The following is a 56,827-nucleotide window of genomic DNA, read 5'->3' on the forward strand; positions in this document are numbered from 1 at the left end:
TTTGAAGGCTTTTTCTATTTGTTAGCAGAAACTTTCTTTTATACTCAATGAAAATCAAAAAGCAAACTAGGAAGCTAGCCGCAGGTTGCTCAAAACACTGTTTTGAGGTTGCAGATAGAGCTGACGTGGTTTGAAGAGATTTTCGAAGAGTATTAGAATCTTCTACAGAAGTTACCCTATGGAAAATCTATCCCGACAGAGGAGCCTTCTTTTGATAAAATCGTAAAAATCTAGTATAATAGATAGAACTGAAAGTATGAGGTTACTAGCAATGAAAATGAAACAAATTAGTGATACAACTTTGAAAATCACGATGTCTTTAGAGGATTTGATGGATCGTGGCATGGAGATTGCTGACTTTCTTGTTCCTCAAGAAAAAACAGAAGAGTTCTTTTATGCTATCTTGGATGAGTTAGAGATGCCTGATAGCTTTCTGGATACAGGCATGTTGAGCTTCCGTGTGACTCCAAAACCTGATAAGGTAGATGTCTTTGTAACCAAATCAAAGATTGATCAAAATCTAGATTTTGAAGACTTATCGGATTTGCCAGATATGGAAGAATTGGCTCAAATGTCGCCAGATGAATTTATCAAAACCTTGGAAAAAAGCATCGCGGATAAAACTAAGGATGATATCGAAGCGATTCAATCTCTAGAGCAGGTTGAAGCCAAGGAAGAAGAGCAGGAACAGGCTGAACAAGAAGCTGAGAGCAAGAAAGAGCCCTATATCTACTACATCCTTTCTTTTGCTAAGTTGGCTGACTTGGTAGCTTTTGCCCAGACAGTGACTTTTGAGATGGAAACTTCTGAACTCTACAAGATGAATGAGCGCTATTATTTGACCATTTTAGTGGACATTGAAAATCATCCAAGTCCATATCCAGCATGGCTTTTGGCCCGTATGCGCGAGTTTGCGGATGATAGTGACATCAGTCGTTCAGTCTTGCAAGAGTATGGCCAAGTCTTGATGAATCACGATGCAGTACTTAATCTGCAAAAGATTGGATAATCATTTCTGGAAAGCTATTTTCAGATTTTAAGGAGAGCGAATCGTCTGATTCGTTTTTTCTTTTTATACTGAAATAGTGATTTACTATAATAGGAATTTTCACAAAATTCTGTTATAATGGCTATATTAGAAAATTTCGAGGAGACAAACATGACAGTTAAAATTGCTTTACTAGGATTTGGTACCGTTGCAAGTGGTGTGCCTTTCCTCCTAAAAGAAAATGGAGAAAAAATCAATCAATCAGCACATTCAGAGATTGAAGTTGCCAAGGTATTGGTCAAGGATGAAGATGAAAAGAATCGCTTGCTTGCAGCAGGGAATGACTTTAACTTTGTAACCAATGTGGATGATATTTTATCAGACCAAGACATTACCATCGTAGTGGAATTGATGGGGCGTATCGAACCTGCTAAGACCTTTATCACTCGTGCTTTGGAAGCTGGAAAACACGTTGTTACTGCAAACAAGGACCTTTTGGCTGTCCATGGTGCAGAATTGTTAGAAATCGCTAAAGCTAACAAGGTAGCACTTTACTACGAAGCAGCGGTAGCTGGTGGGATTCCAATTCTTCGTACCTTGGCAAATTCCTTGGCTTCTGATAAAATCACGCGCGTGCTTGGAGTAGTCAACGGAACTTCCAACTTCATGATGACCAAGATGGTGGAAGAAGGCTGGTCTTACGACGATGCTCTTGCGGAAGCGCAAAGACTTGGTTTTGCAGAAAGCGACCCGACAAATGACGTGGATGGGATTGATGCAGCCTACAAGATGGTGATTTTGAGCCAATTTGCCTTTGGCATGAAGGTTGCATTTGACGATGTAGCCCACAAGGGAATTCGCAACATCACACCAGAAGACGTAGCTGTGGCTCAAGATCTTGGCTATGTAGTGAAATTGGTTGGTTCTATCGAGGAAACTCCTTCAGGTATTGCTGCAGAAGTAACTCCAACCTTCCTACCTAAAGCACACCCACTTGCCAGTGTGAATGGCGTAATGAACGCTGTCTTTGTAGAATCTATCGGTATTGGTGAGTCTATGTACTATGGACCAGGTGCTGGTCAAAAACCAACTGCTACGAGTGTTGTGGCGGATATTGTCCGTATCGTTCGTCGTCTGAATGATGGAACCATCGGTAAAGACTTCAACGAATATAGCCGTGACTTGGTCTTGGCAAATCCTGAGGATGTTAAAGCAAACTACTACTTCTCAATCTTGGCTCCAGACTCAAAAGGTCAGGTCTTGAAATTGGCTGAAATCTTCAATGCTCAAGATATTTCCTTCAAGCAAATCCTTCAAGATGGCAAAGAAGGTGACAAGGCGCGTGTTGTGATCATCACACACAAGATTAATAAAGCCCAGCTTGAAAATGTCTCAGCTGAATTGAAGAAGGTTTCAGAATTCGACCTCTTGAATACCTTTAAGGTGCTAGGAGAATAAGATGAAGATTATTGTACCTGCAACCAGTGCCAATATCGGGCCAGGTTTTGACTCGGTCGGTGTAGCTGTAACCAAGTATCTTCAAATCGAGGTTTGCGAAGAACGAGATGAGTGGTTGATTGAACACCAGATTGGCAAATGGATTCCACACGATGAGCGTAATCTCTTGCTCAAAATCGCTTTGCAAATTGTAGCAGATCTACAACCAAGACGTTTGAAAATGACTAGTGATGTTCCCTTGGCGCGTGGTTTGGGTTCTTCCAGCTCGGTGATTGTTGCTGGGATTGAACTGGCCAACCAACTGGGGAATCTCAACTTATCTGACCATGAAAAATTGCAGTTAGCGACCAAGATTGAAGGGCATCCTGACAATGTGGCTCCAGCTATTTATGGTAATCTCGTTATTGCCAGCTCTGTTGATGGACAAGTTTCAGCTATCGTGGCTGACTTCCCAGAGTGTGATTTTCTAGCTTACATTCCAAACTATGAATTACGTACTCGCGACAGCCGTAGTGTCTTGCCTAAAAAATTGTCTTATAAGGAAGCTGTTGCAGCTAGTTCTATCGCCAATGTGGCTGTTGCTGCCTTGTTGGCAGGAGATATGGTGACAGCTGGTCAAGCAATCGAGGGAGACCTCTTCCATGAGCGCTATCGTCAGGACTTGGTGAGAGAATTTGCGACGATTAAGCAAGTAGCCAAAGAAAATGGTGCCTATGCAACATACCTCTCTGGTGCTGGGCCGACAGTTATGGTTCTGGCTTCTCATGACAAGATGCCAACAATTAAGGCAGAATTGGAAAAGCAACCTTTCAAAGGAAAACTGCATGATTTGAGAGTTGATACCCAAGGTGTCCGTGTAGAAGCAAAATAAAGAATAGAAGATAGGATGGGGAAACTCTCGACCAGAGGGCTTCCTATCCTTTTTTTGAAAAGAAGTCTAGTAGAAAGAAAAACTATATTCCATACTCAATGAAAATCAAAGAGCAAACTAGGAAGCTAGCCGCAGGTTGCTCAAAGCAGTGCTTTGAGGTTGTAGATAGAAAACCATACCTACGGTAAGGCGACGCTGACGTGGTTTGAAGAGATTTTCGAAGAGTATTAGTTAAAAACGTGATAAAGGAGAAACGAAGATGGCAGAAATTTATCTAGCAGGCGGTTGTTTTTGGGGCTTAGAGGAGTATTTTTCACGTATTCCTGGAGTGCTAGCAACCAGTGTTGGCTACGCTAATGGGCAAGTCGAAACGACCAATTACCAGCTGCTCAAGGAAACAGACCATGCAGAAACGGTTCAAGTGATTTATGATGAGAAGACAGTGTCACTCAGAGAGATTTTACTTTATTATTTCCGTGTTATTGATCCATTATCAGTCAATCAACAAGGGAATGACCGTGGACGTCAATATCGAACTGGGATCTATTATCAGGATGAAGCAGATTTGCCAGCTATCTATACAGTGGTGCAGGAGCAGGAGCGCATGCTTGGTCGAAAGATTGCAGTAGAGGTGGAGAAACTTCGCCATTATATTTTAGCTGAAGATTACCACCAAGACTATCTTAAGAAGAATCCTTCAGGTTACTGTCATATCGATGTGACCGATGCTGAGAAGCCATTGATTGATGCCTCTAACTATGAAAAGCCTAGTCAAGAGGTGCTAAGGAAAAGTTTGTCAGAAGAATCCTATCGTGTTACCCAAGAAGCTGCTACAGAGGCTCCATTTACTAATGCCTATGACCAAACCTTTGAAGAGGGGATTTATGTAGACATCACGACAGGTGAGCCACTCTTTTTTGCCAAGGATAAGTTTGCCTCAGGTTGTGGTTGGCCAAGTTTTAGCCGTCCGATTTCCAAGGAATTGATTCATTATTACAAGGATCTCAGCCATGGGATGGAGCGAATCGAGGTTCGTTCTCGGTCAGGCAATGCTCACTTGGGTCATGTTTTCACAGATGGACCTCGGGAGTTAGGTGGTCTCCGTTACTGTATCAATTCTGCATCCTTGCGTTTTGTATCCAAGGATGAGATGGAAGAGGCAGGGTATGGCTATTTATTACCGTACTTAAACAAATAAAACAGAGAGGGTGGGCACTTCCCACTTTCTTCATTTTTAGAATACGAATAGAAGGGATTTATGAAACACCTATTATCTTACTTCAAGCCCTACATCAAGGAATCAATTTTAGCACCCTTGTTCAAGTTACTAGAAGCTGTGTTTGAGCTTCTTGTTCCCATGGTGATTGCAGGGATTGTTGACCAATCCTTGCCCCAGAGAGATCAAGGACACCTCTGGATGCAGATTGGCCTGCTCCTTATCTTTGCAGTGATTGGCGTTGTGGTGGCCTTGGTAGCTCAGTTTTACTCAGCCAAGGCAGCGGTAGGATTTGCCAAAGAATTGACGGACGATCTTTATCGTCATATTCTGTCTTTACCTAAGGACAGTAGAGACCGTTTGACCACTTCTAGCTTGGTGACTCGCTTGACTTCGGATACCTATCAGATTCAGACTGGTATTAATCAATTCCTGCGTCTTTTTTTACGAGCGCCTATTATCGTTTTTGGGGCTATCTTTATGGCCTATCGCATCTCAGCTGAGCTGACTTTCTGGTTCTTGGTCATGGTTGTCATTTTGACCATTGTTATTGTAGGGCTCTCTCGACTGGTCAATCCTCTCTACAGTGTTCTCAGAAAGAAAACGGACCAACTGGTTCAGGAAACGCGTCAGCAATTACAAGGGATGCGGGTTATTCGTGCTTTTGGTCAAGAAAAACGAGAGTTACATATTTTTCAAACTCTTAACCAAGTCTATGCTAGATTACAAGAAAAGACAGGTTTCTGGTCTAGTTTATTAACCCCTCTGACTTATCTGATTGTCAATGGAACTCTTCTCGTTATTATCTGGCAGGGATATGTTTCTATTCAAGGAGGCTTGCTCAGTCAAGGTGCTCTCATTGCCCTCATCAACTATCTCCTACAGATTTTGGTGGAATTGGTCAAGTTAGCCATGCTGATCAATTCCCTCAACCAGTCCTATATCTCAGCTAAGCGAATCGAGGAAGTCTTTGCTGAGGCTCCAGAAGATATTCACTTAGAGCTAGAACAAAAGCAAGCTACCAGTGATCAGGTTTTACAAGTTCAAGAACTGACCTTTACCTATCCTGATGCGGGCCAGCCTTCTCTGAGAGACATTTCCTTTGATATGAAGCAAGGGCAAATCCTTGGTATCATTGGGGGAACGGGTTCTGGTAAATCAAGTTTGGTGCAAGTCATTCTTGGACTTTATCCAGCAGACAAGGGGAGCATTGACCTTTATCGAAATGGACGTAGTCCTCTTAATTTGGAGCAGTGGCGGTCTTGGATTGCCTATGTACCTCAAAAAGTCGAACTCTTTAAAGGAACTATTCGTTCCAACTTGACTCTAGGTTTCAATCAAGAACTATCTGATCAGCAACTCTGGCAGGCCTTGGAAATTGCGCAAGCTAAGGATTTTGTCAGTGAAAAGGAAGGGCTTTTGGATGCCCTAGTTGAGGCAGGAGGACGAAATTTCTCAGGTGGTCAAAAACAAAGGCTGTCTATTGCACGTGCAGTCTTGCGTCAGGCTCCATTTCTCATCCTAGATGATGCAACCTCGGCCCTCGACACCATTACCGAGTCCAAGCTGTTGAAGGCTATTCGAGAGAACTTACCAAACACGAGCTTAATCTTGATTTCTCAACGAACCTCGACTTTACAGATGGCTGACCAGATTCTCCTCTTGGAAAAAGGGGAGCTTCTAGCTATCGGCAAGCACGATGACTTGATGAAATCCAGCCAAGTCTATCGCGAAATCAATGCATCCCAACATGGAAAGGAGGACTAGCATGAGACGACAAACTGCAAATCAAACACTCACACGTTTGGCCAAAGATTTAGCAAGTCATCCTTTCCTCCTTTTTCTAGCCTTTCTAGGAACTATTGCCCAAGTTGGCTTATCGATTTACCTACCTATCTTGATTGGGCAGGTCATCGACCAAGTCCTAGTGGCTGGTTCTTCACTAGTCTTTTGGCAGATTTTTCTCCAGATGATCTTGGTGGTCATAGGAAATACTCTGGTACAATGGGCTAATCCTCTTCTCTATAATCGCCTAATCTTTTCTTATACCAGAGACTTGCGAGAGCGAATCATCCATAAGCTCCATAGTTTACCGATTGCCTTTGTGGATCGGCAAGGCAGTGGGGAGATGGTTAGTCGTGTAACCACGGACATAGAACAGTTGGCAGCTGGCTTGACTATGATTTTTAACCAATTTTTCATTGGCATCTTGATGATTTTGGTTAGTATTCTAGCCATGCTCCAAATTCATCTCCTCATGACTCTCTTAGTCTTGCTGTTGACGCCACTATCCATGGTGATTTCACGCTTTATTGCCAAACGCTCCTATCATCTCTTTCAGAAGCAAACAGAGACCAGAGGAATTCAGACTCAGTTGATTGAAGAATCGCTTAGCCAGCAGAATATTATCCAGTCATTTAATGCTCAAACAGAGTTTATCCAAAGGCTACGTGAGGCTAATGACAACTATGCAGGTTATTCGCAGTCAGCTATCTTTTATTCATCAACGGTCAATCCTTCGACTCGCTTTGTCAATGCACTCATTTATGCTCTTCTTGCTGGAGTGGGAGCTTATCGTATCATGATGGGGTCCACCTTGACCATTGGGCGTTTAGTGACCTTTTTGAACTATGTTCAACAGTATACCAAGCCCTTTAACGATATTTCTTCAGTGCTAGCTGAGTTGCAAAGTGCTCTTGCTTGCGCAGAGCGTGTCTATGCTGTCTTAGAAAGCTCTGAGGTGGCTGAAACAGGTAAGGAAGTCTTGACTAGTGACCAAGTTAAGGGAGCTATTTCCTTTAAACAGGTTTCTTTTGGCTACCATCCTGAAAAGATTTTGATTAAGGATTTGTCTATCGATATTCCAGCTGGTAGCAAGGTAGCCATCGTTGGTCCGACAGGTGCTGGGAAATCAACTCTTATCAATCTCCTTATGCGATTTTACCCCATTAACTCGGGAGACATCTTGCTGGATGGGAAATCCATTTATGATTATAGTCGTGCCTCTTTACGCCAGCAGTTTGGAATGGTGCTCCAAGAAACCTGGCTCAAGCAAGGAACCATTCATGACAATATTGCCTTTGGCAATCCTGAAGCTAGTCGGGAGCAAGTGATTGCTGCTGCCAAAGCAGCCAATGCAGACTTTTTCATCCAACAGTTGCCGCAGGGTTACGATACCAAGTTGGAAAATGCAGGAGAATCTCTCTCTGTCGGTCAAGCCCAGCTCTTGACCATTGCCCGAGTCTTTCTGGCTATTCCAAAGATTCTTATCTTAGACGAGGCAACCTCTTCCATTGATACGCGGACAGAAGTGCTGGCACAGGATGCCTTTGCAAAACTCATGAAGGGGCGTACAAGCTTTATCATTGCCCACCGCTTGTCAACCATTCAGGATGCGGTTTTGATTCTTGTCTTGGTGGATGGCGACATTGTTGAGTATGGGAACCATCAGGATCTCATAGCTAGAAAGGGCAAGTATTACCAAATGCAGCAAGCTGCAGCTTTTAGTTCTGAATAATCATTTCTACTTTGAAATTTTAGAGCCGAAAAAAGTTGCCTTCGGGTGACTTTTTTGTTACAATAGCTAGAAAAATTGTTCACTGTAATACTCAATGAAAATCAAAGATTAAACTAGGAAGCTAGCCGCAGGTTACTAAAAGCACTGCTTTGAGATTGTGGATAGAACTGACGAAGTCAGCTCAAAACACTGTTTTGAGGTTGTAGATAAGACTGACGAAGTCAGTAACCATACATACGGCAAGGTGAAGCTGACGTGGTTTGAAGAGAGTATAAATTGTCTTTTAGAAAAGGAGCCTATAATGAAAGTCTTTCAGCATGTAAACATCGTGACTTGTGACCAAGATTTCCATGTTCATTTGGATGGAATCTTAGCAGTTAAGGATTCTCAAATCGTCTATGTCGGTCAAGAGAAGCCAGAGATTTTAGAGCAAGCTGAGCAGATTATAGACTATCAGGGAGCCTGGATCATGCCTGGTTTGGTCAATTGCCACACTCATTCTGCTATGACAGGATTGCGAGGGATTCGAGATGATAGCAATCTCCATGAATGGCTCAATGACTATATCTGGCCTGCAGAAGCAGGATTTACTCCCGACATGACTACAAGAGCGGTTAAAGAAGCTATGATAGAGATGCTCCAGTCAGGAACAACAACCTTTAATGATATGTATAATCCCAATGGTGTGGAGATTGAGCGGATTTATCAGGCAGTGAAAGATTCCAAGATGCGTTGTTATTTCTCACCGACCCTCTTTTCTTCAGATACAGAAACAACTGATGAGACCATAAGCAGAACACGAGCTATTATCGAGACAATCATAGGATATGAAAATCCAAATTTCAAGGTTATGGTAGCCCCACATTCTCCCTACAGCTGTAGTAGAGACTTGCTGCAAGCGAGTTTAGATATGGCAAAAGAGTTTGCTATTCCAATCCATATCCATGTTGCGGAGACCAAGGAGGAGTCAGGCATTCTCCTGAAACGCTACGGCAAACGCCCCCTCGCTTTTCTAGAAGAACTGGGTTACTTAGAGCATCCGTCTGTCTTTGCTCACGGGGTCGAATTAAATGAGCGAGAAATTGAACGCTTAGCAACTTCTTACGTGGCTATCGCCCACAATCCTATCAGTAACCTCAAACTGGCATCAGGAGTTGCTCCAATTATCCAACTGCAAAAAGCAGGAGTAGCAGTCGGAATTGCGACAGATTCAGTTGCTTCCAACAACAACCTTGATATGTTTGAGGAAGGACGGACTGCAGCCCTTCTTCAGAAGATGAAAAGTGGAGATGCCAGCCAATTTCCTATCGAAACAGCTCTCAAGTCACTGACAATCGAAGGTGCTAAGGTCCTTGGAATGGACGAACAGATAGGAAGTCTGGAAGTTGGCAAGCAAGCAGATTTTCTCGTTATTCAACCACAAGGGAAAATCCATCTTCAACCCCAAGAAAATATGCTCTCTCACCTGGTTTATGCTGTTAAATCCAGTGATGTTGATGATGTCTATATCGGCGGAGAACAGGTTGTTAAGCAAGGTCAAGTCCTGACAGTAGAACTTTAGAAGAAAAATCACGAAAAAATTTTAAAAAAAGTTTGCAAAAATCTTGCATTCTTTTTTTAACTATGCTATACTTATATACGGTTTGAAAAAACTGCCTAAGACAGTAGGGGAGCAGGACTCATAAATATCCTACCGAGGACAAAACGTATCATGTAAAAAGAAGCGTATTGTACTTTCGTGTCTAGGTTTGGGCGCGTTTTTCTTTTGAAAAATTTCCCCAAGCAAAATAATAACGGAGGTGAACACACTAATGAGTGAAGCAATTATTGCTAAAAAAGCGGAACTAGTTGACGTAGTAGCTGAGAAAATGAAAGCTGCTGCATCTATCGTCGTTGTAGACGCTCGTGGTTTGACAGTTGAGCAAGATACAGTTCTTCGTCGTGAGCTTCGTGGAAGCGAAGTTGAGTATAAAGTGATTAAAAACTCAATCTTGCGTCGTGCAGCTGAAAAAGCTGGTCTTGAAGATCTTGCATCTGTATTTGTTGGACCATCTGCAGTAGCATTTTCTAACGAAGATGTTATCGCACCAGCGAAAATCTTGAACGACTTTTCTAAAAACGCTGAAGCACTTGAAATCAAAGGTGGTGCAATCGAAGGCGCTGTCGCATCTAAAGAAGAGATTCTTGCACTTGCAACTCTTCCAAACCGCGAAGGACTTCTTTCTATGCTCCTTTCTGTACTTCAAGCGCCAGTGCGCAACGTTGCTCTTGCAGTCAAAGCGGTTGCAGACAACAAAGAAGACGCAGCTTAATCTTAAGCTACGCAGCGTAGCCTAGCTACGAAAATCTATTATAAATTTAAAACATATTTGGAGGAAATAACAATGGCATTGAACATTGAAAACATTATTGCTGAAATTAAAGAAGCTTCAATCCTTGAATTGAACGACCTTGTAAAAGCTATCGAAGAAGAATTTGGTGTAACTGCAGCTGCTCCTGTAGCTGTTGCTGCGGCTGGTGCTGCTGACGCTGGTGCTGCTAAAGATTCATTCGACGTTGAATTGACATCTGCGGGCGACAAAAAAGTTGGCGTTATCAAAGTTGTACGTGAAATCACTGGTCTTGGTCTTAAAGAAGCTAAAGAACTTGTTGACGGTGCACCAGCACTTGTTAAAGAAGGCGTTGCAACTGCAGAAGCTGAAGAAATCAAAGCTAAATTGGAAGAAGCTGGAGCTTCAGTTACTCTTAAATAATAGAGCGACTACATTAGTAGCTTAAAAACATGATTAAACCGTTATTCTTAGGAGTAGCGGTTTTTCTTTTTGTATAAAAAAGTTGGCGAGTAAGTAATACTCAATAAAAATCAAAGAGCAAACTAGGAAGCTAGCCGCAGGCTGCTCAAAACACTGTTTTGAGGTTGTGGATGAAACTGACGAAGTCAGCTCAAAACACTGTTTTGAGGTTGCAGATAGAGCTGACGAAGTCAGTATCATATACATACGGTAAGGCGACGCTGACGTGGTTTGAAGAGATTTTCGAAGAGTATAAAATAGATTGAATTTAGAATAGTCCACCGAGTTTTATAAAACATTGTTAGAAATTGGTTTGAATTCCGAAATCAATTTGTTTGGTTTTTATTTCATTTCATTTAATTAAATGAAATGAAATTAGAATTTTCCAACTGTTTAACTCAACTAAAAATCCCCAATCGAAGCGATTGAGGATTAAGCAAATGAATCTTAAACAATACCTTGGGCAATCATAGCGTTTGCTACATTTTCAAAGGCAGCAATGTTAGCTCCTGCAAGGTAGTCTTTATCAAGACCGTATGTTTCTGAAGTTGTTTTAGCTGTGTTGAAGATATTTGTCATGATGTCTTTGAGACGTCCATCAACTTCTTCACGAGTCCATGAGAGGCGAAGACTGTTTTGGCTCATTTCAAGGGCTGAAACGGCTACACCACCAGCATTGGCAGCTTTGGCAGGTCCGTAGAAGATACCATTTTCTTTGTAAACTTTGATGGCATCAAGGTCGCTTGGCATGTTGGCACCTTCAGATACACAGATAACGCCTTGAGCTACTATACGTTTAGCTGCTTCACCGTTGATTTCGTTTTGAGTAGCACATGGAAGAGCGATGTCATAGTTTCCAGCGTAAGTCCATACAGAACCTTCATGATATGTTGCAGTTGCTTTCTCAGCTGCATACTCAGTCAAACGAGCACGACGTTTCTCTTTAACATCAACCAAAAGATCGAAGTCGATACCATTTTCATCGATGACATAACCGTTTGAGTCAGATACAGAGATGACAGTAGCGCCAAGTTCAGTCGCTTTTTGAAGAGCGTATTGAGCAACGTTCCCAGAACCTGAAATAACCACTTTCTTACCAGCAAAGCTATTACCGTTAGCTTTCAGCATTTCTTCAGTATAGTAAACCAAACCGTAACCAGTTGCTTCTGGACGAATCAAGCTACCACCAAATTCAAGAGGCTTACCAGTCAAGACACCAGCATCAAATTGGTTAAGACGCTTGTATTGACCATAAAGGTAACCAATTTCACGTCCACCTACGCCGATATCACCAGCAGGTACGTCAAGTGATGGTCCGATGTGTTTTTGCAACTCAGTCATGAAGCTTTGGCAGAAGCGCATCACTTCAGCATCTGTTTTACCTTTAGGATCGAAGTCTGATCCACCTTTACCTCCACCGATTGGAAGTCCAGTCAAGACGTTTTTGAAGATTTGTTCAAATCCGAGGAATTTCAAAATCCCTTGGTTTACAGTTGGGTGGAAACGAAGTCCTCCTTTGTATGGTCCAACAGCTGAGTTGAATTGAACACGGTAACCACGGTTTACTTGAATTTTTCCATCACGGTCAACCCAAGGAACACGGAAAGAAATTACGCGCTCAGGCTCAGTAATACGTGCCAAGATATTTTCTTCGATATACTCAGGGTGTTTTTCAAATACAGGTTCCAAAGTGTTGAAAAATTCTTCAACAGCTTGGAGGAATTCAGCCTCGTGCCCATTACGAGCTTTTACAGTTTCAAACACGCTTTGGATATATTCTTTAGCAGATGTCATATCGTTCTCCTTTTGTTGTCATATTTTATTACATGAGCTATTATAGCAGAATTTTTTTAAACTGTAAAGAGAAAAGCAAAAATTTTCTAAAAATTCTTTCAATTTAGTTTTAAGACTTTTTGAAAATAGACAAAAAACGAACCTTTTTCTTGTAAATATCTTTCTCAAAGAGAAAATCTGAAAATATGCTATAAGAAAAGAAAATGTTTAGCAATTCAGAAATCACTTGTTAATTTATCCATGATATGTTAGATTTGCCAGCAAAACTATGACCATTTTGGAGGAAAGAAATATTTACATCTCCTTATTCAGGGCAGGATTTTCTATACAAGTATAGATGTCTTGCTGGAGTTGGATCATGGAACCCAAGCGGTTATTGAGATTTAGAACTATCATCGGAATTTTTTCATTAGACTTGTTCGGTAACCATAAAGTACTATACTATCCATGAACAAGACCCAGAAAAAGTAGCTTTATTTCTTAAAAAATTTAATAATTTAAAGCACCTAGCACCTGTTTATATTGATGAAACAGGATTCGATACTTATTTTTATCCAGAATATGGTCTCTCATTAAAAGGTCAGTTAATAAGAGGTAAAGTATCTGGAAGAAGATATCAGAGGATTTTCTTTGGTTGCAGGGTTAACAAATGAATGGTGAGTTAATCGCTCCAATGACCTACGAAGAGACGATGACGAACGACTTTTTTGAAGCTTGGTTTCAGAAGTTTCTCTTACCAACATTAAATACACCATCAGTTATTATTATTATGGATAATGCAAGATTCCATACAATGGGGAAGCTAGAACTTTTATGTGAAGAGTTTGGGCATAAATTTTTACCTCTTCCTCTCTACTCACCTGAGTACAATCCTATTGAAAAACATGGGCTCATATCAAAAAGCACCTCAAAAAGGTATGAGCAACTTGCAGTACTTTTTACGAGGTGCTTTTGTCTTGTTCTTGTTTCAGTTTGTTATAAACGTCTAAGATAAGAGCTATACTAGGTAAATAAAAATCTCTATACTATCTGAAAGTGAAGATTACTCACTGTGAGATAGTATAGAGTCTTTTTGGTGTGTTAAATTATCCTACCCATTCCCCATTGTAATTAACACGGTAACCGTCAGGTGTAGTCGTATTGATTGCGAGTGCACCTGAATTATAGGCATAGTACCATTTGCCAGATACTTTCATCCAGCCTGTTTTCATAGCACCTGAATCTTGAAGGTAGTACCAGCTACCATTATCTTTGAGCCAACCAGTCTTCATAGCGCCTGAACCGTCGAGATAGTACCAGCTACCGTCTTTCACCCAGCCTGTTTGCATCCAGCCAGAGTTGTCAAAGCGATACCAAGTTCTATTTATTTTTTCCCATCCATTACTCGTGTATGAGCCGTCATTGTGTTTAAACCACCAACGTCCGTTTGATTGAATCCAACTTCCGAAGTATTGGGAATGATTGAACCAACTTCTTAGTCGATTAAGAAATTCGGCAGGATCATTGGTCTCATCGTCTAGTTTCTGACTTGAATTTGTATTTTCATTTTTGGTTTTATGAGTTCCGATAGCCTTTAAGTCTTTGTTAAAAAGATTCGCCTTAGTTGCAAATGTTTGAGTCTGAGAAGAATTTGCTTCTGTATATTGAATGGCCTTTCCATAACCACCAGCTAATTCTTCAGAGCCACCAGATGCTGTTCCGAAACTTTGTGCAACGGTAATCCATCCATTTTGAGTGACAGGGTTTTCAAAGGCTGCAAGCCCCATATAGGTCAGCTTTGGATCAATTAAGGATTTATAGTGTCCAGTTTGACCTGTAACACTGACACCACTACGAGATTTAACATAATCGGCTTTTTCATCATACCATTGCTGGATGGCCTTCATAAATCCATTGTAGTTCCAAGCCAAATTTTCTGAAAGGGAGAAATTTCCTGAAGGCCAAGCGCTCCAAATGTCCTTACTAGACAAGCGTGTGTGATCAATGGTGATCGAAGCTTCTGCTGCACGAACGAAGGCTGTTTTTTCTAGTGCAGTTGACCATTTGATAGGAACATAGCTAGTAACTAGACCTTCATCTGCTGCCTCTTTTCGAATGGCATTGATACGGTCTAAGATAGCCTGTTTATCTGGCGTTAAGAAAGTCCCTTCAATCCCAACTAGAGTAGTACCAGAAGAAGTACTAGTGACTTCAGAGTTTAAGATATTGTAGGATTGACCATTGATTGCTTGAGTGGAAACCATCCTATCATTAGCGGATACGGATTGTGATGTAAGAGTTCCAGCTCCTAACAAGGAAAGTACTAAAACTGTAGCAAGTGTGACCTTTTTAGTTTTATTGTTCATTTTGTGTCCTCCTATTTTTATTATAACATCTCTACTGGGCAGAGTAAACTAAAATTCGGTATAGCTAGGGACTAGATTTATTTTAAATTTAGATGTTTGCAAAAATTTTTCTTAAATTTGGTGTATAATATAAATAGATGATTTTAATGAAATCTACTCGACTTGTTCGATAACTATCTGAAGCGAGATTAGGTGCTCAGAAATTGAATTTTTAAGGTTCCCACTTAGCCATACTTTTTAGGTTTCACATCTTTAAATAAGCTAAACACTCCATGACAACATATAAATTATAGTTTAGAGGATGTAGAACAAATCTTCCTTCATCAAGGAAGTAAAATAACTCAATAACACAGGGATTCCATTCCCCTAGAAAGGTTAAATAAATGAAATCATATAAGAAATTTACGATTCTTGCTCTAGCTCTTCTTGGATTTACTAGCCAAACAGTTCTAGCTAATGATGCTAGTCATCCTACGAATAACTCTATCGCTAGTTCAACTACTAGCTCTGCAAGTGATTCTCAAGCAGCTACAGAAAACCAGCCAACTCTTCCTACTGAGTCTAAGCTACAAACTGGTTGGGTAAAAGAAGACGGGAAGTGGACTTATTATAGTCAAACAGGTATCAAATTTACAGATACTCTTTATGAGGGCTACCTATTTGATAAGAATGGTTACTTACTTGAAAATAGCTGGTATCAGATGGCTAACAAGTGGTATTACGCCAATGGTTCAGGAAAATATCTGTCTAACCAATGGCGTCAAATCAATGGTAAATGGTATGCATTTGATCAAAATGGTGTCATGATGGCTAATACCTGGAAGGGAAATTATTATCTGAAGTCCAGTGGGGCTATGGCAGATAAAGAATGGGTGTACGATCCGAACTACTCTAGCTGGTTTTATCTCAAGTCAGGTGGGCACTATGCTGAACAGCAATGGGTTAGCTCTTACTATCTAAAATCTGGTGGCTACATGGCTCACAAAGAGTGGCTTTATGATCAAGATTACAAAGCTTGGTATTATCTTAAAGAAGATGGCGTTTATGTCACTGGAACTTATACTATTGATGGAAGTAGTCATTTTTTCAAAGATAATGGTAAATGGGTGCAAGAACTTCCAAAAGGATTTGAAAAGGGGCGCTATAGTAAAACTATTTTCCTAGATCCTGGGCATGGTGGACGTGATTCGGGCGCTTACTATTATGGAATAGCTGAAAAAGATTTGAATCTACAGGTCTCTCGTAAATTACGGAAACGTTTAGAGGAACTGGGCTATACAGTTCTAACATCTCGTGACAGTGATGTGGATGTTGACTTTGTGACAGAGCGTTCTCGTATGGTAAATAAGACGAATGCAGACTTCTTTATTAGTATTCATTTTAACGCTACTGGGAATGATACAACACTGAATCTGGGAATACAGACTTATTCTTATAAGGAAGATGCAGGATACCCTAGCAAGATTAATCAGTACTGGCATAATAATCCAGACCGTATAAGTGAAAGTAATCGTTTGGCCGCTGACCTTCATTCATCTCTCTTGACTGAGACAGGAGCTAGGGATGCTGGGCTTTTGCAAGCCACCTTCGCTGTTCTTCGTGAGACTGCGAAACCTGCTGTGTTATTAGAGTTGGGTTATATGGATAACTCAGAAGAAAACCAACGAATCCGTAGTGAACAATACCAAGATAAGTTGGTTGAAGGTATTATTAAAGGAATTCAAAAATATTACGCTGGAAATTAAGAAACTAGATCAAACTAAGCTTTGGAGATTGTCCTAGGCTTAGTTTTTTGCATTTGTAATGCTATTCATAACATTAAATTGTCTGAAAATTTATTGAAAAATGAGTGAAAACATGGTATAATGAAACGTAAAATTAATTCAGGTATCCTGAACCAATAGGAGTAAACAATGAAAAAACTAAGTTTTGTCCTTTTATCTTCAGCCTTTCTATTGACAGCTTGTGCTGTTAGGTTTGAAAAATCAGCAGATACAACCGATTCGTCTAAGGTGACAGCCTTGTCTGCAGACAAGCAAAAAATGCTTGATAAGGCTACAGCTGACTATAAGACTTTTGTGCAAGAGCAAATCGATAAACTGTTGACAGATACAGAAGGCTTTGTCAAACTTTTGAAAGAAGGAAAACTAGAAGAAGCTAAAAAGGTTTATCCACTGATTCGTATGTCTTATGAGCGTTCAGAGCCAATCGCCGAAAGTTTTGGTGAGTCAGATGTCAAGATTGACTTCCGTTTGGCAGACTACATGGACGAAAACAAGACAGAGGAAGGTTGGTCTGGTTTCCACCGTATCGAGCGTATCCTTTGGGAAGACAATACCACTAAAGGAACTGAAAGCTATGGAGATCAGTTGGTCAATGATATCAAGGAATTGAAAGCTAAGATCGCAACTGTGGATGTGGACTACAAGGTTATGCTGACTGGAGCAGTTGACTTGCTTAATGAAGTAGCGACAAGCAAGATTACAGGAGAAGAGGAAATTTATTCTCATACAGACTTGTATGATTTCCGTGCCAATATCGAAGGAGCTGAGAAGATTTTCCAACTCTTTAAACCTTTACTTGAAAAATCAGATGCTAACCTAGTTAAAGAATTGGAAGTAGATTTCAAATCTGTTAATAGCTTGTTGGACAAACACATGACAGACAAGGAACACTACAAACTCTATACTGATTTGACAAAAGAAGACACCAAAGAATTGTCAGAAGCTGTGACAAAACTTGGTGAGCCTTTATCACAAATGGGTAAATTTCTTAGTGGAGAATAAGAGTCATGACTGAAAAAGACGAAAAATTTTTTGAAAAGAAAATGGACCGTCGAGAATTTCTAAAAAAAGCAGGGATTGGAGGGGCTGGTTTAGCACTAGGACTCTCTGGTGCTTCTGCTTTTTTCGCACCTAAGCTAGGAAGTCAGGAAAAAATCTCGTACGGAAATGAAAAAATTGCTTTTTATGGCAAGCATCAAGCTGGGATTAGTACGCCCATGCAAAAGAATATTTATTTTGTTGTCTTGGATTTGCATACGACGGATAGAGATAAAATTATCCAGCTATTCAAGGATTGGACGGATTATAGTGCCAAGTTGGTCGAGGGAGAATTGGTCAAAAAAGATGGTCAGAATGCTCTTTTGCCTCCTAGTGATACTGGTGAAACAGTCGGGCTTAACCCTCATCGTTTAACGCTGACTTTTGGTGTGTCTGCCAGTTTCTTGAAAAAGATGAACTTGGAGAACAAGCGTCCTCAAGTGTTCAGGGATTTGCCGCCTTTTCCTAAGGAGCAATTACGTGAAAAATATACTGGTGGAGATATTGTGATTCAGGCCTGTGCAGATGATGAGCAAGTTGCCTTTCATGCTATTCGCAACCTCATCCGTAAGGGGAGAAATGCAGTGACCCTTCGTTGGAGTCAGTCTGGTTTTGCAGCTATCGGAGATCGAATGGAGACTCCGCGTAACCTCTTTGGTTTTAAGGATGGAACAGCAAATCCAAGCAAGGAGAAAGACTTTGACCGCGTTATCTGGGCTGATAGTAAGGACTGGATGGAAAATGGTTCTTATATGGCAGTTCGTCGGATTCAGATGTTTTTAGAGACATGGGATCGCACTAGTCTTGAAGAACAGGAAAATACCTTTGGTCGTTACAAGGAAAGTGGTGCCCCCTTTGGTAAGAAGAATGAGTTTGATGAAGTGGATTTGAGTCTTTTGCCTGATGATTCGCATGTTCGTTTGGCTAAGGAAGTGGATAAGCCCCTTTTACGTCGTTCTTACTCATATTCAGATGGGATTGATGAAAAAACTGGCCAGTTTGATACAGGCTTGCTCTTCATTTCTTTCCATAAGGATCCTGATAATTTTGTCAAGGTTCAAACCAATCTAGGTGCTACTGATAAGATGAATGAATATATTACTCATATTGGTAGTGGACTTTTTGCTTGCTTTGGTGGTGTGGAGAAAGGAGGCTACATTGGTCAGAAATTATTGGAAGGCTAAAAGCTGGTTACTAGTTTTAGCTTTGTCACTTTTAATTCTTTTTCCAGTAGGTGCCCAAGAGAGTCTGAGTTCTTACTTTGTGAAAATCACAGATGCTTCTAAAGCGGTAAAAAATGGGAATCAGTCTGAGGCCCAGAAACTCGTTATGGAGATGGCATCAGACTTCGAAAGAGTAGAAAATAAGGATTTTGAGGCTGGTAAAGTCGTTAAGGAAAAGTTAGCTCAGTCAGGCGAGATTACTGAAGACAAACTCACCGAAATTTCTGCAGCCCTATTAGCCTTTGAAAAAGAACAAAATCCTGTTGACCTAGATGCGGAAAAAGAAAAATTGGTCAACCGTCTAAGTCCTCGTTTTGAAGCCTTAGAGCAGGCCATTGCCTCCAAAGATTTGGAAAAGGTACGAGAAGCTTTTAAGAAAATGAATTCCACTTGGACTATCAATGAAAGTGTGGTTCGTGACAATAGTACGGCCCATTATGGACGTGTTGAAACAGCTATTTCTTTCTTGCGTAGTAGTATGGAAACCGAGCCTACGGATTTTAACTCCATCCAGACTTCCTTTGAGGACTTAAAAAAGGCTATCGATGATTTTGTAAGCGGAAAAGAAGTCGCAGAAGCATCTTCTGATTTAAGTCTCAAAGATGGTATTGCTCTTTTGAAGAAAGCTTTGGAACAATTCCAAACTGGTGACCAAGCATCAGGAGCAGCTAGCATGAAGGAATTCATCACTATCTGGCCAACGATTGAGGGTTCTGTTAGCACGACCAATCCTTCCCTCTATACACGAGTGGAGAGTGAAAGCCCTGTGATTATGGTCAAGGGAAGTGAGAAGGAATACCAAGAAAAATTAGAAAAACTGATAGCAGATTTATCACAAATTGATACTAGCGCACGTTACAATGCCTTTGATGCTATGCTGATTCTTTTAAGAGAAGGTGTGGAGGCTCTCTTAATCGTTATGGCCTTGGTAACGACCTTGAAAGCAGCCAAGATGCGTAAAGGGCTCAAGTGGGTTTATGGTGGTGCTATCACAGGGATCATGGCAAGTCTGGTTATTGCTTTCATCCTGCAAATTGCCTTTCCAGCAGTCACATCAGGCTCCAATCGTGAAATCATCGAAGGAGCAGTGGGAATTTTTGCAGTCGCTATGATGATTTTGATTGGAATCTGGCTCCACAGCAAATCCTCGGTCAAAAAATGGAATGCCTTTATGGAGTCACAAATGGAAACAGTGACCAAAACAGGTTCCTTTATTTCCATGTTTGCTCTCAGTTTTCTAGCTGTTTTCCGTGAGGGAGCAGAAACCATTCTCTTTTATGTTGGGATTTTACCAAGGATTTCCAACTTTGAATTTGTCTTGGGAATTTCACTTGCCTTGCTGGTTCTGGTAATTATTGCCATCGTGATGAACAAAGCCAGTCAATTCTTCCTGCCTCATAAGGTCTTCTTTATCCTAACTTGGATGATTTATGCTCTAGCCTTTAAGATGCTGGGGGTTAGTGTCCATGCTCTTCAGTTGACAAATATGGCGCCAAATCACTTAGTGACAGGCTTTCCAACAATTGACCTGCTTGGAATTTATCCAAGTTGGGAAGGTTTGGTTAGCCAGCTAGTCTTTGTTATTATTGTCTTGATTGTCACTTTCAGACAGGGTGAAGAATAAATGGATAGAAAAGAATTGACAATCGTTGAACATCTGGTAGAATTTAGAAAGAGATTATTGGCTGTGGTCATTTGTTTCTTTTTGGTATTCTGTGTTTCTCTGCTTTTTGCAGACCAGATTTACCAGTATGTGACCCAAGCTTTTCAGCAAAAGTTGATTGTTTTAGGACCCAATGATATTTTATGGATATACATACGCTTGGCTAGTCTGATGGCCTTTACCATCACCTTGCCTTACACGGTGTATCATATTTGGTCTTTCATCAAACCCGGTTTAAAGAAGGAAGAAGCTAGAGCGATTTTTGCCTATATTCCAGCTAGTTTCCTTTGTTTTCTAGTTGGACTAGCTTTTGGTTTTTACTTTGTAACACCAGCCTTACTTCAGGTTTTATTAGGGCTAGGAGAAGGACTATTTGAGACGCAGTTAACCGCCCAAAATTATCTGTCCTTTGTTTTTCAAACGACCTTGCCCTTGGCATTGATTTTTGAATTGCCAGTTATCATTGCCTTTTTGACGTCGATTAGACTCATTGGACCAGAATGGTTGATTGCTTATCGCCGATATGCCTATTTTATCTTATTGGTACTTGCAGTCATCTTAACACCAGCTGACTTTGTCAGCGATTTGGCAATGACTGCCCCCTTGATTTTACTCTATGAATTAAGTATTGCTATTAGCAAACACATTATGAAACGCAAGCAGAAAGGAGAGAGGAATGGGAATCTTACGTGATATTGGAGCACCAGGATTGATTATCATCGTTTTAGGAGCTCTCTTGATATTTGGACCAAAACGATTGCCTGAACTAGGCGAATCAATCGGTAAAATGTTATCTGAATTTAAAAAAGCAGTTAAAGGAACTGAAAATCAAGATAAGGAAGACTAAAACTGGTTTAATTAAAAAACTTTGTACTCTGAAAACCATCGCGTGGCTAGCTAGAGTGCAAAGTTTTTTTAGTTTTTAGTTAAAACGAAGACTAAGTACAAGGTTATTAAGAGAGTGGTGGGCATTAAAATGATTTATTATTTTTGCTTTGGAGCAAGGTAACATAGTCGCTTTTTGTGTGGAATAAGTGGGAAAGAAAAACAGTTTTTTGAGTTTGATCGATAAAGTAAAGCAAGATATATTGCCCGATAATTTTTCCTCGTGTGGGGTACTTACTATTGATTTTAAGTCCGATTTTTTCATCTGCATCAAAGCCAGCTTCAGGAAAGGTTTCTAAACTTTTTAAGCCGTCTAAAATTTTGGCCACAGTATTTTTAGCTGACTGGGGTGATAAAAGAACAGTAGTAATATAATCATGAATACTGTCAATTGCTTGACTCACTTCGGTAGATAGAATCACTTTATAAGTCATATCGTAGCCTCATATCATCTAGGGAAGTTCCTTGTCCGGATTCATATTCTCTTAAGGCGCGTTCAGATTGGGCTTGTAGTTCTTGAATCAATCGTTCACGGTGTAAATCTTCTGCAGTTTTTATTGGCAAATCCTGTTCGAGAACAATCTGCTCGATAAAAAGACTAATAGCATCCGTCATAGTCATTCCTTTTTCCTTGATGATAGCTCTAGCTTGTTCCATTGATGACTCGTTGATTTTAAAATTGTATTGCTTAGTAAGTGATGTCGTCATGGCATATCTCCAATCTATACGATATATAGCTAGTATATATCTTTTCTATTTTTTAGGCAAGAAAAAACTCTATACTCTGGAAACCATTGTTTGGTTATTGAGAGTGCAAAGTTTTTTGAGTCTGGAATATGAAAACAGCAGTTAATTTCAAGAAACAAAAAAAGAACAGCCGAAGCTGTCTTTTTATCATTATTTGAGACCGTATTTTTTGTTGAAACGATCCACGCGTCCATCTGCTTGAGTGAACTTTTGACGTCCAGTGTAGAATGGGTGTGAGTCTGATGAAATTTCCACACGGATCAATGGGTAAGTTTCGCCTTCGAACTCAACTGTTTCGTTAGAGCGTTTTGTTGAACCGCTAAGGAATTGGTAACCAGTAGTTGTGTCCATGAAGACAACTGGGCGATATTCTGGATGGATATCTTTTTTCATTTTGCAATATTTCCTTTCTGCCATGGTCTCTTTGCGAGCCATAGATTGTTACCATACTAGTCTATCAGATTCTGAAAAGTTTGGCAAGTATTTTATCAGTTTTTAAGCAAGTTTTTTAACTTTTGGTAGATGATTTCGTTTTCTTTTAGGCTATAGGAATTAGCACCACTTGCTAGAGGGTGGCCTCCACCATCATGTTCCTTGGCAATTTCATTGATAGGATGGACTTTACTGCGTAAGCGAACACGGTAGTGGCCATCAGCTTGTTCTACAAAAATTCCCCAGAGACTGACGCTGTCAATACGTCCAGGTGCTCCAACAATAGCGGCAGTTTCAGCATCGGTAACATTAAATTGTTTTAAGACTTCTTGACTCAGGATAACACGAGCTGCACCATTTTCATCCACTTCCAGATGGTCGTAGATGTAGCCTTGAAGTTTAGCAATTTTGTAGCTCATAGTGTCCATTTTGCGAGTGAGAGCCGCAAAGTCAAAGTTATGTTCTCTCAGATAGGCAGCTAGGCGGAGGGTTCGTGCAGTTGTAGAAGGGTAGAGGAAGCGACCTGTATCACCAACAATTCCTGCAAAGAGCAACTCAGCAGCGCGATCTGACAAGGCCAGTTGAGTTGTTTGGGCAAATAGGGTAATCATCTCGCTAGCGCTACTTGAACTAGTATCCACCCAAGACAGGTCACCGTATACATCATCATTTGGATGGTGGTCAATCTTAATGAGATAATCACCTTGACGATAGCGCTTATCATCGATACGAGCAGTATTCGCCGTATCACAGACGATGACAAGGGCACCTTGGTAGGCACTATCTTCAACAAGATCCATCTCAGTCATCCAAGTTAGAGTTGGTTCATCATAACCTACGACTTTGATGGTTTTTTCAGGGAAATGATATTCCAGCAAGGCTTTCAATCCCACCTGACTTCCCAAGGCATCAGGGTCTGGTTTCATATGACGGTGAATGATAATCGTGTCGTATTCTTTGATTTTTTCTAAAATTTGATGGCAAATGTCCATAAATAACCTCAATTCTTTCTCATTTCATTGTAGCACAAGAATTTTTATTTTTAAAATGAAAAAGATGTGATATAATGGAGAAAGATAAATTGAGGAGGACGATATGGCATTAGCAAAAATTGTATTTGCCAGTATGACCGGTAATACCGAAGAAATTGCAGATATTGTAGCAGACAAATTACGTGACTTGGGCTTGGATGTCGATGTTGATGAATGTACAACTGTTGACGCTTCAGACTTTTTGGAAGCAGACATCGCTATCGTTGCGACCTATACTTATGGTGATGGAGAATTGCCAGATGAGATGATGGACTTCTACGAAGACCTAGCAGATCTCAACTTGAATGGTAAAATCTACGGAGTGGTCGGCTCAGGAGATACCTTCTACGATGAATTCTGTAAGGCTGTTGATGACTTTGACCGTGTCTTTGTGTCAACAGGAGCAGAAAAAGGTTCAGAGTGTGTTAAAGTTGATCTTTCTGCTGAGGAAGAAGACATTGAACGCTTAGAACAATTCGCAGAAGAATTGGCTGCTAAAGTAGGATAAGCACAAAAGTGCGCTGATGTAATCAATCAGCGCATTTTTCTTATCGTGACTTGGGATTTTACTAGCCTAATTGATGGCTTTTTGATACAATAATTCAAATAAAGGAGGAGATTGTATGGATTTAGATATTATTCGTCAAGAAATTGATTACATAGATGATCAAATCGTCAAACTGTTAGAAGAACGAATGCATTTGGTTGAGGGTGTAGTTGCTTATAAGAAGACTTCAGGGAAACCGATTTTAGATACCAAGAGAGAAGTAGTTATTTTTGAAAAGGTCAGAAATCGTGTAGAGGACAAGCGCTATCAGGAAACTATTGTCGCGACTTTTTCTGACATACTCAAACGTTCGCGTGATTATCAGGATCAAAATATCAAATGAAAAAAGAACAATTTTATCCGCTAGGGATTTTTCTTGCTGCTATGTTGGGCGGATTGGTTCGCTATCTAGTTTCCACTTGGTTACCAGCCAGTCCTGACTTTCCTTGGGGCACTCTCTTTGTCAACTATCTGGGAATTTTCTGCTTGGTTTATCTTGTTAAGGGCTATCTGGTCTATAAAGGAACCAGTAAAGGCGTTATTTTAGCACTGGGGACGGGCTTTTGTGGCGGTTTAACAACATTTTCTAGTCTAATGCTTGATGCTGTGAAACTGCTTGATACAGGGCGTTATCTTAGTTTAGTCCTGTATTTGCTTTTGAGCATCGGTGGAGGCCTGCTTTTAGCTTACTATTTAAGGAGGAAGAAATGGTAATCGTTTATCTTGCAATTGCTTGTGGCTTAGGAGCACTCGTACGGTATTTCTTTTCCCGCTATAATCAAGCATCTAAATTGCCATTTGGAACGCTCATAGCCAATCTTTTAGGTTGTTTTTTGATTGGATTATTCTATAATCATGTAGAGTCTAAGGAAGTCTATGCTATTCTAGCAACTGGATTTTGTGGAGGTTTGACGACTTTTTCGACCTTGAATGATGAACTTCAAAGACTGTTAAGCGATAAGAAGGTTTTTTACGTTTACCTGACTTTGACCTACCTAGGTGGTTTGGTTGCGATTTTTTTAGGAATTCTGCTATAAATTTCTTTACTTTTTTGTGGAAATTTGGTAAACTGTATCTTGTGTGTAATGGACGCACAAAAATACAGTTTATCCGCTGAGGAAGTTTCCTCAAGATTGACAAAGATAGGAGAATAAAATGAATCCATTAATCCAAAGCTTGACTGAAGGTCAACTTCGTACAGATATCCCATCATTCCGTCCTGGTGACACTGTTCGTGTACACGCGAAAGTTGTCGAAGGTAACCGTGAACGTATCCAGATTTTTGAAGGTGTTGTTATCGCACGTAAAGGTGCTGGCATCTCAGAAAACTACACAGTTCGTAAAATCTCTAACGGTGTAGGTGTTGAGCGTATCTTCCCAATCCACACTCCACGTGTTGAAAAAATCGAAGTTGTTCGTTACGGTAAAGTACGTCGTGCGAAATTGTACTACTTGCGTGCTCTTCAAGGTAAGGCAGCTCGTATCAAAGAAATCCGTCGTTAATTCGACTAAAAAACTCTGCTTTTTCAGCAGAGTTTTTATCTAGCTCCCTTAGTTCAATGGATATAACAACTCCCTCCTAAGGAGTAGTTGCAGGTTCGATTCCTGCAGGGGGCATTTTTAGTAAATTAAGAAAAATAAAGAATATTCAAAGTGTTTATTTATAGGCAATCATTACAATTTAGTTTTTTAAAATAGGTTAGTGTTTTTGGAATTTTTGACCAAAGTGTGACCAAAATTTGACCAAAAGTCAATGAATATAGAATAAAGTAGATCAGGAAGCTGGTCTATTTTATTTTGTATTTACTGATATATAAAAAGTTGAATTGTCTTACTCAAGGTGATACAATAGATATACAGAATAAATCAAGGAGAATTGCTATGTCACAAATTGCTGTAAGAGTAGATGATGAATTGAAAAAAGAAGCGACTGCGATTTTTAATGAGTTGGGGTTGGATATGTCAACTGCTGTGAAGTTGTTTTTGAAGCAAAGTGTGTTGACAAGAAGCATTCCTTTTGATGTTAAACTTGATTCTGAGTAAGCTGAAATAAAAGTATGGCTATATATGATATAAAGGGGTTTAGTTATGGTTTATACAATAGATCAGATAAAGGAAAAAATTGTTCCTGTGGCTAAACAATATGATTTATCTAAAATTTATCTATTTGGCTCTTATGCTAGGGGCGAAGCTGATGGAAAAAGTGATGTTGATATTGCTTTGGAGTTAGAGGATGATTCTATATATTTTGATGTATATGGTAGACTTTTGACTATTTTTGATGGTAATATAGATATTCTATTGGTTAGTGATTTACTTTCTCCAAAAACAAATATTGGGAAGTTAGTCAAGAAAAATTTTTTGAATGATAGAGAGGTTATTTATGAGAAGTCAATCTCTTGAAACTGATATAGCATATTTGAAGGATATGGTTTTATATCTTGATAAGGCTGTTGCTGTTTTGGATAAAGCAAGAAGATATAATTTACCTTTAGATGATGATATGGTAGTTGATTCTATCGCTATGAATTTAGGACAAGTAGGAGAACAGTTATCGTTAGGCAAATTATCAGAGGAAGTAAAACAGAAGTATTCAGATAGGATAAACTGGATTCAGATAAAAGGTTTTAGAAATTTTATTTATCATAATTATTCCAACTTAAATTTTAAAATTGTAGAAGGTATATTGAAGGAATCTGTTCCCAAAACGAAAGAATCTTTATACTCGATTATAAGAGAATTAGAAGGTGAATTATAAAATAGAAAAGAAAGACAAACTATAAAAACGTATGGAAGATTTGCTAGAAATCGACAAATTTTGTTCCTCAAAAAACGAATACTTCCATAAGAGAAATTTTTATTGATGAAGATTTAATATCTGTATTGGATGGATTGAAAGAGGAACAAGATAAGGTTCTTTATAATCGTGAAGAATTAAAGAAATATGATTTGGTCTTTTGTGATAGAAGGTATAAACTTTCTACAAATTATGGATTGAATACATGTTTGAAAGTATTTTTATCCGAACTTGGGAAAGGTAGTCAAACCATGACAGCAACAGCAGGAAGGCATATTTACGGTTCATATTTATTAGCAAAAGGTGTTGATATATGGGCTGTTTCAAGATTACTAAGGCATAAAGATATACAACAAATTATTCAAACTTACGGACATACTCTAAAATAGGGTTATTGATAAAGAGTATGATTTAGTAAGAGAATGAATGTTAGTAAAAGGATAAAATAATTTTGACCAATTAAATAGGAAAAATAAGGACTTCCTTTGTTAGAATGTCCTTATTTTTATTATGGAATTGGACAAATGAGGTAAAGGTTCAGATCTATGAACTCAGAAAGTAAGTACAAAGCTTTAAACAACTTTCAAAAAGATTTGGTGTGGATTTTTCGGGCTAAGGTATGTGACAAAAAGAATTGATTGTTATGAAATAGAGAGCCTAAAAAATGGGGAAAATCGTTATTGTTCCCCTGAATTTGATATGTTGTAAAAGATTATTTCTGGTCTGTTAAATATATCAATAACAAAATTTAAACATGATAGTCTAATATCTAATCCATTTAAAGTGAATACGTTTATCAATCGTTTGAGTAAGAAAATCTCAAAAGAAGAAGGGATAGGTTTTCAAAAATAATATATCTAGTCATTGCTTATATATAATTTGTATCTTTTGGTTTGTTAATTTGTATTTAAAATTTAATCGTGTTACAATTGAAATTGAAATCAAATAGAAAAGGAAAATGCAAACGTGGGCACACTTTTAGCAACAAGATTAAAAAATAGACGAAAAGAATTAAAAATGTCTCAGCGAGAATTGGCTGAGGGGATATGCAAACAGGGACAGATTAGTCGATTAGAGAATGGAGAATTTACTCCAGGAGCAGACTTTTTATATGCTCTGTCTAAGAAGTTAAAAGTTAGTATGGATTATTTTTTTAATGAGCAAATTGAAGAGGAGATTGACGAGCTATCAGAGTTTAAGAAGTTAGCTCAGACATTTATCACAAATCGAAATTATGAGTCTTTGAAATATATATATGAATTAGAGAGTGTAAAGGTACATCGCTTGTCTCTAGTAGATAAGTTTTATATGGAGTGGATAAAATCTCTTATAGATTTTTATCTCTATGGGCAAAAAGAGGAGGGTGTGGCAAGATTGGAGAAGGTACTGTCTCAGTTAAATGTAACTGACCTGATCTACCTTCAAGTTTCAAATACTCTATTTAATTTTTATTATGATATTGAAGATTTAGAGAGTTTTAATGAAATTCGAGAAAAGTTAGAGTATCAAGTAAATCAACTCAAGTTAAACACAATCGAAGAATTAAACCTTTCTATTAAATTTAATTATAATGTTTGTCGCTATCTATGGTTGCAGAATAATACTGAAGAGGCTATTACTAAAATCACAGATACGATAAAGCAATGTAAGACGTATAGAACAACATATTTTTTGGCTGATTTGTATGTATTGATGGGAAATGTCAGTAAGAATTTTTCTTCTAAAGTTGCAGTAAAAGAGTACTTTGAAACAGCTTATTTCCTGTATAAGCTTGAGGGCAATATGTCAATGGCTCTTAAAATCGAGCATTATATTGCAGATATAACAGAATAGTAAAGACGATGTTCAATTAAGCATCGTTTTTTTAATCCAGAAAGATACAAAAATGTATTTAATAAAAATAAATAAAAAATATTATTAAAATTCTTGACATTATTATATTGAAGTGCTAAAATGAGTACAAGAAAATATTAGGCTTTTTGTCCATAAAACATCTACAGAAACTTACTATAGACTGAGTGAATGTAAAGAGACTTCAGCCTTTGAAGAATTGAGAGGTAAAATTAATGAATGAATTAGAAGTTAGATTTGAACTCAACGATGAGAAAGATTATAATAATGCTATTTCATATTTAGAAAAATCTTATAAATTTAAGAATGAAAATAAGCAAGTTGATGAATATTTTAAAACAAAAGGAAGAGAATTTGAAAATGATGAGGTAGGTAGCTTTATCTACAGAATTCGTCAAGAAGATGATAATAGAGCAAGTATTTTCACAAGAAAAGATACGATAAAACAAGGAATGTGGAGTGAAAGTGAAATAGAGTTAGAATCTGAAAAATTAGAATTTGTAAGAAATATCTTGCAAGATGGATTTTCAAATATTTTCACAATAAGTAAACATAGAAAGACTTATCATGATGAATTAGAAAATAAAACGATTAATCTAGATAAGATTGATGGTCTTGGGTTTTATCTTGAGATAGAGATTTTAGGAGATTTTTCAAAAGAAGATTATAATAATTTCTATGAGAAAATGTGCGGAGAGTTCTCGTTTTTAAATTCAAAAATAGAAACAAAGGGCTATGTCCAATTAATGAGAGAAAAAAATGGACGTAATTAAAATTATCAAATAGTCTTGTTGGGATTGTTTACTCCATTGCTGGATTTGGTAGTTTGATAGCAGTAACCCTTCTTTCTACTTTTTTGAATAAGAAGGATACCTTTATCTTAATGAATATATCAATGGCAACTATCCCACTTGTCATTATGGCAAGCGGAATAGTAGAAAATTGGATTTTTTTTGGAATTTGTTACTCAATTTTGAGTGGACTAATTACAATAGCTTCTGTCTCAATTACAACAATACAGCAACAAGAAAGTACTGAGTATAATATTGGTAAAATACTTTCTAGTTCTTTTGTAATAGCTACCATTTTTGCTCCTTTTGGAGGGATACTGGCTGCTTATTTTAATTGGCTTTTAAACCCGAGATTAAGTCTAGTTATTTTGGGATTACTAAGTAGTTTATTGGTTATTCTTATAAAGAGTTATGAAAAAAAGCTAACTAAGAAAAGAACTGCAATATTTATAAAGGAAGATTAGTGGATTAATTATCATTAGAAAAAATAATATTAATTCGTAGTAAAATAAAAAATTGAAAAAGGTTTTACATAATGTACTACCTTTTTCAGATTTAATAATTATTAAGGGGATAGAACTAGAAACCAAAAATACTGAATTTTAAACTGCACACCAAAAGTAAGATTTTTTCTGTCTAACTTTTGGGGTCAGTACAGTATCTCTGACTTCTGGAGTGCTTTTTCTATATTCAAATTATTTTACAGTACCCATGTACGGATGGCATGGGCAACGCCAGATTCGTCATTTGTTTTGGTGATGTATTTGGCGATTTTTTTGATTTCTGGATTTCCGTTTTCCATGACTACAGGGTTGCCAACGACTTCCAGCATGGCACGGTCATTTTCTTCGTCACCGATAGCCATGGTTTCATCCGTGGTCAATCCTAGTTTTTCAGCTAGGTGAGTGATGGCTGAACCTTTGTCCACATTCTTTTTAAGGAGTTCGAGGTAGAAAGGAGCAGATTTGTTGATGGAGTAGCGTTCGTAAAATTCGGCTGGGATTTTTTCAATGGCAGCATCGAGAATCTCAGGTTCATCGATGAACATACATTTGACAATTTCTTTGTCAGCCATTTCTTCAGGAGTGCGGTAGAAAATAGGCATGCTGACGAGGGTTGATTCGTGCACAGTGTATTTTCCGATATTGCGATTGGCAGTATAGATACCGTCCTTGGTAATGGCGTGCATGTGGACACCGAGCTTACGACTGAGGAATTCCATATCCAGATAATCCTCATAAGTCAAGGATTCGCTGATAATCTCATGTCCTGTAGCAGTTTCTTGGACAAGGGCACCGTTGAAGGTCACCACATAGTCACCCTCGTCTCTCAACTGCAAGTCGTCCAGAAGTTTGGCAACACCTGCGATAGGGCGGCCAGTTGCAATGACGACTTTGACACCAGCTTCTTTGGCATCTTGGATGGCAGAAAAGACTTCAGGAGTAATCTCCTTTTGGCTATTGACTAGGGTTCCGTCGATATCGACGGCGATTAGTTTAATACTCATAAATTTCCTCTTCTAGTTTTTATTTGGGGTAAAATGATCGTTCTCAATCAAGTGTAAAAATTGCTGGGTGATACTTGCGAAGATGCTGTTTTGGTCCAACATTTCCTTTGGAAAATAGAAACGATTATCTCCGTGGCGACTGCCAGCAAGGGATTGGACGATAGGAGACAGGCTAGAGAGTTCGGCTAGTTCTCCATTTTTTTGTAAAATCTCAATCTGTGTTCGCGGATTTTCAGATTCGGGACGATAGATATCATAAGGGAGGTCAAAGTTCTTATGAATGGCAGTATAGTAGTCGGGATCAAAGCCAATGTCCTCAACTAATTTTCTCATGCTAGCGAGTTGGTCTTGGTCTTCTTGTGAAAAGGTAATGGATTTAAAGACCTTACGGTTGACAAAGCGTTGCGACAGGTCTGCGAGAATCTTGTCAGAACTGGTCATCCAGAGTTGGAAGTAGGTATTCATCACACCATCATCCAGAGCCAGATAGTCAGTCAAAGTCACATTTTTTTCAAAGAAAGGCAGGAGGTGTGGAGAAGTTCGTGCAAAGAAGTCTTTGTCCTTATGGTAGAGTTCCTTGGCGCGCTTGAGAAGATTCTGTAGGAGAACTTCCATGGCGCGTGTTGCGGGGTGGAAATAAACCTGCATGTACATCTGATAACGACTGAGGACGTAGTCTTCGATAGCATGCATGCCATTGCGCTGAAAGGCGATACCATTTGCGACAGGACGAATGACTCGGAGGATTCGAGTCAGGTCAAATTCCCCATAGGATGCTCCTGTAAAATAGGAGTCGCGCAAGAGATAGTCCATGCGGTCCGCATCAATCTGACTGGAAATGAGTTGCACGACCTGCTTGTTAGGATAGGTGTGGTCAATGACACTGGCAACCTTTTCTGGGAAATCGGGCGCTACTTGTAGCAGAACTTGGTGAATCTCCGTTTCAGGACTTTGGATAATCTCCTGAGTAATGGCTTCATGGTCTGTATCAAAGAGATGTTCAAAAGTATGGGAGTAGGCACCATGCCCAAGGTCGTGTAAAAGAGCAGCGGTCATGGTCAAGAGGGACTCGGCAGGATTCCATTCCTCAGGATATTTTTCTTCAAAAATCTCCGTGATGCGTCGTGCAATCTCATAGACTCCTAGACAGTGGGAGAAGCGGCTGTGTTCTCCACCGTGGAAGGTATAACTGGAAGTTCCCAGTTGTTTGATACGACGCAAACGCTGAAATTCTTTTGTATTAATCAAGTCATAGATGATTTGATTATTGACATGGATGTAGTTGTGAACTGGGTCACGGAATACTTTTTCGTTCATATGACCATTATAGCAAAATCCTGCTCTTTTTGGTAAAATAGTAGGACAAGAGACAAGAAAGAGGACTTGATGTGAAGATTCGGATGCGAAATACGATTCAGTTTGATGAGCAGTTGGAAGTGATTGACCAGCTTTATGACGTGGAAGTGCATGAAAAAGGAGATTATAGCTATTTGCTTTTCTATAATGAGGAAAAGGAAAAAGTAGTGATTAAATTTCATGGTCAAGAACTGGTGATGACCCGTTTTTCCAATCCTAAGACTATTATGCGCTTTTTAAAGGATAGTGATAGTTTAGCCTATATTCCCACACCTATGGGCATGCAGGAGTTTATCATCCAAACTACCCATTATCAAGTTGATGGGCAAAAGATTGAACTAGATTATCAACTGCAAAATCAAGAGGGACATCCCTTTGCCAGCTATCAATTGGAAATTACTTGGGGCTAGGCTCATGTCTTTTTCAAATTTAGCTAGCTATCTTCTTGGATTGGCTCCCTAGTGTGGTAGATTAGGCTATTTTTTGGTATAATAAAAGTTATGGAAATTGAAAAAACCAATCGAATGAATGCGCTCTTTGAATTTTATGCGGCGCTTTTGACAGATAAGCAAATGAATTATATCGAGCTCTACTACGCTGATGATTACAGCCTTGCTGAGATTGCCGAGGAGTTTGGTGTCAGTCGTCAGGCTGTCTATGATAATATCAAGCGGACAGAAAAGATTCTGGAAGATTATGAGATGAAATTGCACATGTACTCGGACTACATTGTCCGCAGTCAGATTTTTGATCAGATTTTGGAGCGCTATCCCAAGGATGGCTTTCTGCAGGAGCAGATAGAAATTTTAACAAGCATTGATAATAGAGAATAAGAGGAAGAAAAATGGCATTTGAAAGTTTAACAGAACGTTTGCAGAACGTCTTTAAAAATTTACGTAAAAAAGGAAAAATCTCTGAATCTGATGTCCAAGAGGCAACCAAAGAAATTCGCTTGGCCTTGCTTGAGGCCGACGTTGCCTTACCTGTTGTAAAGGACTTTATCAAGAAAGTTCGTGAGCGTGCAGTCGGCCATGAGGTCATTGATACACTTAATCCTGCGCAACAAATTATTAAAATCGTTGATGAGGAACTGACAACCGTTTTAGGTTCTGATACGGCAGAAATTATCAAGTCACCTAAGATTCCTACAATCATTATGATGGTCGGTTTGCAGGGGGCTGGTAAAACAACCTTTGCTGGTAAATTGGCCAACAAACTCAAGAAAGAAGAAAATGCTCGTCCTTTGATGATTGCGGCGGATATTTATCGTCCTGCGGCTATTGACCAGTTGAAAACTCTGGGTCAACAGATTGATGTGCCTGTCTTCGCACTTGGAACAGAAGTACCAGCTGTTGAGATTGTACGTCAAGGTTTGGAACAAGCCCAAGCTAATCATAATGACTATGTCTTGATTGATACGGCAGGTCGTTTGCAGATTGATGAGCTTCTGATGAATGAGCTTCGTGACGTGAAAGCATTGGCTCAACCAAACGAAATTCTGCTTGTCGTTGATGCCATGATTGGTCAAGAAGCGGCCAATGTTGCGCGTGAGTTTAATGCTCAGTTGGAAGTGACTGGGGTTATACTTACTAAGATTGATGGTGATACTCGTGGTGGTGCGGCTCTATCTGTTCGTCACATTACAGGAAAACCAATCAAGTTCACTGGTACAGGTGAAAAGATTACGGACATTGAAACCTTCCACCCAGACCGTATGTCTAGCCGTATCCTTGGCATGGGGGATATGCTCACTCTGATTGAGAAAGCTTCTCAGGAATACGATGAGCAAAAAGCCCTTGAAATGGCTGAGAAGATGCGCGAAAACACCTTTGATTTTAATGATTTCATCGATCAATTGGATCAGGTACAAAACATGGGGCCAATGGAAGACTTGCTCAAGATGATTCCAGGCATGGCTAACAATCCAGCCCTTCAAAACATGAAGGTGGATGAGCGTCAGATTGCGCGCAAACGTGCTATTGTGTCTTCCATGACACCTGAAGAACGTGAAAATCCAGATTTGTTAAATCCGAGCCGTCGACGTCGTATTGCTGCTGGTTCTGGAAATACATTCGTCGAAGTCAATAAATTCATCAAGGACTTTAACCAGGCTAAACAACTCATGCAGGGTGTTATGTCTGGCGACATGAATAAGATGATGAAGCAAATGGGAATCAATCCAAACAACCTTCCTAAAAATATGCCAAATATGGGAGGAATGGATATGTCTGCCCTTGAAGGAATGATGGGACAAGGCGGTATGCCTGACCTGTCAGCTCTTGGAGGAGCAGGAATGCCAGATATGAGTCAGATGTTTGGTGGCGGACTAAAAGGTAAAATCGGTGAATTTGCCATGAAACAGTCTATGAAACGCATGGCTAACAAAATGAAAAAAGCGAAGAAGAAACGTAAGTAAGACAAGGGATTGATGCAAATCTCATTTGATGAGAACATGAAGTAAAAATTATCTATGATAAAACGTATAGTATCAAGGTTTTAGAATACCTGATATTATACGTTTTTTGATTTTAACAATTTACAGATATTTGTATTATAGTGTACGAAAAAATCCACTCAGTTGTCTGAGCGGATTTGGTGTTTAGACATTTAGTCTTTATTTTCGTATGGCAAGATTAAGTTCAAGATGATTCCTGTCATGGCTGATAGGGCAGTACCTGAAAGTGTAACTGGACCGAGTTTAAGGATAGCTCCTCCAAGTCCAAGGACCAACATAGCACTTGCGATAATTAGGTTACGCATTTGAGCGAAATCAACACGTTCTTTGATCAAAACTTTCAAACCGTTGCTGGCGATAACCCCATAAAGAAGGATTGACATACCACCAAGTACAGCATTTGGAATGGTTGAAATCAAGGCAGTGAATTTACCAAGGAAGCTTAGGGCAATCGCGATAAAGGCAGCGTTACGGATAACTGAAACAGAAGCGATACGAGTCATACCGATAACCCCTGTATTTTCTCCGTAAGTTGTATTGGCTGGTCCACCAAGGAAGGCAGAAACAGAAGTTGCGATACCGTCACCGAGAAGAGTACGGTGAAGACCCGGTTCTTTCAAGAATTGACGACCACAGATTTGACCCAAAACAGTATGGTCACCGATGTGTTCAGAAATTGTTACGATAGCGATTGGCAAAATAGCGATGGTTTCTGGACCGAAGTAAAGATTGTATTCTTTAAAGGCACCACCTGTGCTAAATGGCAAGTAGAAACCAGGAATCTCGAACCAGTTAGCTTTAAGAACTGGTGTAAAGTCAACCAAACCAAGGGTTAGTGCGAAGAGATAACCACCGATAATGGCAAAGAGAAATGGAATGATTCGTAGGAATCCTTTTCCTTTTGTATTGATAAAGGCAGCAATCAAGAAAGTAACAACTGCTACAAGAGCATTTTTCCAATTTCCATCCGCTACAAGACCAGCGTTTGTAACAGCTGAACCTGCAAGTCCAAGACCGATAACAATAATCATAGGTCCGATGATGATTGGTGGCAAGAGTTTATCAATCCATTTTGTCCCTACAAATCGGATGCTGGTAGCAACAAGGACATAGACCAAACCAGTCAAGATAACCCCTGTTTGGGCAGCAGATACATCACCACCCATTTCTTTCATAGCCAGTGACATAGCTGTGATAAAGGCGAATGAAGAACCTAGATAAACGGGAACTTTAAATCCAGTTGAAATCATGTAGATAAGTGTTCCAACACCTGAAGCAAAAAGGGCAACAGATACAGGCATTCCCAAAATCAATGGTACCAAGATGGTCGCACCGAACATGGCGAAAACGTGTTGGAAACTAAGGAGAATTCCTTTTCCAGCCGAAGGACGTTGGTCAACGTCTAGTAACAAATCAACAGTTGATTCTTGTTTCATATAAACCTCACTTTTGGGCATCAAAAAAGAGCCCATTATTTTACAGCAATAGGCCCTCAGAGTAAGACTTCTTTAAAAGCTAGATTTTAAAGAGTTTCAAATATTTCTGCGTCTTCGTCACCTCACGGGATGACATTAAAAACCTTTGCTTAGGATAGTATAGCAGAAAAAAATGATTTTGTAAATCATTTTTTCCCGAGCCTAAAAATAAGAGAGCGAGGTTGATTTTGTAAATCATTTTTTCCCGAGCCTGAAAATAAAAGAGCGAGGCTGACTTTGTAAATATTTTTTTACTAAAAAATTTAAAGCGGGCGTTTATTTGGCATGCCAGCCTTTCTTGGGTATTTGTTGGGCGTTTCTTTTTTCTTTTCTACCACTGTGATATAACGCGGATCTCCATTTGGTAGGGCGTAGCTGAGATTGTCTTCGACCTTACTGAAGAGGAGGTTGAGGGCATTCTTAGCTTCAAATAACTCCTCAGGCGCATTGCTGGCCTTGAGTGCCAATAGTTTTCCGCCAACTTGCAGGTAAGGAATTGTCAATTCAGATAAAACCTGCATACGGGCAACCGCACGAGCCGTCACAAAATCATACTGAGCACGGAAGTTCTTGTCTTGGGCAAAGTCTTCTGCACGTCCATGGTAGAAGTGGACACCGTACAAATCCAGTTCTTGAGCCAAAAGTTGGAGGAAGTTGATGCGCTTATTGAGTGAATCAATGATGGTCACATCTAGCTGAGGATAGAGAATTTTCATTGGTAGACTAGGAAATCCTGCCCCAGCACCGATGTCAAGAAGTTTGATAGTTTCATTTGGAATCAAACCTTGAAGAATGGGTGCAATTGAATCGTAAAAATGTTTGAGATAAACTTCTTCCTTGTCCGTAATGGCTGTTAAATTAATCTTTTCATTCCACTCGACCAAGAGCTCAAAATAGCGTTCAAATTGTTTTTTTTGCTGGTCCGAAAGTGGAAGGTTCTGCTTGGCAAGAAAGTTGTAAAATGTTTCTGGTTTCATAGTTATTTCCTTCTTTAGTATCATCTTATTTTACCACAATCATAAAAAATTTGATATACTGGTACTAATCTAAAAGTAGAAAGGACTTATATCATGACTTGGATTATTCTTGGAGTTTTGGCTCTTGTTGTTATTTTTGTGATTGTTAGCTATAACGGTTTGGTTAAAAATCGTATGCAAACCAAGGAGGCTTGGAGCCAGATTGATGTTCAGTTGAAACGTCGAAATGATCTCTTGCCAAACTTGATTGAGACTGTAAAAGGTTATGCCAAATATGAAGGTTCTACCCTTGAAAAGGTGGCAGAACTACGTAACCAAGTGGCGGCAGCGACTTCACCAGCAGAAGCTATGAAAGCTAGTGATGCCCTCACTCGTCAGGTTTCAGGTATTTTTGCAGTTGCAGAAAGCTATCCAGATTTGAAAGCTAGTGCCAACTTTGTGAAATTGCAAGAGGAGTTGACAAACACAGAAAATAAAATTTCTTACTCTCGTCAACTTTACAACAGTGTTGTCAGCAACTACAATGTAAAATTAGAAACTTTCCCAAGCAATATCATCGCTGGAATGTTTGGATTTAAGGCAGCAGATTTCCTTCAAACACCAGAAGAGGAAAAGGCAGTTCCTAAGGTTGATTTTAGCGGTTTAGGTGACTAAGATGTTGTTTGATCAAATTGCAAGCAATAAACGAAAAACCTGGATTTTGTTGCTGGTATTTTTCCTACTCTTAGCTCTTGTTGGCTATGCGGTTGGTTACCTCTTTATGCGTTCTGGGCTTGGTGGTTTGATTATCGCACTGATTATCGGCTTTATCTATGCCTTGTCCATGATTTTTCAATCGACAGAGATTGTCATGTCAATGAATGGAGCGCGTGAGGTTGATGAGCAAATGGCACCAGACCTCTACCATGTAGTGGAAGATATGGCTATGGTGGCTCAGATTCCTATGCCTCGTGTTTTCATCATTGATGATCCAGCCTTAAATGCCTTTGCGACAGGTTCTAACCCTCAAAATGCGGCGGTTGCTGCGACGTCAGGTCTCCTAGCTATCATGAATCGTGAAGAACTAGAAGCTGTTATGGGACATGAAGTCAGTCATATTCGTAATTACGATATCCGTATTTCGACTATTGCTGTTGCCCTGGCCAGTGCTATCACCATGCTTTCTAGTATGGCAGGCCGTATGATGTGGTGGGGTGGAGCAGGTCGCAGACGAAGTGATGATGACCGAGATGGAAATGGCTTAGAAATCATTATGCTAGTGGTTTCCCTCCTAGCTATTGTGCTGGCCCCTCTTGCTGCAACCTTGGTACAACTAGCTATTTCTCGTCAGAGGGAATTCCTAGCTGATGCTTCCAGTGTCGAGTTGACCCGCAATCCTCAAGGGATGATTAATGCTCTACGTAAGTTGGATAATAGTAAACCGATGAGTCGTCCTGTCGATGATGCCAGCAGTGCGCTTTATATTAATGATCCTAAGAAGGGTGGAGGGTTCCAAAAACTCTTTTATACCCACCCACCTATTTCAGAACGGATTGAACGTTTGAAACATATGTAAAAGGAATCCAGAGGTCGTCTCTGGATTTTTGCTATGTTGAAAATTTATAAATCTTCTAAATTAACTACCTCCAAACCATGTTCTGTTAAGTGATAGATGCTTGAGCAGACTTCTTTTAAGAAACGACGGTCATGCGAAACAGTGATGATACCGCCTGGATAGGTTGCAAAGAGTTTTCTGATTTGGGGTTGAGAAGTTGGAGAAAAGTTTCGTGTGGGTTCATCCAGAAGGAGAAAGTTTGGTTTTCGTAGCACTAAATCCAAAAGTAGGAGTTTGCCTTGTTGTCCGCCAGATAAGGAGCTAATTTGATGCTGCATTTCTGGATAACTGAAATTGAGACTGGCTAAGTGAGATTGGATTTTCTGTAGTTCCTCTTTTTCTCCAGTTTTGCTGAGGTAGGCTATTGGTGATAAATCCAATTGCAGTTTCTTGTGGTAATCTTGTGGCATAAAACCAAGTGAAATCTCTCTTTTATCATTCATAAGTTGCTGTAATTTGGCTAACAGAGTTGATTTTCCAATACCATTTGGCCCGATGATACCGATTTTTTCTTGCCCACGGACAGTTAGTTGTAGTTCTTGCACCAAAATTCGCTCGCCAATGGACAAATTCTCTTTTTCCAGTTGGATTAAGACTTTAGAAGCCGGTAATGGCTGTATATCTGAGAAGAAAAGTCTGATTTCTTCCTCTTCAAGTGGTTTTTGGGTCATGGACTGAGCTAGCTTTTCAAAGCGTTTTTCTTGAGATAGAACATTTTTCATCTTTTTAGCCAATAGGCGACCGGCAGTACTGTCTTTGGTAGCTCGAAGTGCAGTTTCTACATTTTGCTTGACTCGCCGATGTTTTTCCATGGTTTTATCGTAGGTTCTTTGATCGTTAGCCGCTTGCTGACTTTGTCTGGCAAAATTAGCCTTTCTCTGCTCACTATAGCGGTCATAGTCTAAATGCTCTACTAACGTTTCTGCTTCTTTACGGTGTTTGACCAGTCGCAAGTGAACAATAGTGTCTGCCGTTTCAGAAAGAAAGTCCTCATCATGGGAGATGAAAATAGCAGTTTGCCGAATCTTTTGAATCTGACTTTTTAGCCAATCAACCGTCTCAAGGTCTAGGTCATTTGAAGGTTCATCTAAAAATAGAATCTCAAAGGGTTTGGCTAACTCATGGATGAGCTGAATTTTCAAAGCTTCACCCCCTGATAGACTGCCAATCTCTTGGTCGCTTGCGAAACGATTGCTATCAAAATGCAATTCCTCAGCCAAACGATAGAGGATACTGTAGTCTAAATCAATAGAATCTAAAAAGAAGTAGTCGTGTAGAGTTTTCTTTTTCAGCTCCTCGGGGAGTTTTTGAGGAATGTAGGCTAGTGATTGATGGTCAGACTGGATGTCACCCCTGATAGTGAAATCAGGCAAAGCTTCCCCCATTAAAGTTTTAAGTAAGGTTGATTTGCCATTTCCTTCCTCTCCAATAATAGCTACCTTTTCCCCATCCTGGATGGTCATGCTTAGATCAGAGACAAGGTCTCGTAAATCTTTGTTTTGTGTGATGGTCAGGTGATTGATTTTTATCATATGATTGCCCTTTCTAGAATGTCCATAGTGCATAACAAAAAGCTCTACTTTACCTAGTAGAGCCCAAAGTCTATGTCAAAAAAACTCTATGAAAATGCCAGAAAAAAGAGCATAAAAGAGCACACAAAAAGAGACAAAAACAAGATCTACTAAATAAAGGTTCTTTATTTGATAGACTTAGTTGTTCATGTCTCCCTTACCTCCGAGTATTAGTATCTTTATACTATACCTTTAAGGAAATTTTGTCAACAGAAAACTGGAAATTCTATGCTCTAAAATCCGTGTGGTAGGCATTAGTAATGAGTTCTTTGTCTTCCATGTGAGTATCTTCCTTGCTCTGATGTATTCTTGCCTATAGTATAGAACTAAAAAAATGACATAGTAAACATGTTAAAAACTCGAATGTTAATTACAAAGTTTGCTGTGCTGATTTGTAGCCTTTTCATGGTATAATCAAGAGAGTAAATCTTTATGGAGGAAGTATGAAATTAAATATTCAAGAAATTCGTAAGCAGTCTGAAGGCTTGCATTTTGAACAAGCGTTAGATTTAGTTGCTGACCTACGTGCACGTAATCAAGAAATTTTAGATGTAAAAGATATCCTTGCAGTTGGGAAAGTCCAATATGAAGACCGTATGTATTTCTTAGATTATCAGTTGTCTTATACCATTGTCCTTGCTTCAAGTCGTAGTATGGAGCCAGTTGAGTTGGCTGAATCTTATCCAGTCACAGAAGTTTTCATGGAAGGCGCAACTAACCAGCTAGATCAAGAAGTTTTAGACGATGATTTGGTCTTGCCTATCGAAAATGGAGAACTTGACCTTGCTGAGAGCGTGTCAGACAATATCCTACTAAACATTCCTATCAAGGTCTTGACGGCTGAAGAAGAAGCTGGTCAAGGTTTTGTGTCAGGAAATGACTGGCAAATCATGACAGAAGAAGAATACCAAGCCCAACAAGCGGTTAAGAAAGAAGAAAACAGTCCTTTTGCTGGCTTACAAGGACTATTTGATGGAGACGAATAATGGTCTTGTCAAAAAAACGCGCACGAAAGGTGCTAGAAGAAATTATTGCTCTTTTTCCAGATGCCAAGCCCAGTCTTGATTTTACCAATCATTTTGAACTACTAGTTGCGGTCATGTTGTCAGCTCAGACAACAGATGCAGCGGTAAATAAGGCCACACCAGGTCTCTTTGCTGCCTTTCCAACGCCACAAGCCATGTCTGTGGCGACAGAGGGTGAGATTGCTTCACATATTTCTCGCCTGGGACTGTATCGGAATAAGGCTAAATTCCTTAAAAAATGTGCCCAACAGTTACTAGACGATTTTTATGGCCAAGTTCCTCAAACACGTGAGGAATTAGAGAGTTTGGCAGGTGTTGGTCGCAAGACAGCCAATGTTGTTATGAGTGTAGGATTTGGGATTCCAGCTTTTGCAGTGGATACTCATGTAGAGCGTATTTGCAAACACCACGATATCGTCAAAAAATCAGCGACACCACTTGAGGTGGAAAAGCGGGTCATGGATATCTTGCCGCCTGAGCAGTGGTTAGCAGCTCATCAGGCCATGATTTATTTTGGAAGAGCCATTTGCCATCCTAAAAATCCAGAGTGTGACCAGTACCCACAGTTATATGATTTTAGCAATTTATAAGATGGGGTTTCAAAAGTTTTTGCTTGATTTTAGGCTCGCTTTGTGCTATAGTAATTGATAATTAAATATTCCTTTAAACCTGTCCCGTGAGGCAGGCAAGGAGCGTGATAAAGTAGAAGGGTGAAGTCTATACTGTTTGTAGTAGGGCTTACTTAGCTATACATTTCAAGTCTCCTTGTTTAAGGAGACTTTTCTTTTTGGAGGTTTGTCATGAAGACAAAAGAAGTTGTAGACGAATTGACCGTCAAACGAGCGATTACGCGTATTACTTATGAGATTATCGAACGCAACAAAGATTTGAATAAAATCGTCTTGGCTGGTATTAAAACTCGCGGTGTCTTTATCGCCTACCGAATCCAAGAACGTTTGGAGCAGCTAGAAAATCTTTCAGTTCCTGTTGTGGAATTAGATACTAAACCTTTCCGTGATGATGTTAAAAGTGGAGAAGATACTTCTTTGGTTTCTGTAGATGTGACAGACCGTGAAGTTATCTTGGTAGATGATGTGCTTTATACAGGTCGTACCATCCGCGCTGCTATTGATAATATTGTAGGTCATGGTCGTCCTGCGCGCGTGAGTTTAGCAGTTCTGGTCGATCGTGGACATAGAGAATTGCCAATCCGTCCAGATTACGTTGGAAAAAACATCCCAACTAGTCGTTCTGAAGAAATCATCGTAGAGATGGCAGAACTTGATGGCCAAGACAGAGTTCTGATTACTGAAGAAGCTTAGAAAGCTAAAGGAGTAGCCATGTCAGAAAATCAACAAGCATTGAACCATGTGGTGTCTATGGAAGACCTCACTGTCGATCAAGTGATGAAATTGATTAAGCGAGGAATTGAGTTTAAAAACGGAGCTCAACTTCCTTATGAAGACCATCCGATTGTTTCCAATCTTTTCTTTGAGGATTCTACACGGACGCATAAGTCCTTTGAAGTGGCAGAGATTAAACTGGGATTGGAGCGAATTGACTTTGATGTGAAGACTAGTTCAGTCAATAAGGGTGAGACACTTTATGATACCATTTTGACTCTGTCTGCTTTAGGAGTGGATGTCTGTGTGATTCGTCACCCAGAGGTCGACTACTACAGAGAGTTGATTGCTAGTCCGACGATTACGACTTCCATCATCAATGGTGGAGATGGTTCGGGACAACACCCTAGCCAGAGCTTGCTTGATTTGATGACCATTTATGAGGAATTTGGTCACTTTGAGGGGCTCAAGGTTGCTATTGCAGGTGACTTGGACCACTCACGCGTTGCCAAATCTAATATGCAGATTTTGAAACGCTTGGGAGCTGAACTTTACTTTGCTGGCCCTGAGGAATGGAGAAGTCAAGAGTTTGCAGACTATGGACAGTTTGTAACCATTGATGAAATCATTGATCAGGTGGATGTCATGATGTTTCTCCGTGTGCAACATGAACGCCATGACAGTGGTGCAGTTTTTTCAAAAGAAGACTACCATGCCCAACATGGCTTGACTCAAGAACGTTACGATCGTTTGAAAGAAACAGCAATCCTTATGCATCCAGCTCCAGTCAATCGTGATGTAGAAATTGCAGATCACTTGGTTGAAGCACCAAAATCACGGATTGTCCAACAAATGACCAATGGTGTCTTTGTTCGAATGGCAATCTTAGAATCCGTACTGGCGAGTAGAAACGCCAACTAAAACACAAGACGTTAAAAGACGCCAGTGAGCGTCCACGAGAGGTGAAAATATGACAAAGAGACTTCTAGTATTAGAAGATGGCACAGTTTTTGAAGGCAAGGCCTTTGGAGCAGATATTGATGTAACAGGCGAAATCGTCTTTAATACAGGTATGACCGGCTACCAAGAATCCATTACAGACCAGTCTTATAATGGACAAATCTTGACCTTTACTTATCCTTTGGTAGGAAATTATGGAATTAACCGTGATGATTACGAATCCATCATTCCAACTTGTAAGGGAATTGTCGTTTTCGAAGAGGCGCGTCGAGCAAGCAACTGGCGCAACCAAATGACCTTGGATAAATTTTTGAAAGCCAAGAAAATTCCTGGTATTTCAGGGATTGATACGCGTGCACTTACCAAGATTATTCGTAAGCATGGTACTATGCGTGCAACCTTGACCCATGTTGGGGACAGTATGGACCATGTGACGGACCAGCTCCAAGCAACAGTTTTGCCGACAGATAATATCAAACAGGTTTCTACTAAAACGTCTTATCCAGCTCCAGGAGTTGGTTTGAGCGTGGTGCTAGTGGACTTTGGTCTCAAGCACTCAATCCTACGTGAACTTTCTAAGCGTAACTGTAACGTGACGGTTGTTCCTTACTCAACAACGGCGGAAGAAATTCTCCATCTCAATCCTGACGGAGTTATGTTGTCAAACGGTCCAGGTAACCCAGAAGATGTTCCACAAGCACTGGATATGATTCGTGGTGTGCAAGGAAAAATTCCAATTTTTGGTATTTGTATGGGGCATCAACTCTTTGCTATGGCAAATGGTGCTAAGACCTACAAGATGAAATTTGGTCACCGTGGCTTTAACCATGCAGTACGTGAAATTGCTACAGGACGTGTGGATTTTACAAGTCAAAACCATGGTTATGCAGTTAGCCGTGAGGATTTGCCAGAACACTTGATTATCACCCACGAAGAAATCAATGATAAGTCAGTTGAAGGTGTACGTCACAGATACCAACCTGCTTTTTCTGTTCAATACCACCCAGACGCAGCACCTGGTCCACACGACGCAAGTTACCTATTCGACGAGTTTATCGAGATGATGGAAGCTTTTAAACAATCAAACTAAGAACGAGTAAAAACTCGTCGGAGAATTTATGTAACTGAACTCGGACGGAAAGCTTGGAATTTAGAGAAATCAATTTGGATTGTCAATCCTTCCTTGGTTTCCTAAAATTCAATCGCTTTCTATTCGTCCTTTGTATCTTATTTAATGGCAACCCGAGAGTTGCCGAATAGAAAGGAGAAGATACATTGTTCGCGGAAGTGAACACGCCCTAAGAACTGTGTGAAAAAGATAAACATCGTCTTGACGCTGAAGGCGTCTGCACCGAGTTTCCTATTTTCACTGTGTTCTTTACGGGCTTTGTATCATAAACTATGCCTAAACGTACTGATATTCAAAAAATTATGGTGATTGGTTCTGGTCCGATTATTATTGGTCAGGCTGCTGAGTTTGACTACGCTGGGACCCAGGCTTGCTTGTCATTGAAAGAGGAAGGTTATGAGGTTGTTTTGGTTAACTCAAATCCTGCAACTATTATGACGGACAAGGAAATTGCTGATAAGGTTTATATTGAACCGATCACACTTGAGTTTGTGACACGTATTCTTCGTAAGGAACGTCCAGATGCCTTGCTACCAACACTCGGTGGTCAGACAGGTCTCAACATGGCCATGGAATTGTCTAAAAATGGTATCCTAGATGAGCTTGGAGTGGAACTTCTGGGAACTAAATTATCTGCCATTGACCAAGCGGAGGACCGTGACCTCTTTAAACAATTGATGGAAGAGCTCAACCAACCAATCCCAGAATCTGAAATTGTCAACACAGTCGAAGAAGCAGTTGCCTTTGCAGCAACAATTGGCTACCCAGTCATCGTCCGTCCAGCTTTTACACTTGGTGGTACTGGTGGTGGTATGTGTGCCAACGAGGAAGAATTGCGTGAAATCGCTGAAAATGGTTTGAAATTGTCACCTGTTACCCAGTGTTTGATTGAACGTTCCATTGCTGGTTTCAAGGAAATCGAGTACGAAGTCATGCGTGACTCAGCTGACAATGCTTTGGTTGTTTGTAACATGGAAAACTTTGACCCAGTTGGGATTCACACAGGAGATTCCATTGTATTCGCCCCTGCCCAAACCATGTCAGATTATGAAAACCAAATGCTTCGTGACGCGAGCTTGAGCATTATTCGTGCCCTCAAGATTGAAGGTGGATGTAACGTTCAGCTAGCTCTTGATCCCCACAGCTTTAAGTACTATGTTATAGAAGTAAACCCCCGTGTATCGCGTTCGTCAGCCCTTGCTTCTAAGGCGACAGGATATCCGATTGCTAAGTTGGCTGCCAAGATTGCAGTCGGTTTGACCTTGGATGAGGTTATAAACCCAGTCACTGGTTCAACCTATGCCATGTTTGAACCAGCCCTTGACTACGTTGTTGCCAAGATCCCACGTTTCCCATTTGACAAGTTTGAAAAAGGTGAGCGCCGTCTTGGTACCCAGATGAAGGCGACTGGAGAAGTCATGGCGATTGGTCGTAACATCGAGGAATCTCTCCTTAAAGCTTGTCGTTCCCTTGAAATTGGGGTGCACCACAATGAAATGCCTGAACTTGCAGCAGTTTCTGATGATGCCTTGATTGAAAAAGTAGTCAAAGCCCAGGATGACCGTCTCTTCTATGTATCAGAAGCCATTCGCCGCGGTTATACACCAGAAGAAATTGCTGAATTGACTAAGATTGATATCTTCTATCTTGATAAACTCCTACACATCTTTGAAATTGAGCAAGAATTGGGTGCTCATCCACAAAATCTAGAAGTCTTGAAAACTGCAAAATTGAATGGCTTCTCAGACCGTAAGATTGCTGAGCTCTGGAAAACGACTGCTGACCAAGTTCGCCAACTTCGTTTGGAAAACAAGATTGTTCCTGTTTATAAGATGGTCGATACTTGTGCGGCAGAATTTGACTCTGAAACACCATACTTCTATTCAACCTATGGATGGGAAAATGAATCTATCAAGTCTGATAAGGAATCTGTACTTGTCCTAGGTTCAGGTCCAATCCGTATCGGTCAAGGGGTCGAGTTTGACTATGCAACGGTTCACTCAGTTAAGGCTATCCAGGCAGCTGGTTATGAAGCCATCATCATGAACTCAAATCCAGAGACCGTTTCAACAGACTTCTCTGTATCAGATAAGCTTTACTTTGAGCCATTGACATTCGAAGATGTTATGAACGTCATTGACTTGGAGCAACCAAAAGGGGTTATCGTTCAGTTCGGTGGTCAAACAGCCATCAACCTTGCGGAGCCATTGGCAAAAGCAGGTGTAACCATCCTTGGTACACAGGTTGCTGACCTAGACCGTGCTGAAGACCGTGACCTCTTTGAGCAAGCTCTTAAAGACTTGGATATTCCACAGCCACCAGGACAAACGGCTACAAATGAAGAAGAAGCAGTGCTTGCAGCTCGCAAGATTGGCTTCCCAGTTCTTGTCCGCCCATCTTATGTACTTGGTGGACGTGCCATGGAAATCGTTGAAAACGAAGAAGACCTTCGTTCTTACATGCGAACTGCGGTTAAGGCTAGTCCTGACCATCCAGTCCTTGTAGACTCTTATATCGTTGGACAAGAGTGTGAAGTTGATGCCATTTCAGACGGCGAAAATGTTCTCATTCCTGGTATCATGGAGCATATCGAACGTGCCGGTGTCCACTCAGGTGACTCAATGGCCGTTTACCCACCACAAACCTTGTCGCAAAAGGTGCAAGAAACAATCGCAGACTATACTAAACGCCTAGCAATCGGTCTTAACTGCCTTGGAATGATGAACATCCAGTTTGTCATCAAGGATGAAAAAGTCTATGTTATTGAGGTCAATCCACGTGCCAGCCGTACCGTTCCATTCCTTTCTAAGGTAACCAATATTCCTATGGCTCAAGTAGCAACCAAGCTTATTCTTGGTCAAAAACTTGAAGAACTTGGTTACCAAGAGGGACTTTACCCTGAAAGCACCCGCGTTCATATCAAGGCACCTGTCTTCTCCTTTACCAAACTAGCTAAGGTAGACAGCTTACTTGGTCCTGAAATGAAGTCGACAGGGGAAGTTATGGGTTCTGATACGACTTTGGAAAAAGCTCTCTATAAAGCCTTTGAAGCTTCTTACCTCCACTTGCCAACTTTTGGAAATGTAGTCTTCACCATTGCTGATGATGCCAAAGAAGAAGCCTTGGACTTGGCTCGTCGTTTCCAAAATATTGGCTATGGAATCCTCGCGACAGAAGGGACAGCAGCCTTCTTTGCTAGTCATGGATTGCAAGCACAACCTGTTGGAAAGATTGGTGATGACGATAAGGATATTCCAAGTTTTGTACGCAAAGGAAGAATTCAAGCTATCGTTAACACAGTAGGAACAAAACGAACTGCTGATGAAGATGGTGAGCAAATCCGCCGTTCAGCCATTGAACACGGTGTACCTCTCTTCACAGCCTTAGATACAGCTAATGCCATGCTCAAAGTGCTGGAAAGCCGTAGTTTTGTTACAGAAGCCATTTAATACCCAATGAAAATCAAAGAGCAAACTAGTCGCAGGCTGTACTTGAGTACGGCAAGGCGACATTGACACGGTTTGAAGAGATTTTCGAAGAGTATAAATAGGAAAATAAGTTGGATAAAAGGTCTTTAAGAAGATAAGGAAAACGCATAATATCAGATACAGAATGAACCTGATATTATGCGTTTTGTTGTGGGGGGACTTACTTTATTTTTTCCTGCAATTGAGTTTTTTCCAAGTCTCACTCAATACTTTGTATAATTGCCATCAATCAGCTTTTACGATAAGCTTTAATACTGTGACTATACCATTCTTGCATTTCCTTTGATGGTGGTGTCATATAATCCCCATACATCTGGGTTAAAAATTGGTCATATTTTTTTGGCACAGGCAACATACGACCTTCAAACTCAGTTAAGATGAGTTCTTTAAAGGTATCAACTGGGAAGACTTCTTTCATTCCTTCCTTACCGATCCCAATTCCTCCTTCATATTGAGGAGAGTTGGTTGTAGCATTTTTGACTAGCTGATCAATTTTCTTGTAAAAGTAACGGGGATTGACCACTCGGAGGGCGTACCAGCTACATAATCTTAGAAAATCTTTTAATTTGCTATCACCGTGAACTGCGCGTGATTTTTTGATATAAGCTAGTTGACGAAGGGCCACATACTTATAACTCTTGTCGACAATGCTCAAGTCTGTAAAGCGATCAATTGGGAAGACATCAATAAAGAGACTGGTGTCATGACGCTTGTACTTCACATGGTCTTCGATAACTGTAGAAGTATCCAAAATCGATGCGAAATTATGGAAGTACCAAGAAGAAGTGTCGTAGGAGAGAACCTTATAACGTGGATGATCTTCTTCCTCAATAATCTTCAGTAAACGCTCGTAATCTTCACGATAAAGGGAAATATCAATATCATCATCCCAAGGAATCATACCTTTGTGGCGGATAGCTCCAAGCATGGTTCCATAACTTAGAAAATAAGGAATATCATGTTTCTTACAAGTCTCATCAATATAGTCTAGCAGGGCTAGTTGAATTTCTTTAATTTCTTCTTTTTCTAAATATTGCATTCTAATCCTCCAATTTGTAGGCATGAAATTCATGACTGTAGAAGCGTTTTTCTTCAGGTGGCAAGGTCATATAATCTCCATAAAATTGCGTCAAAATAGTATCAAATTTTTCAGGTGCGGGAAGGCTTAAATTCTCAAAGGGCAAATCGATTGTTTTATCAAAAGTACCACTTGGGAAGACTTCCTTCTCCTTAAATTTAGAAGGGATAAAAGCCATATACTGCCCATTCTCACGGCTATATTTTTGAATTTCTTTCTCGATTTTATGTGCGAAATAACGAGGAGAAACCGGTCGAAGGAGCAACCAAAAGGCTGTTCGTATCCAATCTTTTAAGAGGCTATCTTTATAGACAATATTTTTATGTTTACTGAAAGACAGAAGTTTGAAGCTTTCCAGTTTGTAACAAGTATCAATGACCTTAGGGTCATCAAAGCGATCCATAGGGAAAATATCGATAAAAACACCTGACTCATAGGTTTTTGTATTTCGAGTATCGATTATTTTAGTTGTACTGTCGGTTATTTTGATAAAGTTATTAAAGTAGTTTTTATCCGTTTCTAAGGATAAAAGTTTGTATTTACTTTTTTCCTTTTGAAAGATGTTAATAAATCGTTGGTAGTCTTCTCGAGGCATGGATAAATCAATATCGTCGTCCCAAGGGATAAAGCCCTGATGTCGAACTGCCCCAATCAGAGTTCCGTAGTTAATAATATAGTTGATATTGTGCTTTTTACAGAGAGTATCAATATAATCCAAAATTTCTAATTCAATTTGTTTGGCATCTTCAATGGTTAGTTGTTTCATTCTATACTCCTAAGATTTTTTGAGTTTATTTTTTAAGGCTAGGACATGGTTTAAAAATTCATAGAAAATGCTATCTTTGGTGAAGACAAGTAGACCAATATAAGAGATGGCTGATAGCAAGACAATCAAACCAGTATTAATCAAAAATGGCAAATGAATGACCATATCCACAGGATACAAGAAATTAATCAGGAAATAAATTCCTACAAAGGAAAGTGAAAAGAGAGAGTATCGAATAGTATAGCTAAAGATATGTCCTAAGTGAATAAGTTGTTTCCTATGGATGAAAATGATATAGAAAACAAGTAGAGAGGCCTCTGATAACATAGTTGTCAGTAAATAGTATTCAGGAGCCACGATATGGTTGAAAAAGAGGAGACTATTTAAGCCCAAATTGAGTAGCCCAGCAAAGACTGTATAGACTGTGATACGTTTTTCATAGCCGTTTGTAAAGAGAATTTGGGAACCAAGAATGGTATCTAGTGCCAGGATAATCGTACGAAAAGCGAAGAGAGAGGTTAAGATACCGCCTCCGATATATTTTTCACTACCGTAAAGGAGGATGGCATTTGGTCCTAAAACCATGAGCCCAAAACTTAAAGGAATGATAAAGAAGTTAAAGATTCGACTACCTCTATTAACCAGAGAAACATAGGCTTCTTTGTCTCCTTTACCCAAATAGTAACTGAGACGAGGCACACTCACTCCGATAGCTCCTGTTACAACACCAGCTATAACGGTCACAATTCGTTGAGCCATGGTATAGTAACTAACGTTGACATCAATCCCTGTTTTAACGAGGAAGAGGCGATCTAAAAAAGTGAAGAGCATATTGGCATTGGCAAAGACCAACATGGCTGTCAGAGGGAGAAAGAGCGGTTTAAAATCACTTATGTGGATTTTAACAAGTTTGATCTCTCTTTTGATCCAAAAATAACTAATCAGATAGTTAATTAGTGTCGATAAACTCATTACAAGTGTATAGACAACAATATCGTGTTCATTTTTAACAAATAAGAAAATAGAGACCAGCATCAGGATACGGATGAAGGCAGTTTTGTAAAAGAGAAAACTGTAATTTTCTAGAGCTTCATTGACCCATTCGATTGAAAAAATCTGGGCAATGAGTTGAATCCCCATAACAAGGTAGACTTTTTTGACGATTGGATTATCTGTAAAGAAGAGAGGATAGGCAAGGATATAGACAGCGGTAGTCAAAATCGTACAAGCAATGCACAAATAAAAAAGACTGGAGAAGGTTCTATTCAGATCTTTTTTGTTATCCTTGACATTACTGATGGCCCGTAAACCGTAGTTATAGACCCCATAAGTCGCAAAGGGCAAGAAAAATGACAAAATAGTGTCGACAGAGTTGAAGTAACCATAGCCAGTTCGGTCCAAGACACGCGCGACATAGGTTCCAGTTAGGATGGGAAAAATAATATTTAAGACACGAATTCCCATGTAAGATAGAGCATTTAATTTTATACTTTTCATTCAATTTACCTCGTTTTTCATTATATCATAAAGTCAGCTAATAAGAAATGAAGGGCAGTAATACTCTTCGAAAATCAAATTCAAACCACGTCAGCGTCGCCTTACCGTACTCAAGTACAGCTTACGGCTAGCTTCCTAGTTTGCTTTTTGATTTTCATTGAGTATAAGTCAAGTAATCACTTTGAAGTTTCAAATCTTAATTTTAAGTTTTCTTTAAGGAAAGTATATTATTCTGAAGAACTCTAAAATTTCACAGCCATTTATTGGTAATGACTACAGAATTCCAAGTCATTACTAGAAGTGGACTAGTTTCTTTGAATAATAGAACTCCTTAATCCTTCTATTCTAGAACGGGAGGGCCGGTATTTCTTTTATGATAGAACTAGATTGTGGTATAATAGAGAGAATAAGTTTTTTTAGTAAGACAAAGGAGAAAATAGATGATTTATGCAGGAATTCTTGCTGGTGGAACTGGCACACGCATGGGAATCAGTAACTTGCCAAAACAATTTTTAGAGCTAGGTGATCGACCTATTTTGATTCATACAATTGAAAAATTTGTCTTGGAACCAAGTATTGAAAAAATTGTGGTTGGGGTTCATGGAGACTGGGTTTCTCATGCAGAAGATCTTGTAGATAAATATCTGCCTCTTCATAAGGAACGTATCATCATTACAAAGGGTGGTGCTGACCGCAATACAAGTATTGAAAAAATCATTGAAGCTATCGATGCTTATCGTCCGCTTACTCCAGAGGACATCGTTGTTACCCACGATTCTGTTCGTCCATTCATTACGCTTCGCATGATTCAGGACAATATCCAACTTGCCCACAATCATGACGCAGTGGACACAGTGGTAGAAGCGGTTGATACTATCGTTGAAAGTACCAATGGTCAATTCATTACAGATATTCCAAATCGTGCTCACCTTTATCAAGGACAAACACCTCAAACATTCCGTTGCAAGGACTTCATGGACCTTTATGGCTCTCTTTCTGCTGAAGAGAAAGAAATCTTGACAGATGCATGTAAAATCTTTGTCATTAAAGGAAAAGATGTAGCCTTGGCCAAGGGTGAATACTCAAATCTGAAGATTACAACCGTAACAGATTTGAAGATTGCAAAAAGTATGATTGAGAAAGACTAGTAAAATGATTAATCAAATTTATCAACTAACTAAGCCTAAGTTTATCAATGTCAAATATCAGGAAGAGGCTATTGACCAAGAGAATCATATCCTCATCCGCCCTAATTATATGGCGGTCTGTCATGCGGATCAGCGTTACTACCAAGGAAAACGTGATCCAAAGATTTTGAATAAAAAACTTCCAATGGCAATGATTCACGAGTCATGTGGAACCGTTATTTCTGACCCGACAGGAACCTACGAGGTTGGGCAAAAAGTTGTCATGATTCCCAATCATCCTCCTATGCAGAGTGATGAAGAATTCTATGAGAACTACATGACAGGGACTCATTTCTTGTCTAGTGGATTTGATGGCTTTATGAGAGAGTTTGTTTCTCTTCCTAAAGATCGTGTGGTGGCTTATGATGCTATTGAAGATACGGTTGCAGCCATTACAGAGTTTGTCAGTGTTGGCATGCATGCCATGAATCGCTTATTGACCCTTGCTCATAGCAAGCGGGACCGAATCGCCGTTATCGGAGATGGAAGTCTAGCATTTGTGGTTGCCAATATTATCAATTATACTTTGCCAGAAGCAGAGATTGTGGTTATTGGTCGTCATTGGGAAAAATTGGAACTTTTCTCTTTTGCCAAAGAATGCTATATTACTGATAATATTCCTGAAGATTTGGCCTTTGACCATGCTTTTGAGTGTTGTGGTGGTGATGGTACTGGACCGGCTATAAATGACCTGATTCGCTACATTCGTCCTCAGGGAACGATTCTCATGATGGGAGTTAGCGAATATAAAGTCAATCTCAATACTCGCGATGCCTTAGAAAAAGGCTTGCTCTTGGTTGGTTCCTCTCGTTCTGGTCGCATTGATTTTGAAAATGCCATCCAAATGATGGAAGTCAAGAAATTTGCCAATCGTCTTAAAAATATCCTTTATCTAGAAGAACCTGTAAGAGAAATTAAAGATATTCACCGTGTCTTTGCGACCGATTTAAACACAGCCTTTAAAACCGTGTTTAAGTGGGAAGTATAAGTGCTGGAGGTTAATTGTGGAGAAAATCATTAAAGAGAAAATTTCTTCCTTACTTAGTCAAGAAGAGGAAGTCCTCAGTGTTGAACAACTGGGGGGAATGACCAATCAAAACTATTTGGTCAAAACAACAAATAAGCAATACATTGTTAAATTCTTTGGTAAAGGGACAGAAAAGCTTATCAATCGTCAAGATGAAAAGTACAATCTTGAACTACTAAAGGATTTAGACTTAGATGTAAAAAATTATCTTTTTGATATTGAAGCTGGTATCAAAGTAAATGAGTATATCGAATCTGCGATTACGCTTGATTCAACTACAATCAAGACCAAATTTGATAAAATTGCTCCAATATTACAAACTATTCATGCTTCTGGCAAGGAATTAAGAGGAGAATTTGCTCCTTTTGAAGAAATCAAAAAATACGAATCCTTGATTGAAGAGAAAATCCCTTATGCCAACTATGAAGCTGTTCGAGAAGAAGTCTTCTCCTTAGAGAAAAGACTGGCTGACTTAGGTGTTGACAGAAAATCTTGTCATATCGATTTGGTGCCTGAAAACTTTATAGAATCACCTCAAGGACGTCTATATCTGATTGACTGGGAATATTCATCAATGAATGATCCAATGTGGGATTTGGCAGCCCTCTTTTTAGAGTCCGAATTTACTCGTCAAGAGGAAGAAGACTTCTTGTCTCACTATGAGAGTGAGCAAACACCTGTCTCTCGTGAAAAGATTGCCATTTATAAAATTTTACAAGACACTATTTGGAGTCTATGGACTGTCTATAAGGAAGAGCAAGGTGCAGATTTTGGTGACTATGGTGTGAGTCGTTACCAAAGAGCTGTTAAAGGTTTGGCTTCTTATGGAGGTTCAGATGAAAAATAAAAATGGAGTTTCTTTTGGTCTACTCTCAGGTATTTTCTGGGGTTTAGGTCTAACAATTAGTGCTTACATCTTTTCGATTTTTACAGATTTGTCACCCTTTGTAGTGGCTGCTGCTCATGATTTTTTGAGCATCTTTATCTTACTAGCTTTTCTTTTAGTGAAAGAAGGGAAAGTTCGCCTCTCAATTTTCTTAAATATTCGCAATGTTAGTGTTATCATCGGAGCCTTGCTAGCAGGCCCTATCGGTATGCAGGCCAATCTTTATGCGGTTAAGTATATCGGAAGTTCCTTGGCTTCATCAGTATCGGCTATTTACCCTGCGATTTCAGTTTTATTGGCTTTCTTCTTTTTGAAGCACAAGATTTCGAAAAATACTGTGTTTGGGATTGTCTTGATTATTGGAGGGATTATTGCTCAGACCTATAAGGTTGAACAGGTCAATTCCTTCTACATTGGGATTCTTTGTGCTTTGGTTTGTGCCATTGCATGGGGGAGTGAGAGTGTCCTTAGCTCCTTTGCCATGGAAAGTGAATTGAGTGAAATCGAAGCCCTCTTAATCCGTCAAGTAACTTCATTCTTGTCCTATCTTGTGATTGTGCTCTTCTCTCATCAGTCATTTGCTGCAGTGGCCAATGGACAATTGCTAGGTCTTATGATTGTCTTTGCAGCCTTTGATATGATTTCCTACTTGGCTTATTATATCGCTATCAATCGCTTGCAACCAGCCAAGGCTACAGGTCTTAACGTGAGTTATGTAGTTTGGACTGTCTTGTTTGCAGTTGTTTTCTTGGGTGCACCGCTAGATATGCTGACAATTATTACGTCACTTGTCGTTATTGCTGGAGTTTATATTATTATTAAAGAATAAAGGAGATTCGTGTGAAAGCCATTATCTTAGCAGCGGGATTGGGAACTCGCTTGCGTCCTATGACTGAAAATACCCCTAAAGCCTTGGTTCAGGTTAATCAAAAACCTTTGATTGAATACCAGATTGAGTTTCTCAAAGAAAAGGGAATCCATGATATCATCATCATTGTTGGTTACCTTAAAGAACAATTCGATTACTTAAAAGACAAATACGGTGTTCGCCTCGTTTTCAATGATAGATACGCTGACTACAATAACTTTTACTCTCTCTATCTTGTAAAAGAAGAATTGGCTAACAGCTATGTTATTGATGCAGATAACTACCTCTTTAAAAATATGTTCCGCAATGATTTGACACGTTCGACTTATTTTAGTGTTTATCGTGAAGATTGTACCAACGAATGGTTCTTGGTCTATGGAGACGACTACAAGGTTCAAGATATTACTGTTGATAGCAAGGCTGGTCGTATCCTTAGTGGTGTATCCTTCTGGGATGCTCCAACTGCAGAAAAGATTGTCGGCTTTATCGATAAGGCCTATGCAAGTGGTGAATTTGTTGATCTCTATTGGGACAATATGGTTAAGGATAATATCAAAGAGCTAGATGTCTATGTTGAAGAATTAGAAGGCAATAGCATCTATGAGATCGATAGTGTCCAAGACTATCATAAATTAGAAGAAATTCTTAAAAACGAAAATTAAAAATTTTGTATGTGAGTTATAGTCTCGATAAAAATAGTTACATCAAAATGAAATAGGAATTAGGTGAATCAATTGGGGAAGTCAAATTAGTGTGTTCGTCTCCTATTTCAATCTATTATACAAGAAAAGTGCAAATAAGAAATCTCCAGATTAGGAACCGTCAGTGAGTTCTCTAGTCTGGAGATTTTTGGCTCTTTGTCAACTGT

57 protein-coding genes, 1 tRNA gene, 2 pseudogenes and 1 other annotated feature are annotated in these 56,827 nt (G+C 39.6%); of the genes and pseudogenes, 46 read left to right on the plus strand and 14 right to left on the minus strand.

Annotated elements, in window-relative coordinates:
- Positions 1-271: 271 nt before the first annotated feature.
- The 10 genes from mecA to SP4011_RS04650 all read left to right on the plus strand — a co-directional run bounded on the left by mecA (position 272) and on the right by SP4011_RS04650 (position 11,108).
- Complete coding sequence (gene mecA / locus SP4011_RS04605) at positions 272-1,009, plus strand: adaptor protein MecA (protein WP_023943094.1); 738 nt, start codon at positions 272-274, stop codon at positions 1,007-1,009.
- Positions 1,010-1,159: 150 nt separating this feature from the next.
- Complete coding sequence (locus SP4011_RS04610; protein ID WP_020901496.1) at positions 1,160-2,446, plus strand: homoserine dehydrogenase; 1,287 nt, start codon at positions 1,160-1,162, stop codon at positions 2,444-2,446.
- A 1-nt stretch (position 2,447) separates the two neighbouring features.
- Positions 2,448-3,317, plus strand: coding sequence for a homoserine kinase (thrB, locus tag SP4011_RS04615; protein WP_050302699.1), 870 nt, complete (start codon positions 2,448-2,450; stop codon positions 3,315-3,317).
- A gap of 259 nt (positions 3,318-3,576) precedes the next feature.
- Entirely contained in the window at positions 3,577-4,515 is a 939-nt protein-coding gene (gene msrB / locus SP4011_RS04620; protein WP_338620093.1) for a peptide-methionine (R)-S-oxide reductase MsrB, read from the plus strand.
- Positions 4,516-4,575: 60 nt separating this feature from the next.
- The gene (locus SP4011_RS04625; RefSeq protein WP_338620094.1) at positions 4,576-6,300 is read left to right on the plus strand and encodes an ABC transporter ATP-binding protein; all 1,725 of its coding nucleotides are present in this window, start codon (positions 4,576-4,578) and stop codon (positions 6,298-6,300) included.
- A 1-nt stretch (position 6,301) separates the two neighbouring features.
- Entirely contained in the window at positions 6,302-8,050 is a 1,749-nt protein-coding gene (locus tag SP4011_RS04630) for an ABC transporter ATP-binding protein (protein ID WP_338620096.1), read from the plus strand.
- 301 nt (positions 8,051-8,351) lie between these two features.
- Entirely contained in the window at positions 8,352-9,611 is a 1,260-nt protein-coding gene (locus SP4011_RS04635) for a TRZ/ATZ family protein (protein WP_338620098.1), read from the plus strand.
- A 76-nt stretch (positions 9,612-9,687) separates the two neighbouring features.
- Positions 9,688-9,823, plus strand: a sequence feature (ribosomal protein L10 leader region).
- Positions 9,824-9,861: 38 nt separating this feature from the next.
- The gene (gene rplJ, locus SP4011_RS04640) at positions 9,862-10,362 is read left to right on the plus strand and encodes a 50S ribosomal protein L10 (RefSeq protein ID WP_001287277.1); all 501 of its coding nucleotides are present in this window, start codon (positions 9,862-9,864) and stop codon (positions 10,360-10,362) included.
- Positions 10,363-10,434: 72 nt separating this feature from the next.
- Entirely contained in the window at positions 10,435-10,803 is a 369-nt protein-coding gene (rplL, locus tag SP4011_RS04645) for a 50S ribosomal protein L7/L12 (protein WP_001196965.1), read from the plus strand.
- A gap of 170 nt (positions 10,804-10,973) precedes the next feature.
- Positions 10,974-11,108 (plus strand): hypothetical protein, encoded by a 135-nt coding sequence (locus tag SP4011_RS04650; RefSeq protein WP_259390875.1) that lies wholly within the window; start codon positions 10,974-10,976, stop codon positions 11,106-11,108.
- Positions 11,109-11,289: 181 nt separating this feature from the next.
- Here the strand turns inward: SP4011_RS04650 and gdhA are convergent, their stop codons facing one another.
- A complete protein-coding gene (gdhA, locus tag SP4011_RS04655; protein ID WP_338620100.1) occupies positions 11,290-12,636 on the minus strand; it encodes an NADP-specific glutamate dehydrogenase in 1,347 nt (448 codons plus the stop codon).
- 431 nt (positions 12,637-13,067) lie between these two features.
- Between gdhA and SP4011_RS04665 the strand changes: the two are divergent.
- Positions 13,068-13,557 (plus strand): annotated as a pseudogene (locus SP4011_RS04665) (IS630 family transposase); the annotation flags it as partial.
- Positions 13,558-13,721: 164 nt separating this feature from the next.
- On the opposite strand, the gene SP4011_RS04670 reads toward SP4011_RS04665, so the two are convergent.
- Positions 13,722-14,981, minus strand: a complete 1,260-nt coding sequence (locus tag SP4011_RS04670; RefSeq protein WP_338620101.1) for a CAP domain-containing protein — start codon at positions 14,979-14,981, stop codon at positions 13,722-13,724.
- 383 nt (positions 14,982-15,364) lie between these two features.
- Between SP4011_RS04670 and SP4011_RS04675 the strand changes: the two genes are divergently transcribed.
- From SP4011_RS04675 to tatA, 6 genes are all read left to right on the plus strand, one after another.
- Complete coding sequence (locus SP4011_RS04675; protein ID WP_338620103.1) at positions 15,365-16,726, plus strand: N-acetylmuramoyl-L-alanine amidase; 1,362 nt, start codon at positions 15,365-15,367, stop codon at positions 16,724-16,726.
- Positions 16,727-16,894: 168 nt separating this feature from the next.
- The gene (efeO, locus tag SP4011_RS04680; protein ID WP_338620104.1) at positions 16,895-17,767 is read left to right on the plus strand and encodes an iron uptake system protein EfeO; all 873 of its coding nucleotides are present in this window, start codon (positions 16,895-16,897) and stop codon (positions 17,765-17,767) included.
- 5 nt (positions 17,768-17,772) lie between these two features.
- The gene (gene efeB, locus SP4011_RS04685) at positions 17,773-18,987 is read left to right on the plus strand and encodes an iron uptake transporter deferrochelatase/peroxidase subunit (protein ID WP_338620105.1); all 1,215 of its coding nucleotides are present in this window, start codon (positions 17,773-17,775) and stop codon (positions 18,985-18,987) included.
- On the plus strand, positions 18,962-20,650 hold the full coding sequence (locus SP4011_RS04690; protein ID WP_338620106.1) for an FTR1 family protein: 1,689 nt from the start codon (positions 18,962-18,964) through the stop codon (positions 20,648-20,650). The genes efeB and SP4011_RS04690 overlap by 26 nt, the downstream gene beginning before the upstream one ends.
- On the plus strand, positions 20,651-21,382 hold the full coding sequence (gene tatC, locus SP4011_RS04695) for a twin-arginine translocase subunit TatC (RefSeq protein ID WP_338620108.1): 732 nt from the start codon (positions 20,651-20,653) through the stop codon (positions 21,380-21,382).
- Positions 21,366-21,536, plus strand: coding sequence for a twin-arginine translocase TatA/TatE family subunit (gene tatA / locus SP4011_RS04700; RefSeq protein WP_000512112.1), 171 nt, complete (start codon positions 21,366-21,368; stop codon positions 21,534-21,536). The genes tatC and tatA overlap by 17 nt, the downstream gene beginning before the upstream one ends.
- Positions 21,537-21,660: 124 nt before the next feature.
- Here the strand turns inward: tatA and SP4011_RS04705 are convergent, their stop codons facing one another.
- From SP4011_RS04705 to SP4011_RS04720, 4 genes are all read right to left on the minus strand, one after another.
- Positions 21,661-22,008, minus strand: coding sequence for a type II toxin-antitoxin system RelE/ParE family toxin (locus tag SP4011_RS04705; RefSeq protein WP_338620110.1), 348 nt, complete (start codon positions 22,006-22,008; stop codon positions 21,661-21,663).
- Positions 21,998-22,282, minus strand: a complete 285-nt coding sequence (locus tag SP4011_RS04710) for a type II toxin-antitoxin system RelB/DinJ family antitoxin (protein WP_023941319.1) — start codon at positions 22,280-22,282, stop codon at positions 21,998-22,000. The genes SP4011_RS04705 and SP4011_RS04710 overlap by 11 nt, the downstream gene beginning before the upstream one ends.
- A 189-nt stretch (positions 22,283-22,471) precedes the next feature.
- Complete coding sequence (locus SP4011_RS04715; RefSeq protein WP_000710764.1) at positions 22,472-22,714, minus strand: type B 50S ribosomal protein L31; 243 nt, start codon at positions 22,712-22,714, stop codon at positions 22,472-22,474.
- Between the two features lie 95 nt (positions 22,715-22,809).
- Complete coding sequence (locus tag SP4011_RS04720; protein WP_338620116.1) at positions 22,810-23,745, minus strand: bifunctional oligoribonuclease/PAP phosphatase NrnA; 936 nt, start codon at positions 23,743-23,745, stop codon at positions 22,810-22,812.
- Between the two features lie 103 nt (positions 23,746-23,848).
- On the opposite strand from SP4011_RS04720, the gene SP4011_RS04725 reads away from it, so the two are divergent.
- The 13 genes and pseudogenes from SP4011_RS04725 (at position 23,849) to SP4011_RS04785 (ending at position 30,234) form a co-directional block, all read left to right on the plus strand.
- The gene (locus SP4011_RS04725) at positions 23,849-24,292 is read left to right on the plus strand and encodes a flavodoxin (protein ID WP_001162128.1); all 444 of its coding nucleotides are present in this window, start codon (positions 23,849-23,851) and stop codon (positions 24,290-24,292) included.
- A gap of 115 nt (positions 24,293-24,407) precedes the next feature.
- On the plus strand, positions 24,408-24,674 hold the full coding sequence (locus SP4011_RS04730; RefSeq protein ID WP_338620118.1) for a chorismate mutase: 267 nt from the start codon (positions 24,408-24,410) through the stop codon (positions 24,672-24,674).
- A complete protein-coding gene (gene crcB / locus SP4011_RS04735) occupies positions 24,671-25,045 on the plus strand; it encodes a fluoride efflux transporter CrcB (protein WP_338620119.1) in 375 nt (124 codons plus the stop codon). The genes SP4011_RS04730 and crcB (SP4011_RS04735) overlap by 4 nt, the downstream gene beginning before the upstream one ends.
- Entirely contained in the window at positions 25,039-25,368 is a 330-nt protein-coding gene (crcB, locus tag SP4011_RS04740; protein WP_338620121.1) for a fluoride efflux transporter CrcB, read from the plus strand. The genes crcB (SP4011_RS04735) and crcB (SP4011_RS04740) overlap by 7 nt, the downstream gene beginning before the upstream one ends.
- 118 nt (positions 25,369-25,486) lie before the next feature.
- Positions 25,487-25,834 carry a 50S ribosomal protein L19 gene (gene rplS / locus SP4011_RS04745; RefSeq protein WP_001068669.1) on the plus strand — a complete coding sequence of 116 codons (348 nt, stop codon included), beginning with the start codon at positions 25,487-25,489 and terminating at the stop codon, positions 25,832-25,834.
- A 42-nt stretch (positions 25,835-25,876) separates the two neighbouring features.
- Positions 25,877-25,948: transfer RNA gene (locus tag SP4011_RS04750), tRNA-Arg, on the plus strand.
- 264 nt (positions 25,949-26,212) lie between these two features.
- Positions 26,213-26,374: a type II toxin-antitoxin system RelB/DinJ family antitoxin gene (locus SP4011_RS04755; protein ID WP_000077978.1), complete on the plus strand. Its 162-nt coding sequence runs from the start codon at positions 26,213-26,215 to the stop codon at positions 26,372-26,374.
- A 45-nt stretch (positions 26,375-26,419) separates the two neighbouring features.
- On the plus strand, positions 26,420-26,734 hold the full coding sequence (locus tag SP4011_RS04760; RefSeq protein WP_000263130.1) for a nucleotidyltransferase family protein: 315 nt from the start codon (positions 26,420-26,422) through the stop codon (positions 26,732-26,734).
- Entirely contained in the window at positions 26,715-27,089 is a 375-nt protein-coding gene (locus tag SP4011_RS04765; RefSeq protein ID WP_338620124.1) for a DUF86 domain-containing protein, read from the plus strand. The genes SP4011_RS04760 and SP4011_RS04765 overlap by 20 nt, the downstream gene beginning before the upstream one ends.
- Before the next feature lie 9 nt (positions 27,090-27,098).
- Positions 27,099-27,554, plus strand: a pseudogene (locus SP4011_RS04770) (tyrosine-type recombinase/integrase); the annotation flags it as partial.
- 540 nt (positions 27,555-28,094) lie between these two features.
- A complete protein-coding gene (locus tag SP4011_RS04775; RefSeq protein WP_338620125.1) occupies positions 28,095-28,961 on the plus strand; it encodes a helix-turn-helix transcriptional regulator in 867 nt (288 codons plus the stop codon).
- 233 nt (positions 28,962-29,194) lie between these two features.
- Complete coding sequence (locus SP4011_RS04780) at positions 29,195-29,752, plus strand: CYTH domain-containing protein (RefSeq protein ID WP_338620126.1); 558 nt, start codon at positions 29,195-29,197, stop codon at positions 29,750-29,752.
- Between the two features lie 122 nt (positions 29,753-29,874).
- Positions 29,875-30,234 (plus strand): hypothetical protein, encoded by a 360-nt coding sequence (locus tag SP4011_RS04785; protein WP_232196994.1) that lies wholly within the window; start codon positions 29,875-29,877, stop codon positions 30,232-30,234.
- Positions 30,235-30,470: 236 nt separating this feature from the next.
- Here SP4011_RS04785 and yidA read toward each other — a convergent pair whose 3' ends face one another.
- Both yidA and SP4011_RS04795 read right to left on the minus strand, forming a co-directional pair.
- Positions 30,471-31,277 (minus strand): sugar-phosphatase, encoded by an 807-nt coding sequence (gene yidA, locus SP4011_RS04790; protein WP_338620128.1) that lies wholly within the window; start codon positions 31,275-31,277, stop codon positions 30,471-30,473.
- Positions 31,278-31,289: 12 nt separating this feature from the next.
- A complete protein-coding gene (locus SP4011_RS04795; RefSeq protein ID WP_338620129.1) occupies positions 31,290-32,594 on the minus strand; it encodes an HD domain-containing protein in 1,305 nt (434 codons plus the stop codon).
- Between the two features lie 71 nt (positions 32,595-32,665).
- Here SP4011_RS04795 and SP4011_RS04800 point away from each other — a divergent pair, with 71 nt between their 5' ends.
- From SP4011_RS04800 to ffh, 3 genes are all read left to right on the plus strand, one after another.
- Positions 32,666-33,043 (plus strand): DUF1934 domain-containing protein, encoded by a 378-nt coding sequence (locus SP4011_RS04800; protein ID WP_338620130.1) that lies wholly within the window; start codon positions 32,666-32,668, stop codon positions 33,041-33,043.
- Positions 33,044-33,133: 90 nt separating this feature from the next.
- Positions 33,134-33,466, plus strand: coding sequence for a putative DNA-binding protein (locus SP4011_RS04805; protein ID WP_050262106.1), 333 nt, complete (start codon positions 33,134-33,136; stop codon positions 33,464-33,466).
- Positions 33,467-33,477: 11 nt separating this feature from the next.
- Entirely contained in the window at positions 33,478-35,049 is a 1,572-nt protein-coding gene (gene ffh, locus SP4011_RS04810; protein WP_042751012.1) for a signal recognition particle protein, read from the plus strand.
- Positions 35,050-35,240: 191 nt separating this feature from the next.
- Here ffh and SP4011_RS04815 read toward each other — a convergent pair whose 3' ends face one another.
- Entirely contained in the window at positions 35,241-36,524 is a 1,284-nt protein-coding gene (locus tag SP4011_RS04815; protein WP_164226579.1) for a uracil-xanthine permease family protein, read from the minus strand.
- A 302-nt stretch (positions 36,525-36,826) separates the two neighbouring features.
- Complete coding sequence (gene rsmG, locus SP4011_RS04820; protein WP_338620131.1) at positions 36,827-37,540, minus strand: 16S rRNA (guanine(527)-N(7))-methyltransferase RsmG; 714 nt, start codon at positions 37,538-37,540, stop codon at positions 36,827-36,829.
- Positions 37,541-37,633: 93 nt separating this feature from the next.
- On the opposite strand from rsmG, the gene SP4011_RS04825 reads away from it, so the two are divergent.
- Positions 37,634-38,194 (plus strand): LemA family protein, encoded by a 561-nt coding sequence (locus SP4011_RS04825; RefSeq protein WP_000219846.1) that lies wholly within the window; start codon positions 37,634-37,636, stop codon positions 38,192-38,194.
- A 1-nt stretch (position 38,195) separates the two neighbouring features.
- Positions 38,196-39,095 (plus strand): zinc metalloprotease HtpX, encoded by a 900-nt coding sequence (gene htpX / locus SP4011_RS04830; RefSeq protein ID WP_338620132.1) that lies wholly within the window; start codon positions 38,196-38,198, stop codon positions 39,093-39,095.
- 44 nt (positions 39,096-39,139) lie between these two features.
- Here htpX and SP4011_RS04835 read toward each other — a convergent pair whose 3' ends face one another.
- Positions 39,140-40,699 carry an ATP-binding cassette domain-containing protein gene (locus SP4011_RS04835; protein WP_338620133.1) on the minus strand — a complete coding sequence of 520 codons (1,560 nt, stop codon included), beginning with the start codon at positions 40,697-40,699 and terminating at the stop codon, positions 39,140-39,142.
- A 449-nt stretch (positions 40,700-41,148) separates the two neighbouring features.
- Here SP4011_RS04835 and SP4011_RS04840 point away from each other — a divergent pair, with 449 nt between their 5' ends.
- From SP4011_RS04840 to carB, 6 genes are all read left to right on the plus strand, one after another.
- Positions 41,149-41,691 (plus strand): YceD family protein, encoded by a 543-nt coding sequence (locus SP4011_RS04840; RefSeq protein WP_088791026.1) that lies wholly within the window; start codon positions 41,149-41,151, stop codon positions 41,689-41,691.
- Complete coding sequence (gene nth / locus SP4011_RS04845; protein WP_088791027.1) at positions 41,691-42,320, plus strand: endonuclease III; 630 nt, start codon at positions 41,691-41,693, stop codon at positions 42,318-42,320. Before SP4011_RS04840 ends, nth begins: the two co-directional genes overlap by 1 nt.
- Before the next feature lie 210 nt (positions 42,321-42,530).
- Complete coding sequence (pyrR, locus tag SP4011_RS04850; protein ID WP_088791028.1) at positions 42,531-43,052, plus strand: bifunctional pyr operon transcriptional regulator/uracil phosphoribosyltransferase PyrR; 522 nt, start codon at positions 42,531-42,533, stop codon at positions 43,050-43,052.
- Between the two features lie 18 nt (positions 43,053-43,070).
- The gene (locus tag SP4011_RS04855) at positions 43,071-43,994 is read left to right on the plus strand and encodes an aspartate carbamoyltransferase catalytic subunit (protein ID WP_338620135.1); all 924 of its coding nucleotides are present in this window, start codon (positions 43,071-43,073) and stop codon (positions 43,992-43,994) included.
- A gap of 49 nt (positions 43,995-44,043) precedes the next feature.
- The gene (locus SP4011_RS04860; protein ID WP_338620137.1) at positions 44,044-45,123 is read left to right on the plus strand and encodes a carbamoyl phosphate synthase small subunit; all 1,080 of its coding nucleotides are present in this window, start codon (positions 44,044-44,046) and stop codon (positions 45,121-45,123) included.
- Positions 45,124-45,434: 311 nt separating this feature from the next.
- Entirely contained in the window at positions 45,435-48,611 is a 3,177-nt protein-coding gene (gene carB / locus SP4011_RS04865; protein ID WP_338620138.1) for a carbamoyl-phosphate synthase large subunit, read from the plus strand.
- Between the two features lie 268 nt (positions 48,612-48,879).
- Here carB and SP4011_RS04870 read toward each other — a convergent pair whose 3' ends face one another.
- The 3 genes from SP4011_RS04870 to tacF are packed head-to-tail and all read right to left on the minus strand — an operon-like array spanning position 48,880 to position 51,991.
- Positions 48,880-49,689: a LicD family protein gene (locus SP4011_RS04870; RefSeq protein ID WP_173282680.1), complete on the minus strand. Its 810-nt coding sequence runs from the start codon at positions 49,687-49,689 to the stop codon at positions 48,880-48,882.
- A gap of 1 nt (position 49,690) precedes the next feature.
- Positions 49,691-50,494 (minus strand): LicD family protein, encoded by an 804-nt coding sequence (locus SP4011_RS04875; protein ID WP_173282681.1) that lies wholly within the window; start codon positions 50,492-50,494, stop codon positions 49,691-49,693.
- Positions 50,495-50,503: 9 nt separating this feature from the next.
- Positions 50,504-51,991, minus strand: coding sequence for a type IV teichoic acid flippase TacF (gene tacF / locus SP4011_RS04880; protein WP_338620140.1), 1,488 nt, complete (start codon positions 51,989-51,991; stop codon positions 50,504-50,506).
- Positions 51,992-52,431: 440 nt separating this feature from the next.
- Between tacF and SP4011_RS04885 the strand changes: the two genes are divergently transcribed.
- Genes SP4011_RS04885 through SP4011_RS04905 form a run of 5 tightly spaced genes read left to right on the plus strand, consistent with a single transcriptional unit; the run spans position 52,432 to position 56,621 of the window.
- Positions 52,432-53,139 carry a 2-C-methyl-D-erythritol 4-phosphate cytidylyltransferase gene (locus SP4011_RS04885; RefSeq protein WP_050243224.1) on the plus strand — a complete coding sequence of 236 codons (708 nt, stop codon included), beginning with the start codon at positions 52,432-52,434 and terminating at the stop codon, positions 53,137-53,139.
- Between the two features lie 4 nt (positions 53,140-53,143).
- Entirely contained in the window at positions 53,144-54,166 is a 1,023-nt protein-coding gene (locus tag SP4011_RS04890; RefSeq protein WP_140209064.1) for a ribitol-5-phosphate dehydrogenase, read from the plus strand.
- Between the two features lie 16 nt (positions 54,167-54,182).
- A complete protein-coding gene (gene licA, locus SP4011_RS04895) occupies positions 54,183-55,052 on the plus strand; it encodes a choline kinase LicA (protein WP_173214173.1) in 870 nt (289 codons plus the stop codon).
- Positions 55,042-55,920 carry a DMT family transporter gene (locus SP4011_RS04900; protein ID WP_057487565.1) on the plus strand — a complete coding sequence of 293 codons (879 nt, stop codon included), beginning with the start codon at positions 55,042-55,044 and terminating at the stop codon, positions 55,918-55,920. The genes licA and SP4011_RS04900 overlap by 11 nt, the downstream gene beginning before the upstream one ends.
- Positions 55,921-55,931: 11 nt before the next feature.
- Positions 55,932-56,621, plus strand: coding sequence for a sugar phosphate nucleotidyltransferase (locus SP4011_RS04905; protein ID WP_173214175.1), 690 nt, complete (start codon positions 55,932-55,934; stop codon positions 56,619-56,621).
- The last annotated feature ends 206 nt before the right edge of the window (positions 56,622-56,827 follow it).

It is taken from the genome of Streptococcus parapneumoniae (genome assembly GCF_037076355.1).
Taxonomy (GTDB): domain Bacteria; phylum Bacillota; class Bacilli; order Lactobacillales; family Streptococcaceae; genus Streptococcus; species Streptococcus parapneumoniae.

What these genes read in the sequence shown, in the direction of transcription:
- ffh (WP_042751012.1), top strand. Translation starts at nt 33,478, where the DNA reads ATGGCATTTGAAAGTTTAACAGAACGTTTGCAGAACGTCTTTAAAAAT.
- SP4011_RS04765 (WP_338620124.1), top strand. Translation starts at nt 26,715, where the DNA reads ATGAGAAGTCAATCTCTTGAAACTGATATAGCATATTTGAAGGATATG.
- efeB (WP_338620105.1), top strand. Translation starts at nt 17,773, where the DNA reads ATGACTGAAAAAGACGAAAAATTTTTTGAAAAGAAAATGGACCGTCGA.
- nth (WP_088791027.1), top strand. Translation starts at nt 41,691, where the DNA reads ATGGTCTTGTCAAAAAAACGCGCACGAAAGGTGCTAGAAGAAATTATT.
- SP4011_RS04710 (WP_023941319.1), bottom strand. Translation starts at nt 22,282, where the DNA reads ATGACGACATCACTTACTAAGCAATACAATTTTAAAATCAACGAGTCA.
- SP4011_RS04815 (WP_164226579.1), bottom strand. Translation starts at nt 36,524, where the DNA reads ATGAAACAAGAATCAACTGTTGATTTGTTACTAGACGTTGACCAACGT.
- SP4011_RS04670 (WP_338620101.1), bottom strand. Translation starts at nt 14,981, where the DNA reads ATGAACAATAAAACTAAAAAGGTCACACTTGCTACAGTTTTAGTACTT.
- SP4011_RS04875 (WP_173282681.1), bottom strand. Translation starts at nt 50,494, where the DNA reads ATGAAACAACTAACCATTGAAGATGCCAAACAAATTGAATTAGAAATT.
- SP4011_RS04890 (WP_140209064.1), top strand. Translation starts at nt 53,144, where the DNA reads ATGATTAATCAAATTTATCAACTAACTAAGCCTAAGTTTATCAATGTC.
- rplJ (WP_001287277.1), top strand. Translation starts at nt 9,862, where the DNA reads ATGAGTGAAGCAATTATTGCTAAAAAAGCGGAACTAGTTGACGTAGTA.
- SP4011_RS04730 (WP_338620118.1), top strand. Translation starts at nt 24,408, where the DNA reads ATGGATTTAGATATTATTCGTCAAGAAATTGATTACATAGATGATCAA.
- SP4011_RS04855 (WP_338620135.1), top strand. Translation starts at nt 43,071, where the DNA reads ATGTCAGAAAATCAACAAGCATTGAACCATGTGGTGTCTATGGAAGAC.
- SP4011_RS04630 (WP_338620096.1), top strand. Translation starts at nt 6,302, where the DNA reads ATGAGACGACAAACTGCAAATCAAACACTCACACGTTTGGCCAAAGAT.
- pyrR (WP_088791028.1), top strand. Translation starts at nt 42,531, where the DNA reads ATGAAGACAAAAGAAGTTGTAGACGAATTGACCGTCAAACGAGCGATT.
- tatC (WP_338620108.1), top strand. Translation starts at nt 20,651, where the DNA reads ATGGATAGAAAAGAATTGACAATCGTTGAACATCTGGTAGAATTTAGA.
- rplS (WP_001068669.1), top strand. Translation starts at nt 25,487, where the DNA reads ATGAATCCATTAATCCAAAGCTTGACTGAAGGTCAACTTCGTACAGAT.
- SP4011_RS04705 (WP_338620110.1), bottom strand. Translation starts at nt 22,008, where the DNA reads ATGACTTATAAAGTGATTCTATCTACCGAAGTGAGTCAAGCAATTGAC.
- SP4011_RS04805 (WP_050262106.1), top strand. Translation starts at nt 33,134, where the DNA reads ATGGAAATTGAAAAAACCAATCGAATGAATGCGCTCTTTGAATTTTAT.
- SP4011_RS04610 (WP_020901496.1), top strand. Translation starts at nt 1,160, where the DNA reads ATGACAGTTAAAATTGCTTTACTAGGATTTGGTACCGTTGCAAGTGGT.
- mecA (WP_023943094.1), top strand. Translation starts at nt 272, where the DNA reads ATGAAAATGAAACAAATTAGTGATACAACTTTGAAAATCACGATGTCT.
- SP4011_RS04635 (WP_338620098.1), top strand. Translation starts at nt 8,352, where the DNA reads ATGAAAGTCTTTCAGCATGTAAACATCGTGACTTGTGACCAAGATTTC.
- SP4011_RS04795 (WP_338620129.1), bottom strand. Translation starts at nt 32,594, where the DNA reads ATGAACGAAAAAGTATTCCGTGACCCAGTTCACAACTACATCCATGTC.
- SP4011_RS04720 (WP_338620116.1), bottom strand. Translation starts at nt 23,745, where the DNA reads ATGGACATTTGCCATCAAATTTTAGAAAAAATCAAAGAATACGACACG.
- efeO (WP_338620104.1), top strand. Translation starts at nt 16,895, where the DNA reads ATGAAAAAACTAAGTTTTGTCCTTTTATCTTCAGCCTTTCTATTGACA.
- tatA (WP_000512112.1), top strand. Translation starts at nt 21,366, where the DNA reads ATGGGAATCTTACGTGATATTGGAGCACCAGGATTGATTATCATCGTT.
- SP4011_RS04785 (WP_232196994.1), top strand. Translation starts at nt 29,875, where the DNA reads ATGGCAACTATCCCACTTGTCATTATGGCAAGCGGAATAGTAGAAAAT.
- SP4011_RS04900 (WP_057487565.1), top strand. Translation starts at nt 55,042, where the DNA reads ATGAAAAATAAAAATGGAGTTTCTTTTGGTCTACTCTCAGGTATTTTC.
- htpX (WP_338620132.1), top strand. Translation starts at nt 38,196, where the DNA reads ATGTTGTTTGATCAAATTGCAAGCAATAAACGAAAAACCTGGATTTTG.
- SP4011_RS04835 (WP_338620133.1), bottom strand. Translation starts at nt 40,699, where the DNA reads ATGCACTATGGACATTCTAGAAAGGGCAATCATATGATAAAAATCAAT.
- SP4011_RS04840 (WP_088791026.1), top strand. Translation starts at nt 41,149, where the DNA reads ATGAAATTAAATATTCAAGAAATTCGTAAGCAGTCTGAAGGCTTGCAT.
- thrB (WP_050302699.1), top strand. Translation starts at nt 2,448, where the DNA reads ATGAAGATTATTGTACCTGCAACCAGTGCCAATATCGGGCCAGGTTTT.
- gdhA (WP_338620100.1), bottom strand. Translation starts at nt 12,636, where the DNA reads ATGACATCTGCTAAAGAATATATCCAAAGCGTGTTTGAAACTGTAAAA.
- yidA (WP_338620128.1), bottom strand. Translation starts at nt 31,277, where the DNA reads ATGAGTATTAAACTAATCGCCGTCGATATCGACGGAACCCTAGTCAAT.
- crcB (WP_338620119.1), top strand. Translation starts at nt 24,671, where the DNA reads ATGAAAAAAGAACAATTTTATCCGCTAGGGATTTTTCTTGCTGCTATG.
- SP4011_RS04780 (WP_338620126.1), top strand. Translation starts at nt 29,195, where the DNA reads ATGAATGAATTAGAAGTTAGATTTGAACTCAACGATGAGAAAGATTAT.
- SP4011_RS04885 (WP_050243224.1), top strand. Translation starts at nt 52,432, where the DNA reads ATGATTTATGCAGGAATTCTTGCTGGTGGAACTGGCACACGCATGGGA.
- SP4011_RS04625 (WP_338620094.1), top strand. Translation starts at nt 4,576, where the DNA reads ATGAAACACCTATTATCTTACTTCAAGCCCTACATCAAGGAATCAATT.
- SP4011_RS04725 (WP_001162128.1), top strand. Translation starts at nt 23,849, where the DNA reads ATGGCATTAGCAAAAATTGTATTTGCCAGTATGACCGGTAATACCGAA.
- msrB (WP_338620093.1), top strand. Translation starts at nt 3,577, where the DNA reads ATGGCAGAAATTTATCTAGCAGGCGGTTGTTTTTGGGGCTTAGAGGAG.
- SP4011_RS04870 (WP_173282680.1), bottom strand. Translation starts at nt 49,689, where the DNA reads ATGCAATATTTAGAAAAAGAAGAAATTAAAGAAATTCAACTAGCCCTG.
- SP4011_RS04715 (WP_000710764.1), bottom strand. Translation starts at nt 22,714, where the DNA reads ATGAAAAAAGATATCCATCCAGAATATCGCCCAGTTGTCTTCATGGAC.
- SP4011_RS04675 (WP_338620103.1), top strand. Translation starts at nt 15,365, where the DNA reads ATGAAATCATATAAGAAATTTACGATTCTTGCTCTAGCTCTTCTTGGA.
- carB (WP_338620138.1), top strand. Translation starts at nt 45,435, where the DNA reads ATGCCTAAACGTACTGATATTCAAAAAATTATGGTGATTGGTTCTGGT.
- SP4011_RS04650 (WP_259390875.1), top strand. Translation starts at nt 10,974, where the DNA reads ATGAAACTGACGAAGTCAGCTCAAAACACTGTTTTGAGGTTGCAGATA.
- SP4011_RS04755 (WP_000077978.1), top strand. Translation starts at nt 26,213, where the DNA reads ATGTCACAAATTGCTGTAAGAGTAGATGATGAATTGAAAAAAGAAGCG.
- SP4011_RS04825 (WP_000219846.1), top strand. Translation starts at nt 37,634, where the DNA reads ATGACTTGGATTATTCTTGGAGTTTTGGCTCTTGTTGTTATTTTTGTG.
- rplL (WP_001196965.1), top strand. Translation starts at nt 10,435, where the DNA reads ATGGCATTGAACATTGAAAACATTATTGCTGAAATTAAAGAAGCTTCA.
- tacF (WP_338620140.1), bottom strand. Translation starts at nt 51,991, where the DNA reads ATGAAAAGTATAAAATTAAATGCTCTATCTTACATGGGAATTCGTGTC.
- rsmG (WP_338620131.1), bottom strand. Translation starts at nt 37,540, where the DNA reads ATGAAACCAGAAACATTTTACAACTTTCTTGCCAAGCAGAACCTTCCA.
- SP4011_RS04760 (WP_000263130.1), top strand. Translation starts at nt 26,420, where the DNA reads ATGGTTTATACAATAGATCAGATAAAGGAAAAAATTGTTCCTGTGGCT.
- crcB (WP_338620121.1), top strand. Translation starts at nt 25,039, where the DNA reads ATGGTAATCGTTTATCTTGCAATTGCTTGTGGCTTAGGAGCACTCGTA.
- SP4011_RS04860 (WP_338620137.1), top strand. Translation starts at nt 44,044, where the DNA reads ATGACAAAGAGACTTCTAGTATTAGAAGATGGCACAGTTTTTGAAGGC.